The 54,426-nt window shown below is 64.6% G+C and carries 60 protein-coding genes and 1 tRNA gene (2 of these 61 cut by a window edge); 34 read left to right on the top strand and 27 right to left on the bottom strand.

Translation table 11 applies throughout. The annotated features are described in order from the left end of the window. From rapZ to G3574_RS24965, 3 genes are all read left to right on the top strand, one after another. A protein-coding gene (gene rapZ, locus G3574_RS24975) for an RNase adapter RapZ (protein ID WP_163968274.1) crosses the window boundary here: on the top strand, positions 1-541 show its 3' portion. The gene continues 323 nt to the left of window position 1, outside the view; the window shows 541 of its 864 coding nt (coding positions 324-864); its start codon lies beyond the left edge, outside the window; it ends in the stop codon at positions 539-541. 8 nt (positions 542-549) lie between these two features. Next, the gene (locus G3574_RS24970) at positions 550-1,179 is read left to right on the top strand and encodes an LON peptidase substrate-binding domain-containing protein (protein ID WP_163968273.1); all 630 of its coding nucleotides are present in this window, start codon (positions 550-552) and stop codon (positions 1,177-1,179) included. A 170-nt stretch (positions 1,180-1,349) separates the two neighbouring features. After that, a complete protein-coding gene (locus G3574_RS24965) occupies positions 1,350-2,471 on the top strand; it encodes a GGDEF domain-containing protein (RefSeq protein WP_163968272.1) in 1,122 nt (373 codons plus the stop codon). 44 nt (positions 2,472-2,515) lie between these two features. Here the strand turns inward: G3574_RS24965 and mutY are convergent, their stop codons facing one another. Genes mutY through mutM form a run of 3 tightly spaced genes read right to left on the bottom strand, consistent with a single transcriptional unit; the run spans position 2,516 to position 6,518 of the window. Then, complete coding sequence (gene mutY / locus G3574_RS24960; protein WP_163968271.1) at positions 2,516-3,661, bottom strand: A/G-specific adenine glycosylase; 1,146 nt, start codon at positions 3,659-3,661, stop codon at positions 2,516-2,518. A gap of 50 nt (positions 3,662-3,711) precedes the next feature. Further along, positions 3,712-5,649: a dynamin family protein gene (locus G3574_RS24955; RefSeq protein WP_328804852.1), complete on the bottom strand. Its 1,938-nt coding sequence runs from the start codon at positions 5,647-5,649 to the stop codon at positions 3,712-3,714. Between the two features lie 47 nt (positions 5,650-5,696). Further along, positions 5,697-6,518, bottom strand: coding sequence for a bifunctional DNA-formamidopyrimidine glycosylase/DNA-(apurinic or apyrimidinic site) lyase (gene mutM / locus G3574_RS24950; protein ID WP_163968270.1), 822 nt, complete (start codon positions 6,516-6,518; stop codon positions 5,697-5,699). Positions 6,519-6,685: 167 nt separating this feature from the next. On the opposite strand from mutM, the gene G3574_RS24945 reads away from it, so the two are divergent. The 11 genes from G3574_RS24945 to G3574_RS24895 all read left to right on the top strand — a co-directional run bounded on the left by G3574_RS24945 (position 6,686) and on the right by G3574_RS24895 (position 17,110). Continuing rightward, positions 6,686-8,542, top strand: coding sequence for a tetratricopeptide repeat protein (locus G3574_RS24945; protein ID WP_163968269.1), 1,857 nt, complete (start codon positions 6,686-6,688; stop codon positions 8,540-8,542). Continuing rightward, positions 8,539-9,168, top strand: a complete 630-nt coding sequence (gene lolB, locus G3574_RS24940) for a lipoprotein insertase outer membrane protein LolB (protein ID WP_163968268.1) — start codon at positions 8,539-8,541, stop codon at positions 9,166-9,168. The genes G3574_RS24945 and lolB overlap by 4 nt, the downstream gene beginning before the upstream one ends. Beyond that, the gene (gene ispE, locus G3574_RS24935; RefSeq protein ID WP_163968267.1) at positions 9,153-10,019 is read left to right on the top strand and encodes a 4-(cytidine 5'-diphospho)-2-C-methyl-D-erythritol kinase; all 867 of its coding nucleotides are present in this window, start codon (positions 9,153-9,155) and stop codon (positions 10,017-10,019) included. The genes lolB and ispE overlap by 16 nt, the downstream gene beginning before the upstream one ends. 52 nt (positions 10,020-10,071) lie before the next feature. After that, positions 10,072-10,148, top strand: a tRNA-Gln gene (locus G3574_RS24930). 110 nt (positions 10,149-10,258) lie between these two features. After that, positions 10,259-11,209 carry a ribose-phosphate pyrophosphokinase gene (locus tag G3574_RS24925; protein ID WP_163968266.1) on the top strand — a complete coding sequence of 317 codons (951 nt, stop codon included), beginning with the start codon at positions 10,259-10,261 and terminating at the stop codon, positions 11,207-11,209. Positions 11,210-11,316: 107 nt separating this feature from the next. Further along, positions 11,317-11,925, top strand: coding sequence for a 50S ribosomal protein L25/general stress protein Ctc (locus G3574_RS24920; protein ID WP_163968265.1), 609 nt, complete (start codon positions 11,317-11,319; stop codon positions 11,923-11,925). Between the two features lie 195 nt (positions 11,926-12,120). Next, positions 12,121-12,696 carry an aminoacyl-tRNA hydrolase gene (pth, locus tag G3574_RS24915; RefSeq protein ID WP_163968264.1) on the top strand — a complete coding sequence of 192 codons (576 nt, stop codon included), beginning with the start codon at positions 12,121-12,123 and terminating at the stop codon, positions 12,694-12,696. A 5-nt stretch (positions 12,697-12,701) separates the two neighbouring features. Further along, positions 12,702-13,796, top strand: a complete 1,095-nt coding sequence (locus G3574_RS24910; RefSeq protein WP_163968263.1) for a patatin-like phospholipase family protein — start codon at positions 12,702-12,704, stop codon at positions 13,794-13,796. A 167-nt stretch (positions 13,797-13,963) separates the two neighbouring features. Beyond that, the gene (gene ychF / locus G3574_RS24905) at positions 13,964-15,055 is read left to right on the top strand and encodes a redox-regulated ATPase YchF (RefSeq protein WP_163968262.1); all 1,092 of its coding nucleotides are present in this window, start codon (positions 13,964-13,966) and stop codon (positions 15,053-15,055) included. A 9-nt stretch (positions 15,056-15,064) separates the two neighbouring features. Then, positions 15,065-15,916 carry an MOSC domain-containing protein gene (locus tag G3574_RS24900; RefSeq protein WP_163968261.1) on the top strand — a complete coding sequence of 284 codons (852 nt, stop codon included), beginning with the start codon at positions 15,065-15,067 and terminating at the stop codon, positions 15,914-15,916. 102 nt (positions 15,917-16,018) lie between these two features. Then, positions 16,019-17,110 carry a GGDEF domain-containing protein gene (locus tag G3574_RS24895; RefSeq protein ID WP_163968260.1) on the top strand — a complete coding sequence of 364 codons (1,092 nt, stop codon included), beginning with the start codon at positions 16,019-16,021 and terminating at the stop codon, positions 17,108-17,110. Positions 17,111-17,119: 9 nt separating this feature from the next. Here G3574_RS24895 and G3574_RS24890 read toward each other — a convergent pair whose 3' ends face one another. The 5 genes from G3574_RS24890 to G3574_RS24870 all read right to left on the bottom strand — a co-directional run bounded on the left by G3574_RS24890 (position 17,120) and on the right by G3574_RS24870 (position 21,393). After that, a complete protein-coding gene (locus tag G3574_RS24890) occupies positions 17,120-17,386 on the bottom strand; it encodes a YfhL family 4Fe-4S dicluster ferredoxin (protein ID WP_163968259.1) in 267 nt (88 codons plus the stop codon). A 37-nt stretch (positions 17,387-17,423) separates the two neighbouring features. Next, on the bottom strand, positions 17,424-17,909 hold the full coding sequence (gene coaD, locus G3574_RS24885; protein WP_163968258.1) for a pantetheine-phosphate adenylyltransferase: 486 nt from the start codon (positions 17,907-17,909) through the stop codon (positions 17,424-17,426). Positions 17,910-17,985: 76 nt separating this feature from the next. After that, positions 17,986-18,681 (bottom strand): 16S rRNA (guanine(966)-N(2))-methyltransferase RsmD, encoded by a 696-nt coding sequence (gene rsmD / locus G3574_RS24880; protein ID WP_163968257.1) that lies wholly within the window; start codon positions 18,679-18,681, stop codon positions 17,986-17,988. Then, on the bottom strand, positions 18,678-20,003 hold the full coding sequence (locus tag G3574_RS24875) for a M16 family metallopeptidase (protein ID WP_328804851.1): 1,326 nt from the start codon (positions 20,001-20,003) through the stop codon (positions 18,678-18,680). The genes rsmD and G3574_RS24875 overlap by 4 nt, the downstream gene beginning before the upstream one ends. A gap of 25 nt (positions 20,004-20,028) precedes the next feature. After that, positions 20,029-21,393, bottom strand: coding sequence for a M16 family metallopeptidase (locus G3574_RS24870; protein ID WP_163968256.1), 1,365 nt, complete (start codon positions 21,391-21,393; stop codon positions 20,029-20,031). A 389-nt stretch (positions 21,394-21,782) separates the two neighbouring features. Between G3574_RS24870 and ftsY the strand changes: the two genes are divergently transcribed. From ftsY to rpoH, 4 genes are all read left to right on the top strand, one after another. After that, on the top strand, positions 21,783-23,048 hold the full coding sequence (ftsY, locus tag G3574_RS24865; protein WP_407941704.1) for a signal recognition particle-docking protein FtsY: 1,266 nt from the start codon (positions 21,783-21,785) through the stop codon (positions 23,046-23,048). Then, complete coding sequence (locus tag G3574_RS24860) at positions 23,045-23,728, top strand: cell division ATP-binding protein FtsE (protein ID WP_163968255.1); 684 nt, start codon at positions 23,045-23,047, stop codon at positions 23,726-23,728. The genes ftsY and G3574_RS24860 overlap by 4 nt, the downstream gene beginning before the upstream one ends. Beyond that, a complete protein-coding gene (gene ftsX, locus G3574_RS24855; RefSeq protein WP_163968254.1) occupies positions 23,725-24,651 on the top strand; it encodes a permease-like cell division protein FtsX in 927 nt (308 codons plus the stop codon). The genes G3574_RS24860 and ftsX overlap by 4 nt, the downstream gene beginning before the upstream one ends. A gap of 231 nt (positions 24,652-24,882) precedes the next feature. Further along, entirely contained in the window at positions 24,883-25,779 is an 897-nt protein-coding gene (gene rpoH, locus G3574_RS24850) for an RNA polymerase sigma factor RpoH (RefSeq protein WP_163968253.1), read from the top strand. Positions 25,780-25,873: 94 nt separating this feature from the next. Here rpoH and G3574_RS24845 read toward each other — a convergent pair whose 3' ends face one another. Genes G3574_RS24845 through G3574_RS24825 form a run of 5 tightly spaced genes read right to left on the bottom strand, consistent with a single transcriptional unit; the run spans position 25,874 to position 29,814 of the window. Next, the gene (locus G3574_RS24845) at positions 25,874-26,494 is read right to left on the bottom strand and encodes an SCO family protein (RefSeq protein WP_163968252.1); all 621 of its coding nucleotides are present in this window, start codon (positions 26,492-26,494) and stop codon (positions 25,874-25,876) included. Continuing rightward, positions 26,491-27,378: a heme o synthase gene (cyoE, locus tag G3574_RS24840; protein WP_163968251.1), complete on the bottom strand. Its 888-nt coding sequence runs from the start codon at positions 27,376-27,378 to the stop codon at positions 26,491-26,493. Before cyoE ends, G3574_RS24845 begins: the two co-directional genes overlap by 4 nt. Before the next feature lie 7 nt (positions 27,379-27,385). Further along, positions 27,386-28,510 (bottom strand): COX15/CtaA family protein, encoded by a 1,125-nt coding sequence (locus G3574_RS24835; RefSeq protein WP_163968250.1) that lies wholly within the window; start codon positions 28,508-28,510, stop codon positions 27,386-27,388. 10 nt (positions 28,511-28,520) lie between these two features. Next, on the bottom strand, positions 28,521-29,114 hold the full coding sequence (locus G3574_RS24830) for an SCO family protein (RefSeq protein WP_163968249.1): 594 nt from the start codon (positions 29,112-29,114) through the stop codon (positions 28,521-28,523). Then, on the bottom strand, positions 29,095-29,814 hold the full coding sequence (locus tag G3574_RS24825; RefSeq protein WP_163968248.1) for an SURF1 family protein: 720 nt from the start codon (positions 29,812-29,814) through the stop codon (positions 29,095-29,097). The genes G3574_RS24830 and G3574_RS24825 overlap by 20 nt, the downstream gene beginning before the upstream one ends. Positions 29,815-29,873: 59 nt before the next feature. Between G3574_RS24825 and G3574_RS24820 the strand changes: the two genes are divergently transcribed. Continuing rightward, positions 29,874-30,074, top strand: a complete 201-nt coding sequence (locus G3574_RS24820; RefSeq protein WP_163968247.1) for a twin transmembrane helix small protein — start codon at positions 29,874-29,876, stop codon at positions 30,072-30,074. A gap of 118 nt (positions 30,075-30,192) precedes the next feature. Here the strand turns inward: G3574_RS24820 and G3574_RS24815 are convergent, their stop codons facing one another. The 7 genes from G3574_RS24815 to G3574_RS24790 are packed head-to-tail and all read right to left on the bottom strand — an operon-like array spanning position 30,193 to position 35,274. Then, on the bottom strand, positions 30,193-31,050 hold the full coding sequence (locus G3574_RS24815) for a cytochrome c oxidase subunit 3 (protein ID WP_163968246.1): 858 nt from the start codon (positions 31,048-31,050) through the stop codon (positions 30,193-30,195). A 29-nt stretch (positions 31,051-31,079) separates the two neighbouring features. Next, on the bottom strand, positions 31,080-31,295 hold the full coding sequence (locus G3574_RS24810; RefSeq protein WP_163968245.1) for a DUF2970 domain-containing protein: 216 nt from the start codon (positions 31,293-31,295) through the stop codon (positions 31,080-31,082). A 3-nt stretch (positions 31,296-31,298) separates the two neighbouring features. Next, a complete protein-coding gene (locus tag G3574_RS24805) occupies positions 31,299-31,865 on the bottom strand; it encodes a cytochrome c oxidase assembly protein (protein ID WP_235953613.1) in 567 nt (188 codons plus the stop codon). Between the two features lies 1 nt (position 31,866). Then, positions 31,867-31,974 carry a cytochrome oxidase small assembly protein gene (locus tag G3574_RS28560; protein ID WP_235953612.1) on the bottom strand — a complete coding sequence of 36 codons (108 nt, stop codon included), beginning with the start codon at positions 31,972-31,974 and terminating at the stop codon, positions 31,867-31,869. A gap of 53 nt (positions 31,975-32,027) precedes the next feature. Continuing rightward, positions 32,028-33,623 (bottom strand): cytochrome c oxidase subunit I, encoded by a 1,596-nt coding sequence (gene ctaD / locus G3574_RS24800; protein ID WP_163968244.1) that lies wholly within the window; start codon positions 33,621-33,623, stop codon positions 32,028-32,030. 19 nt (positions 33,624-33,642) lie between these two features. Further along, entirely contained in the window at positions 33,643-34,815 is a 1,173-nt protein-coding gene (coxB, locus tag G3574_RS24795; RefSeq protein WP_163968243.1) for a cytochrome c oxidase subunit II, read from the bottom strand. Between the two features lie 15 nt (positions 34,816-34,830). Next, positions 34,831-35,274, bottom strand: a complete 444-nt coding sequence (locus tag G3574_RS24790; protein WP_235953611.1) for a DUF2244 domain-containing protein — start codon at positions 35,272-35,274, stop codon at positions 34,831-34,833. Between G3574_RS24790 and G3574_RS28555 the strand changes: the two genes are divergently transcribed. Next, the gene (locus G3574_RS28555) at positions 35,210-35,356 is read left to right on the top strand and encodes a hypothetical protein (protein ID WP_235953623.1); all 147 of its coding nucleotides are present in this window, start codon (positions 35,210-35,212) and stop codon (positions 35,354-35,356) included. The genes G3574_RS24790 and G3574_RS28555 overlap by 65 nt on opposite strands. A gap of 174 nt (positions 35,357-35,530) precedes the next feature. On the opposite strand, the gene G3574_RS24785 is transcribed toward G3574_RS28555, so the two are convergent. Continuing rightward, complete coding sequence (locus G3574_RS24785) at positions 35,531-36,475, bottom strand: methyltransferase domain-containing protein (protein WP_163968241.1); 945 nt, start codon at positions 36,473-36,475, stop codon at positions 35,531-35,533. A gap of 74 nt (positions 36,476-36,549) precedes the next feature. On the opposite strand from G3574_RS24785, the gene G3574_RS24780 reads away from it, so the two are divergent. The 3 genes from G3574_RS24780 to G3574_RS24770 all read left to right on the top strand — a co-directional run bounded on the left by G3574_RS24780 (position 36,550) and on the right by G3574_RS24770 (position 38,391). After that, a complete protein-coding gene (locus G3574_RS24780) occupies positions 36,550-37,305 on the top strand; it encodes a ComF family protein (RefSeq protein WP_163968240.1) in 756 nt (251 codons plus the stop codon). 66 nt (positions 37,306-37,371) lie between these two features. After that, positions 37,372-37,842 (top strand): tRNA (uridine(34)/cytosine(34)/5-carboxymethylaminomethyluridine(34)-2'-O)-methyltransferase TrmL, encoded by a 471-nt coding sequence (gene trmL / locus G3574_RS24775; RefSeq protein WP_163968239.1) that lies wholly within the window; start codon positions 37,372-37,374, stop codon positions 37,840-37,842. 27 nt (positions 37,843-37,869) lie between these two features. Further along, positions 37,870-38,391, top strand: a complete 522-nt coding sequence (locus G3574_RS24770) for a copper chaperone PCu(A)C (protein WP_205609911.1) — start codon at positions 37,870-37,872, stop codon at positions 38,389-38,391. Between the two features lie 39 nt (positions 38,392-38,430). Here the strand turns inward: G3574_RS24770 and rfaE2 are convergent, their stop codons facing one another. The 3 genes from rfaE2 to G3574_RS24755 all read right to left on the bottom strand — a co-directional run bounded on the left by rfaE2 (position 38,431) and on the right by G3574_RS24755 (position 40,935). After that, entirely contained in the window at positions 38,431-38,907 is a 477-nt protein-coding gene (gene rfaE2 / locus G3574_RS24765) for a D-glycero-beta-D-manno-heptose 1-phosphate adenylyltransferase (protein WP_163968237.1), read from the bottom strand. 55 nt (positions 38,908-38,962) lie between these two features. After that, positions 38,963-39,829: a ferritin family protein gene (locus G3574_RS24760; RefSeq protein ID WP_163968236.1), complete on the bottom strand. Its 867-nt coding sequence runs from the start codon at positions 39,827-39,829 to the stop codon at positions 38,963-38,965. 161 nt (positions 39,830-39,990) lie between these two features. Then, positions 39,991-40,935, bottom strand: a complete 945-nt coding sequence (locus G3574_RS24755) for a MerR family transcriptional regulator (RefSeq protein WP_163968235.1) — start codon at positions 40,933-40,935, stop codon at positions 39,991-39,993. 318 nt (positions 40,936-41,253) lie between these two features. Between G3574_RS24755 and G3574_RS24750 the strand changes: the two genes are divergently transcribed. From G3574_RS24750 to G3574_RS24735, 4 genes are all read left to right on the top strand, one after another. After that, positions 41,254-42,576 carry an NAD(P)/FAD-dependent oxidoreductase gene (locus G3574_RS24750; RefSeq protein WP_163968234.1) on the top strand — a complete coding sequence of 441 codons (1,323 nt, stop codon included), beginning with the start codon at positions 41,254-41,256 and terminating at the stop codon, positions 42,574-42,576. Between the two features lie 6 nt (positions 42,577-42,582). Beyond that, entirely contained in the window at positions 42,583-43,392 is an 810-nt protein-coding gene (locus G3574_RS24745) for a DUF1365 domain-containing protein (RefSeq protein WP_163968233.1), read from the top strand. Continuing rightward, a complete protein-coding gene (locus G3574_RS24740; protein ID WP_163968232.1) occupies positions 43,389-44,642 on the top strand; it encodes an SAM-dependent methyltransferase in 1,254 nt (417 codons plus the stop codon). Before G3574_RS24745 ends, G3574_RS24740 begins: the two co-directional genes overlap by 4 nt. A gap of 102 nt (positions 44,643-44,744) precedes the next feature. Continuing rightward, complete coding sequence (locus G3574_RS24735; RefSeq protein WP_328804849.1) at positions 44,745-46,028, top strand: MFS transporter; 1,284 nt, start codon at positions 44,745-44,747, stop codon at positions 46,026-46,028. 8 nt (positions 46,029-46,036) lie between these two features. On the opposite strand, the gene G3574_RS28170 is transcribed toward G3574_RS24735, so the two are convergent. Continuing rightward, entirely contained in the window at positions 46,037-46,996 is a 960-nt protein-coding gene (locus G3574_RS28170; RefSeq protein ID WP_205609910.1) for a PhaM family polyhydroxyalkanoate granule multifunctional regulatory protein, read from the bottom strand. A gap of 270 nt (positions 46,997-47,266) precedes the next feature. Here G3574_RS28170 and G3574_RS24725 point away from each other — a divergent pair, with 270 nt between their 5' ends. From G3574_RS24725 to G3574_RS24700, 6 genes are all read left to right on the top strand, one after another. After that, positions 47,267-48,403 carry a DUF3108 domain-containing protein gene (locus G3574_RS24725; RefSeq protein ID WP_163968231.1) on the top strand — a complete coding sequence of 379 codons (1,137 nt, stop codon included), beginning with the start codon at positions 47,267-47,269 and terminating at the stop codon, positions 48,401-48,403. Positions 48,404-48,418: 15 nt separating this feature from the next. Beyond that, positions 48,419-49,201: a DUF3108 domain-containing protein gene (locus G3574_RS24720; protein ID WP_163968230.1), complete on the top strand. Its 783-nt coding sequence runs from the start codon at positions 48,419-48,421 to the stop codon at positions 49,199-49,201. Between the two features lie 168 nt (positions 49,202-49,369). Next, positions 49,370-50,095: a 7-cyano-7-deazaguanine synthase QueC gene (gene queC / locus G3574_RS24715; protein WP_163968229.1), complete on the top strand. Its 726-nt coding sequence runs from the start codon at positions 49,370-49,372 to the stop codon at positions 50,093-50,095. Between the two features lie 37 nt (positions 50,096-50,132). Continuing rightward, a complete protein-coding gene (locus G3574_RS24710) occupies positions 50,133-50,579 on the top strand; it encodes a Crp/Fnr family transcriptional regulator (RefSeq protein WP_163968228.1) in 447 nt (148 codons plus the stop codon). 81 nt (positions 50,580-50,660) lie between these two features. Further along, a complete protein-coding gene (locus G3574_RS24705) occupies positions 50,661-51,404 on the top strand; it encodes a metallophosphoesterase family protein (RefSeq protein WP_163968227.1) in 744 nt (247 codons plus the stop codon). Between the two features lie 14 nt (positions 51,405-51,418). Then, a complete protein-coding gene (locus G3574_RS24700) occupies positions 51,419-52,849 on the top strand; it encodes a bifunctional serine/threonine-protein kinase/universal stress protein (protein WP_163968226.1) in 1,431 nt (476 codons plus the stop codon). Between the two features lie 12 nt (positions 52,850-52,861). On the opposite strand, the gene G3574_RS24695 is transcribed toward G3574_RS24700, so the two are convergent. After that, on the bottom strand, positions 52,862-53,674 hold the full coding sequence (locus G3574_RS24695; RefSeq protein WP_163968225.1) for a DUF72 domain-containing protein: 813 nt from the start codon (positions 53,672-53,674) through the stop codon (positions 52,862-52,864). 272 nt (positions 53,675-53,946) lie between these two features. Between G3574_RS24695 and G3574_RS24690 the strand changes: the two genes are divergently transcribed. Then, positions 53,947-54,276 (top strand): hypothetical protein, encoded by a 330-nt coding sequence (locus tag G3574_RS24690; RefSeq protein ID WP_163968224.1) that lies wholly within the window; start codon positions 53,947-53,949, stop codon positions 54,274-54,276. A 12-nt stretch (positions 54,277-54,288) separates the two neighbouring features. Here the strand turns inward: G3574_RS24690 and G3574_RS24685 are convergent, their stop codons facing one another. Continuing rightward, positions 54,289-54,426, bottom strand: partial view of a GGDEF domain-containing protein gene (locus G3574_RS24685; protein ID WP_163968223.1) — the 3' portion only. It continues 957 nt past the right edge of the window; 138 of the gene's 1,095 nt are visible here — the last part of the coding sequence; the start codon falls outside the window, past its right edge; it ends in the stop codon at positions 54,289-54,291.

Below are 54,426 nucleotides of genomic sequence, written 5' to 3'. Positions count from 1 at the left end.
CCGCACCCGGCCCGACCAGCCCGACGAGGAACTCCCTACCCTGACCGAATGCATCCTGCGCGAGCGCGAAATGCTTGCGCCGATCGAGGAGCTTGCGCATGCGATCGACACCTCCGGCCTGTCGGCGAACAAGCTGCGCGCCTGGATCAAGGACCTGGTGCAGTCGGAGCGCACGCCCCTGACGCTGCTGTTCGAATCCTTCGCCTTCAAGTACGGCGTGCCGCTCGATGCCGACCTGGTGTTCGACGTGCGCGTCCTGCCCAACCCTTACTATGACCTCAGCCTGCGCCCGTTCAACGGCCGTGACGAGCCGGTCATCAATTTCCTGAGCGCCCAGGCGCAGGTCGCCGAACTGCTGGCCGACATCCGCAATTTCGTCGAGAAGTGGTTGCCGGCATTCAAGAACGACAACCGCAGCTACCTCACCATCGCCGTCGGATGCACCGGCGGCCAGCACCGTTCGGTGTACATGGTCGAGCAGTTGTCGAAACATTTCCGCACCAGCGAACGCGTGCTCCTGCGGCACCGCGAGCTTGACTAGAACCCGCCATGCCGCCCACCGACGCCTGGATTCCCCTCTTCCCGCTCAAGACCGTGCTGTTCCCGGCCGGCGTCCTGCCGCTCAAGGTCTTCGAGACCCGCTACATCGACATGGTCCGCGAATGCATGAAGACCGACGCGCCCTTTGGCGTGGTCCTGATCAAGTCGGGGCAAGAGGTCGGCACGCCGGCGGTACCGGAAGATGCGGGATGCCTGGCGCGCATCATCGACGTCGACATGCCCAGCCTCGGCGTGATGATGCTGCGGACCGAGGGCGGCGAGCGCTTCCGGATCGAGGAAACCCGCGTCCTCGCCGACAACCGGCTCGAAGCGCGCATCCGCACGATTCCTGCCGACCAGGACGGTCCCGTTGGCGAGCTTCACCTCGAATGCGCGAAAACGCTCAAGCTTGTCATCGAGGATGTCGAGGCCAAGGGCCGGGCCGAAGAGGGCGACGGCTTCATCAGCCCGTTCTCCCGGCCCTTCCGCTTGGACAGCGCAAGCTGGGTGGCCAATCGCTGGTGCGAGATCCTGCCCATTCCCTTGAAGGCCAAGCAGAAGCTGCTCGAACTGGAAGACGCGGAAGCTCGTCTTTCCGTGGTGCATCAGTTCCTGAAACAGCACCGGATCATCGAATAAGCATGGCTGTACGTTCGTCAATGTTCGAGTCAGACCCGCTTTCACCGCTTTAATCTCATCAACATTTGTCAGCGCGCAAGATGTCTGCGAGGCAGCTATAGGATAAATAGTGGTCCCCGGCTTGCCGGGATTTCCATCCATCCTCGGCCTTGATTGAAGCAGACCATCGTATGTTGCTGGACAATGCACGCGAGCCCTTGCGGTCGACTTCACGGCCGGAGGCACTGAACCGGCGCCGGCACGCCAAGCTGTCGCGCGCGCCCCAGATCGCGCCGGTCAGCGTGGTGCTGTCGTTGTATTCGCTCAGCCTGTTCATCTTCCACCAGCTCGGCTACCTCGCCACGACGACCCTGGCCGCCGCCTGCGGCACCGCCATCTTCCTAGTCGCCGGCTTCTATGCCGCCTTCCGGCTGACCCTGCACACCCGTTTCACCGATCCAACCATGACCTCGCCGCAGATCATCGCGGTCGTACTGCTCATGCTCGTGGTCGCCTACCTGGAGCGCGCTACCCAGCCGGCCCTGGTTCCATTCATCCTCATCGCCTTTTCCTTCGGCATGTTCCGCCAGTCGACGCGGATGCTGATCCTGCATGCGGCCGGCTGCCTGCTGTGCTACCTCGGCATCATCCTCGTGCGCGGGCAGAAGGAACAATACGGCGCGGCCTTCGAAGCCGACCTGCTGCAGTGGTTCGTGCTCAGCCTCAGCCTGCCAGGCATGATTCTCCTTGGAAAGCAGGTGCAGAACCTGCGCCAGCTCCTCAGCGCCACCCGCTACCAGCTCGAGCACTACGAAGAAAAATCCGTGCGCGACGACCTGACCGGCCTCTACAACCGGCGCCACATCAAGTCCGAGCTCGAGCAGGCGCGGTTGCAGGCGAATGCCGAGAACGTGCCCTTCTGCCTGTGCGTGATCGACATCGACCGCTTCAAGGAAATCAACGACAACAACGGCCACCTGGCGGGCGACACCATCCTCAAGGAATTCTCGAAGGTGGCAAGCAACAGCATCCGCGACAGCGACATGCTTGGCCGGTATGGCGGCGACGAATTCCTGCTGCTGCTCAAGAACACCGACCTCAAGGGCGCGGTGATGCATGCGGAGCGTCTGCGCGTCTATGCGCACTTCCTCGATTTCCAGAAGGTGCTCACCCAGAAGCACATATCCCTGTCCATCGGCGTGGCCCAATACCGCCCCGGCGAAAAGATCGAAGACTTGATGTCCCGCGCCGATTCCGCGCTCTACCAGGCGAAGCAGCTGGGAAGGAACCGCGTGGAGTGGCTGGAAAGCTGACCCCGCCTACCCCGCTAGCGGCGGATTGCGGACTGGCTGCGGCATCACAGGCCGGATAGCAGGTCCGGCGCGCCGAACAAGGCCAGCAACAGCTTCTTTACCGGCGCCGGCAAGGCCGCATTGGCGAGCGACGTCACCGGATGCCAGGCCGCGCCCGGTGGCAAGGCTGCATCGGTGCTCGGCCGCGACACATCCACCCGTACCGGCATCACGTGCAGCTTGAAATGCGTGAACACATGGGTAAAGGCGGGCAGCGCCTGCACCCGGGAGACGCGGCCGTATGCCGTTGCGGCCTCCGCCGCCAGCGCCTCGAATTCCGCCCGCGATTCCACCTGGTGCAGCGACGGCATTTCCGGCAGCGACAGCAGGCCGCCCCAGATGCCGCTGTCCGGCCGCTGCTCCAGCAGGATGTCGCCGCCGGAAACGATGACCAGCATGGATGCATGCTTCTCCGGCACGGCCTTCTTCGGCTTGCGGTGCGGAAGCTCGCGGGTCCGTCCGGTCGCGAGGGCGACGCAGCGCGCGGCCAGCGGACACGCGCTGCAGAGCGGATTGCCGCGCACGCACACCGTGGCGCCGAGATCCATCAAGCCCTGGGTATAGGCTTGCATGCCGGATTGCGGCAGCAAGGCTTCGGCCCGCTTCCACAGCATGTCCTCGACCGGCTTCGTGCCCGGATCGCCCTCGACGCCGAACACGCGGCAGAATACCCGCTTCACGTTGCCATCCAGGATGGCCGCCCGGGTACCGTTCGCGAACGCCGTGATCGCCGCCGCGGTCGACCTGCCGATGCCGGGAAGGTCGGCGAGCAATGCCGGTTCGGCGGGAAAGACGCCGCCGTATTCCTGGACCACCCGCTGCGCGCAGCGATGCAGGTTGCGCGCCCGGCTGTAATAGCCCAGGCCGCTCCAGTAGGCCATGACCTCGTCCTGGGATGCCTGCGCGAGCGCGCGCACGTCGGGGAAGCGTTCGAGGAAGCGCTCGTAGTACGGAATCACGGCCGCGACCTGGGTTTGCTGCAACATGATTTCCGACAGCCAGATGCGGTAGGCGTCATCCGTGTTCTGCCATGGCAGCGCATGCCGGCCATGGCGCTTCTGCCAATGGATGACGTCCTCGGAAAATGTGGGATCGCGGAAATCCGCTTCCGCGCCAGCGGAAACGGCCGGCTTGCCGGCAACACGCTTCATGAACCTGGCTTCAATTCAAGATGACGCCAGGCCCATTGCAAGGCCTGCCGTCATGCAGCCGCCTTCAGGACGGCGAGTTCGGAACTGATGGCGCCGGAAAGCTCCGCCTGGAGCCGGGCCAGCGCCGCCTTCTGCTGCTCGATCTCCGCCTGCATCTCTTCGAGCAGTGCAAGCTTGTCATCCAGTTCATCGGTGGCGCTGTGGATGCGTTCGATCGACTGGCGGCGCTTCTTCAGCTGCGAGCGATGCTCCCAGATCTGCGCTTCCAGCGGCGCCATCACTACCTTCAGCCAGGCTTCCACGTCACGATTGGCCTGCAGGAAGCTTTGCTTGACGCGCGATGCGATGGAATCGAAGAACTTGCTCATCAAGACCACCTGCGGCGTGGTCAGGATAGCCGCGGTGCCGAACTGCTTGTGGTAGACCGCTTCGATGAGATCGATTTCCTTCAGATACTTGTCGAGCGAGAACGGCATGGGCGTCGACAGCGCGAGTCCGTGCTCCGTCGAGAATTTCCGGTACATCACGCCCATCATGGACGTGATTTCCTCGGTCTTCTGGCTGGATTCGTTGAGATTGCCGCGCACATGGTCGAAGAAGTTCTTGACCGCCGCGCGCAGGCCGCTGGAAAACTTGCTGCTCTCCATCGCGTCACGAGTCTTGCGGATTTCTTCCTTCAGGATACCCATGCCGAGGCTGGTGAAGACTTCCGTGGACAGCCGCGTGAAGACGGCGCGCGTGCCCTGCAGCTTGACCAGGCTTTCATCGAAATCCCTCTTCTCGATGTCCACCCGCTTCATCATGTGCTCGATGATGTTCTTGTTCTTGCCGCGCAGGCTGCGCAGCTCGAGCAGCTGCTCGACCACGTTGCGTCCGCGCGCGGCCAGCAGGGCCTGCTTGCCGGTGATGAGTTCGTCGATGTCGGAAGCGATCTGGTCTCGGATGATGTCCTGCTTGCTTGGAATCAGTTCGTCGGACAGGGCGCTTTCGAGACTCGGCAGCCGGCTCTTGGCCAGCAGCGCCGGATCGTGGTTGACCTTCGCCACCAGGCCCTTCTGGGCCGACACCGGAAACACCTGCGACGCGTCGAGATTGAGGATCTGCGCCACGCTCGCGGCCTGCGCCGCGATCTGCTGCTCCACCTCGTCCGGCGTACGCAGCTCGTCCCACATGCTGTCGATCTTGTTCATCACCACCATGCGTCCGCTGCCGGTGCCGATGTGGTTGCGCCATACCTCGATGTCGCTCTTGGTCACGCCGGTGTCGGCGGCAAGGATGAACAGCACGGCATTCGCGTTCGGGATCAGGTTGAGCGTCAATTCCGGCTCGGTGCCGATGGCGTTGAGGCCCGGCGTGTCGATGATGACCAGGCCCTGCTTGAGCAGGGGATGCGGGAAATTGACGATGGCGTGGCGCCATTGCGAGATCTCGACCAGGCCGTCAGCATCCACCGACTGGGCGACGTCCGGATCCTCGTCGTCGTACAGGCCGTAGCTGCGCGCCTCGTCCACCGGCACGCGCTTGGTCAGGCTGACCTGCTTGAAGGCTTCCAGCATGCCCTCGGGCGAGGAAATGTCCAGCGGCAGCACGGTCCAGATGTGGCTGTGCTCCTTTAGATCGGTGGTGGATTGCGCCTGCGCGCGGGTTTCGATAGGCAGCAGGCGGATCGATGGCGGAAAGGTTTCGTCGTAGAGCAGTTCGGTCGGGCACATCGTTGTGCGTCCGGCGGACGACGGCAGGATGCGCTGGCCGTAGTCGGCGAAAAAGATGGCGTTGATCAGCTCGGACTTGCCTCGCGAAAATTCCGCCACGAAGGCGATGGACAGCTTGTCGTCGGCCAGCCTGGCCTGCAGGCGGGCGAAACGCTGGTCGGTCGCCGCGTCGGTCAGATCGGACGCCACGACCCAGGCGCGGTACCGTTCGAGGGCAGCCGCCACGCCATTGCGCCAGTTGCTGTACTGCTCGAACTGTTGAACCAGATTGCTCACGATTTCCCCGTTTCCTCGGTGCACTATCCCGAATCTAGCACCGGCGGTCACTTTTGACAATTTACGCAGTAAAAAGTGGAGCGCTGGCCTTGCACGATCTGCCGCACCGGGGAGGCGCAGATGCGGCAGGGTTCGCCCGTCCGGTCGTAGACGAAGTAGGTTTGCTGGAAGTAACCCGACTGTCCATCCACCCCCATGAAATCCCGCAGCGTGCTGCCGCCTTTCTCGATGGCGGCTTGCAGCGTCTCGCGTATCGCCGCCGCGAGGCGTTCGTAGCGCGCGAGGCTGATCCGGTTGGCGGGGGTCTTTGGATTGATGCCCGCCTTGAACAGGCTCTCGGAAGCGTAGATGTTTCCGACGCCTACCACGATGTCTCCCATGAGCAACACCTGCTTGATGGCGGCGCTGCGCTTGCGCGTCATGCGATACAGGAGCGCGCCGCTGAATCCGTCCTCGAGCGGCTCGACGCCGAGGCCGCGCAGCAGCATGTGTTCCTCGACCTGGCCGTCTTCGCCGGCATGCCACAGGACGGCGCCGAAGCGGCGCGGATCGGTCATGCGCAGCACCTGGCCGCCCAGCTGCATGTCGAAATGATCATGCTTTTGCGGCGGCGTCGCAGCCGGCAGGATGCGCAGGTGGCCCGACATGCCGAGGTGGATGATCAGCGTGCCATGGTCGAAGCGCACCAGCAGGTATTTCCCGCGGCGGTGCGTGGCACGGATGGTGCGGCCGGCGAGCAGTTCATGCAGCCGGTCCGGGAAGGGCCAGCGCAGGCCGCTGTGCCGCAATGCAATATTTGTCACCACCTGGCCTTCGAGATGGGGCGCGACACCGCGCCGGGTGACTTCGACTTCTGGCAATTCTGGCATGGCAACGATGGGTTTTTGCTTGAAAACAAGACAATCGGGATGCAGCGGCGTAGCCTGAGGTTACCTGCGCGCATACCGCCGCGGTTGGGCGTAGAATGGAAAATCGCTGATTTGCTGCTTATCTGATGCTGATTACATCGCTCGTCTCCCGGGCCTTAGGATATCCCTTGAAGAACGCTCTTCTTATTGTAACCTTGCCGATCGTCTTGTCGGCATGCGCGAACTGGCCGGCGCAGTCCGCCCTGCCGGCCATGAACGGCAGCGCGGTCGCCGATGCCGGCGACGCGGCCGGGACCCCTGCCAAGCCCGCTTCCCGTCCTGCCGCCAAGCCGGCATCGGCAAGAGCCTCGGGCACCTCCTCCTCGGGAACTGCGGGATCCACCGCCGACGCCAAGGCGGAAGATGCCCTGCCCGCGGTCGACATGACCGAAGACCTGATGTACAAGCTGCTGGCCTCCGAATTCGCCTACCAGCGCGGCGACTGGCAGACAGCCTACGTCACCCTGATCACGCTTTCCCAGCAGACGCGCGATCCGCGCCTGGCCCGCCGCGCCGCGGAAATCGCCCTCGCGGCCAAGCAGCCCGAGGAATCGCTCCGCGCCGTGCGCCTGTGGCGCAACCTCGCGCCTCACTCCGACGAAGCAACCCAGTATCTCCTGAGCTTCCTGGTGATCGGCGACAACGTTGCCGAGGCAAAACCCATCCTCGAGCAGCGCCTGCAGGAAGCCCGTCCGCAGACCCGCGCCCTGCTCGCCTTCCAGGTGCAGCGCCTGCTGGCGCGCGCCAAGGACAAGGTCGCCGCCTTCAAGTTGCTGGAAGACGTGCTTGCGCCGTATTCCGACCTGGCCGAGAGCCACCTTGCCCTGGCGCAGGCCGCCCTTGGCAAGGGCGACCCGGAACGCGCCCGCGCCGAAGTGCGGGAAGCGTTGCGCATCAAGCCCGACTCCGAGATCGCCGCGCTCACCATGGCGCAGGTGGCGACCGACAAGCGCGATGCCGACCGTTTCCTCACCGACTTCCTCTCGCGGCATCCGAAGGCGCGCGACGTGCGCATGGCCCACGCGCGCATGCTGGTCGAGCAGAAGGAATTCACCAAGGCGCGCAACGAATTCGCCAACCTCCTCAAGGACCAGCCCGACGACCTCACGGTGCTTTACGCGCTCGGCGTGCTGAGCGCCCAGATCAACGACGTGCCGGCCGCGGAAAAATACCTCACCACCTACCTCAAGACCCTGCAGGCCAATCCCGACGAGGAACGCGATCCGTCCCAGGCCCTGCTGCTGCTGGCCCAGCTCGCCGAAGAGCGCAAGGACACCGAGGCGGTGCTCAAGTGGCTTGCCCAGATCGAGCCCGGCGAAGCCTACATCGGCGCGCAGGTCAAGCGGGCCCAGGTCATCGCCAAGCGCGGCGACCTCGCCGGCGCCCGCAAGCTGCTGCAAGAGGTGCAGGTGAGCGGCGAACGCGAGGAAACCCAGATCATCCTTGCCGACGCCCAGCTCCTGCGCGACAACGGCAAGCTGCAGGAAGCCATGGCCGTGCTCAAGGAAGCGGTCCGCCTGCATCCCAAGAACACCGACCTCCTCTACGACTACGCGATGGTCGCGGAAAAGGCCAACCAGCTCGACATCATGGAAGCGTCGCTGCGCAAGGTGATGGAACTCGCGCCGGACAACCAGCATGCCTACAATGCCCTGGGCTATTCGCTGGCCGAGCGCAACATCCGCCTCGACGAAGCCAGGACCCTGATCGAGAAAGCCCTCTCCCTGGCCCCGGACGATCCCTACATCCTCGACAGCATGGGATGGGTCCATTTCCGCATGGGCAAGCTCAAGGAAGCCGAATCCGTCCTGCGCCAGGCCTATGACCTGCGGCCCGATCCGGAAATCGCCGTTCACCTCGGCGAAGTACTCTGGAGCAAGGGACAGAAGGCGGATGCCCAGAAGCTCTGGCGCGACGCGCAATCGAAGGATCCGCAAAACGATACGCTGAAGAGCACGCTGGCGCGCCTCAACGTCAGCCTATGACCCGTCAAGCAATCCGCCGCGCCGCCTGCGCGGCGCTGTGCGTGATGCTGTCCGCCTGCGCCGCGCTGTCCCCCGTTCCGTCCGGCGCGCCATCCTCGACGGCCGCGCAAGCCGGGCGCCCCTACCGCGAAGCCATCGACATCGGCGGGCGCCTTTCGCTGCGCTACCAGGGCAACAGCAAGGAAGAAGCCCTGCATGGCAGCTTTGCCTGGTCGCAGTCGGGCGGCACCACCACCGTCACCCTGCTCTCGCCGCTCGGACAAACGCTCGCCGTCATCACCGCCGGCCCTTCCGGTGCCACGCTTGCGCAAAGCGGCCAGCCATTGCGCAGCGCCGCCGACGTCGACACCCTGACCGCCGAAACGCTGGGCTGGCCGCTGCCGGTCGCCGGCCTGCGCGACTGGCTGCAAGGCTTCGCCGCCGCGCGCGACGGCACGAATGTCATCGCCACGCCCGCCGCCCAGGACATCGTGACCCGGGACGGATGGGAGCTGCGCTATCCCGCCTGGTCCGACGCAGAGGGCGGCGAGCCGCCGCATCCGCGCCGCATCGACCTCGCGCGACGCACCGCGCAGGCGGGCGACGTCTCCATCCGCATCGTGATCGACACATGGCAACCTCGCTGAACGACTGTCCCGCCCCCGCCAAGCTGAACCTCTTCCTGCACGTGACCGGCCGCCGCGAGGATGGCTACCACCTGCTGCAAACCGTGTTCCAGCTGCTGGACGCGGGCGATTCCCTGGATTTCACGGTGCGCGAGGACGGCGTGGTTGCCAGGCGCAACGACATCCCCGGCGTGCCCCAGGACAGCGACCTCGTGGTGCGCGCCGCCCGGCTGCTGCAGGCGCATCGCGGCACGGCGCTCGGTGCGGACATCACGGTCCGCAAGCGCCTGCCCATGGGCGGCGGCCTGGGCGGCGGATCGTCCGACGCCGCGACCACCCTGATCGTCCTGAACCATCTCTGGAACACCGGATTGTCGCGCGCCGAACTGATGGCGCTCGGCCTGCGGCTGGGGGCGGACGTCCCCTTCTTCATCTTCGGCGAAAACGCCTTCGCCGAAGGCGTGGGCGAGGCCCTTGCGCCCATCCGCACGCCGGCCTGCTGGTATGTCGTCATCGAACCCGGCGTGGCGGCGCCGACCGCCGCAATTTTTTCCGCTCCGGATTTGACAAGGGATACGAAAGCCGTCAGAATAACGGACTTTCCTGAGGCACCCAATGCCTTTGGAAAGAACGACCTCCAGGTCGTGGCATGCAGGTTGTTTCCGCCCATTGCCGACGCCATTGAATGGCTGAGTCAATACGGCGATGCAAGAATGACCGGATCAGGCGCATGCGTGTTTTGTGCTTTCGAACACGAACATGATGCCGACGAGGTTCTTGCAGCAATGCGTCGCTCGAGACAGGCGCATTGGAAAGCCTGGAAAGCCAAGGCGATAGAGCGGCATCCGCTCTCGCACTTGCTGGAGTCGTAACCGGAATTCGTTCGATGTCGCAGCTTCCGTGACATCAGACAACAGGTTGCGTAGGGGAATCGCCAAGTTGGTTAAGGCACCGGATTTTGATTCCGGCATTCCAAGGTTCGAATCCTTGTTCCCCTGCCATTAAAACAGAAGAAGCACTGACAAGCCGCCAACGCAAGACGAAGAGTCATGTTTTGGCGGCTTTTCAAATTCTTCACTCCATTTTCTACTCTGCTCGATCTAGGTGTCCCATGGCGCTTGAAAACCTGATGGTCTTTACCGGCAACGCAAACCCGGAGCTGGCCGCTGGAGTCGTCAAGCAGCTCGGCATTCCCCTCGGCAAGGCCGTCGTCTCCAAGTTCTCCGACGGCGAAGTCATGGTTGAAATCAATGAAAACGTGCGCGGCAAGGATGTCTTCGTCCTGCAATCGACCTGCGCGCCGACCAACGACAACCTGATGGAAATCATGCTCATGGTCGATGCCCTCAAGCGCGCATCGGCCGGACGCATCACCGCCGCCATCCCCTATTTCGGCTATGCCCGCCAGGACCGCCGCCCGCGTTCCGCCCGCGTCGCAATCTCGGCGAAGGTCGTCGCCAACATGCTGCAGCAGGCCGGCGTCGAACGCGTCCTGATCATGGACCTGCACGCCGACCAGATCCAGGGCTTCTTCGACATTCCCGTGGACAACATTTATGCCTCGCCCATCCTGCTGAGCGACCTCGTCGAAAAGCGCTATGACGACCTGCTCGTGGTGTCGCCTGACGTCGGCGGCGTGGTGCGTGCCCGTGCGCTGGCAAAGCGTCTGAACTGCGACCTGGCGATCATCGACAAGCGCCGTCCCAAGGCCAACGTGTCCGAGGTGATGCACATCATCGGCGACGTGGAAGGCCGCAATTGCGTGATCATGGACGACATGGTCGATACCGCCGGCACGCTGACCAAGGCGGCCGAGGTGCTGAAGGAGCGCGGCGCGAAGAAGGTCGTCGCCTACTGTACGCACCCGGTGTTGTCGGGCCCGGCCATCGAGCGCATCGCCACGTCGCCGCTGGACGAACTGGTCGTCACCGACACCATCCCGCTGAGCACCGCGGCGCGCGCCTGCCCCAAGATCCGCCAGCTGACTTCCGCGGGACTGCTGGCCGAAACCTTCAAGCGCATCACCAAGGGCGATTCGGTCAGCTCGCTGTTTGCCGACTGAAGCATTCAAGCATTCGAATTCATTCACCCTCGCCCAGGCGAGGGTTTTCCATGTCCCCTGGTCGCGGGGGGCTTCACCAGGCCTAGTGCCATTTTTGGAGCAATACCATGAAAGTAGTTGCATTCCCACGCAATGAGCAGGGGTCCGGAGCGAGCCGCCGCCTGCGCAATGCAGGCCAAACCCCCGGCATCATCTACGGCGGCAGCACCGCGCCGGTCGCCATCGCTCTCGATCACAACGCGCTGTACCACGCGCTGAAGAAGGAAGCCTTCCACTCCTCCATCCTCGACATGGATGTCGAAGGCAAGGTGGAAAAGGTCCTGCTGCGCGACTTCCAGCTGCACGCGTTCAAGCAGCTCGTGATGCACGTCGATTTCCAGCGCGTCGATGCCAACCAGAAGATCCACGTCAAGGTGCCCCTGCACTTCGTGAACGCTGACGTATCCCCGGCCGTCAAGCTCGGCGGCGCGATCATCAGCCACGTGATGACCGAACTGGACATCAGCTGCCTGCCCGGCCAGCTGCCGGAATTCGTTGAAGTCGACCTGTCCAAGGTCGAGGCCGGCGCATCCGTCCACCTGTCCGACATCACCCTGCCCGCAGGCGTGACCGCCGTTCAGCACGGCCAGGAAGAAAATCCGACGATCGCCATCGCGACCGTTCCGGCCGGCCAGGTTTCCGCAGACGAAGCCGCTGCCGACGAAGAGAAGAAGTAATACGCCAGAAGCACTCGCGCTTCGGTCCGCAAAACCCGCCATCCGGCGGGTTTTTTTTTCCGGCGATGGAATGGCACAAGGCGCGACCGGAAAACAGGTCTTCGCCGCATTGGCAAGTCGTCCATGGACGGCCCCGGCCAACTTCCGGGATAATCCAGACTTTCCTGTATCCATGCCGCAACGCGCATCGCATTCATGTCCATCCGCCTGATCGTCGGGCTCGGCAACCCCGGCCCCGAATATGAACAGACCCGGCACAACGCCGGGTTCTGGCTCGTCGACAACCTCGCCGCAAGCCCGCTTGCGCGCGAAAGCCGGTTCAATGCGCTGGCGGCGAAGACGCGCATCGCCGGCCAGGAAGTCTGGCTGCTGGAACCGCAAACCTTCATGAACCGCTCCGGCCAGTCGGTCGGCGCGCTCGCCCGCTTCTACAAGATCGCGCCCGACGAAGTCCTCGTCGCGCATGACGAACTCGACCTGCCGCCGGGCGCCGCCCGCCTGAAGAAGGGCGGGTCCTCCGGCGGCCACAATGGCCTCAAGGACATTACCGCTGCGCTCGGCACGCAGGATTACTGGCGCCTGCGCATCGGCATCGGCCATCCGCGCACCCTCAACCTGCAGCAGCCGGTCGTCGATTTCGTGCTGCATCGTCCGCGCAAGGAAGAGCAGTCGCTGATCAATGACGCGCTCGACAAAAGCCTGGCGGTCATTCCAATGCTGTGCGAGGGCAAGTTCGAAGCGGCGATGATGCAGCTGCATAGCGCGAAGTGAGCGCAATGAAATCCATCACCATCCGCGCCGGACGCAAGGCGCTCGAGCATCTGCGCCAGCATGGCCTGCGCGCGCAGGACATCGCCGTGATCCCCGCCGCGGCCGGCGGGCCGAAGGGCCTGATCTTCCAGCATCTCGACCAGTGGGCGTTCGGCCAGTGGCTGCCGTCCGCACCGCGGGAACGGGTGCTCATCGGCGCCTCGGTCGGCGCCTGGCGCATGGCCGCGGCATGCCACGCCGATCCGGTCTCGGCATTCGCCCGCCTCTCCGAACTCTACTGCGCCCAGAGCTATCCACCGCGGCCCTCGCCGGACTATGTCACCAAGACCTGTGTCGATTTCCTGCAAGGCATGATGGGCGGTCATGAAGGAGAAATCGTCAGCCATCCCCATCACCGCCTGCATATCCTCGCAGCGCGCGGCATGGCGCTGCTGAGGAATCCGACGCGCAACATCACCGCCACCGCCGGCTTCGGCCTGGCCGTGGCCAGCAACCTGGTGGCGAGAAGGCAGCTCGCCAGCCACCTAGGCCGCGTGGTCATCGGCGATGCGCGCGAACCGGCGTTCTGGCTGAAGGCGAAGTTCGATGCCTTCGACACGCAGTTCGCGCCGCTCACCGACGCCAACCTGTTCCCCGCGCTGATGGCTTCAGGCACCCTGCCATTCATCATGGAGCCGGTCAGGAACATCCCCGGCGCGCCGGCCGGAACCTACTGGGATGGCGGCCTCATCGACTACCACCTGGCCCTGCCCTATTCCCGGGTCGCCGGGAATCCGCAAGGCGGGCTGGTGTTCTATCCGCATTTCAACACGCACATCGTGCCCGGCTGGTTCGACAAGACCCTGCCGTGGCGCCGCGCGCGGTCCGGCCGCTACCGCGAGTGGATGGAGAACGTCGTGCTGGTAGCGCCTTCGCGCGCCTTCCTCCAGACCCTCACCCGCGGCAAGCTGCCCGACCGTAACGACTTCTACTACTACGGACAGAACGACGCGCTGCGCATGCTGAACTGGAAGCTGGCGATCACCGAAGGCGAACGCATGCGCGACGACCTCGCCGCCTTCGTGGAACGGCCCGACATGTCGATCGTGAAACCGCTCTGACGGGTTGCCGGCCTTCATGGCGGCCGTCTCAAGTACAATATCGGTCTTTTGGCGAGCCGCCGCGGAGTCATGCATGCCCTGTCATGCCATGCTTCCCGGCCTTGCCCTACGTCTTCCGGCCGGCGCGGAACCTTCCCCCGTGAACCGGCCCACCTGGAAAGAATTCTATGAGTCTCAAATGCGGCATCGTCGGCCTGCCTAACGTCGGCAAATCCACACTGTTCAACGCGCTGACCAAGGCGGGCATCGCAGCGGAAAACTACCCTTTCTGCACCATCGAGCCGAACGTCGGCGTGGTGGAAGTTCCCGACCCGCGCCTGGGCATGCTGTCCGACATCGTGAAGCCGGAGCGCATCGTGCCGGCGGTGGTGGAATTCGTCGACATCGCCGGCCTGGTGGCGGGCGCCTCCAAGGGAGAAGGACTCGGCAACCAGTTCCTGGCCCACATCCGCGAGACCGACGCCATCGTCAACGTCGTGCGCTGCTTCGAAGACGCCAACGTCATCCACGTGGCCGGCAAGGTCGATCCGCTGGCCGACATCGAGGTCATCCAGACCGAACTGGCCCTGGCCGACATGGCCACCGTGGAAAAGGTCGCGCAGCGCGAAGGCAAGAAAGCCAAGGCCGGCGACAAGGAAGCCATCAAGCTCGTCAACCTGCTCGAACGCATCCTGCCCCAGCTCAACGACGCCAAGCCGGTGCGCGCCATGGGCCTCGACGCCGAGGAAATGGCCCTGATCAAGCCGCTGTGCCTGATCACCGCCAAGCCCGCGATGTACGTCGGCAACGTGGCCGAGGACGGCTTCGAGAACAACCCGCTGCTCGACAAGCTGTCCGACTACGCCAAGTCGCAGAACGCGCCGCTGGTCGCCATCTGCGCCGCGATCGAGGCCGACATCGCCGACATGGACGATGCCGACAAGACCGCTTTCCTGGCCGACATGGGCATGGAAGAGCCGGGCTTGAACCGCCTCATCCGCGCCGGCTTCAAGCTGCTTGGCCTGCAGACCTACTTCACCGCCGGCGTCAAGGAAGTGCGCGCCTGGACCGTCCCCGTCGGCGCCACCGCGCCCCAGGCCGCCGGCGTCATCCACACCGACTTCGAGCGCGGCTTCATCCGTGCCCAGACCATCGCCTTCGACGACTACATCGCCTGCAAGGGCGAACAGGGCGCCAAGGAAGCGGGCAAGATGCGCGCCGAAGGCAAGGAGTACGTCGTCAAGGATGGCGACGTGCTGAACTTCCTGTTCAACGTCTAAGCAACCCCCATGGCCGTCATCACCGAACTCAACCTGTACCCCATCAAGTCCTGCGCCGGCATCTCGCTGCGCGAGGCCGTCATCACGCCCGCCGGGCTCATGAGCCAGCAGATCTATGACCGCGAATGGATGGTGGTGGATGCGGATGGCGAGTTCATGACGCAGCGCGAGCATCCGCGGATGGCGCTGATCACGCCGCGCCTCAAGCTGGAGACGCTGGAGTTGCGGGCGCCTGGCATGCTGCGGCTTGAAATTCCGCTGGACCTGCCGCATCCCGACGACGCCCGGGTGGTGCGGGTGAAGGTCTGGAACGACACCGTCGATGCCTACGACTGCGACGAGGTGACGGCGACCTGGTTCAGCAATTTCCTCGGCGTGCCCTGCCGCCTGGTGCGCTTCCATGCCGAAGCCAAACGCATCGCCAATACCCGGTGGACCGGCGGCGTGGAAGCACCGACCTTCTTCTCGGACGGCTACCCGGTGCTCGTCATTTCCCAGGCGTCGCTCGACGACCTGAACGGCAAGCTGGCGGCGCAGGGACGGAACGCGCTGCCCATGAACCGTTTCCGTCCCAACCTGGTCATCGCCGGCGTCGAGGCCTTCGAAGAGGACTATGCCAGCGCCCTCACCGCGGGCGAGGCCGAGCTGAAGCCGGTCAAGCCCTGCCCGCGCTGCCCCATGCCCTCGGTCGACCAGGCCACCGGAGCGTTCGGCCCCGACCCGATGGACATCCTGCAAACCTATCGCGCCAACCCCAAGGTCGATGGCGGCATTACCTTCGGCATGAATGCCATCCTGGCCAAGGGCGAAGGGGAAGTCTTGCGGGTTGGTCAAGACATGGAAGTCACACTGGCCTTTTAATTTCCTTCCGGAACTTGACGCTTCGACGAAGCCACGGTAGCGTGGCCATCACCCCCTCGGGTTTCCTTCCATTTTTCCGTTCAAGGTACGGGAGTCGTTTGCATGCCGCAGGACCTGGCCAGTGAAAATCACCGCCTCCGACAGGAGCTGGCCCAGCTTCTGAAACTGGCCCAGGAAAACCAGCAGATTCTCAAGCGCTACCAGGCCTACGACCTGCAGTTCATCGGCGCCGCCGGCTTCCAGGACCTCATCGACATCATGTTCACGCGCTTCGCCAAGGATGCGGACTTGGACGTCGTGACCTTGTCCCTGCTCGACCCGGACTACGACGTGCGCCGCATCCTCGCGGAGCTGAACATCCGCTTCGGCGACCTTCCCAACCTGATCTTCCTGAACGAAGAGACCGAGCTCGGCGAACTGGCCGACCGGCTGTACGCGCCGGTGCTCGGCCCCTATGCGGAACCCATGCACGGCACGCTCTTTCCGGAACCAATGGCGGCGCCGGCATCGGTAGCCGCGATCCCGCTGATCCGCCGGCACCGGCTGATCGGCTGCCTGGCCCTCGGCAGCCGGAACCGGGCGCGATTCGATCCCGCCATGGGCACGGAATTCCTGGAGCACATGGGCTCCATCGTGGCGATCAGCCTCGAGAACGTCATCAACACCGAAAAGCTCAAGCACATCGGCCTCACCGATCCGCTCACCGGCATCAACAACCGGCGCTACGTGGAGCGCCGGCTGCTCGAGGAGATCGGGCGCGCGCGGCGGCATGGGCATGCCCTGTCCTGCCTGTACATCGACATCGATCATTTCAAGCGGATCAACGACCGCATCGGGCACCAGGCGGGAGACGAGGTGCTGCGCGGCGTGGCGGGACGGATCAAGGCGGAGCTGCGGCTGTCGGATGCGCTGGGCCGCTTCGGCGGCGAGGAATTCGTCGTGGTCCTGATCGACGCCGGCATGGACGATGCCGCCGTCGTCGCGGAACGCATCCGCCAGAGCATCGCCGAAACCCCGCTGACGCTGACCAGCGGCGCAGCGCTCGACGTAACGGTATCCATCGGCCTCGCGGCGCTGGACCTGGCCGGCAAGGAGGGAGTGGATACGGCGGCGCGCCGCTTCCTCGCGCGCGCCGACGAGGCGCTTTACCAGGCCAAGCAGGGCGGACGCAACCGCGTGGTCAGGAGCGCCTGAGGCTGGCCCCTACTTCGATTCGCCGGCCTTCTCTTCCTGCAGGCGTTCATACTTCGCCTGCAGTTCTTCCTTCGATTCACGCCAGGCCGGATTGAAGGGAATGCAGCTCACCGGGCACACCTGCTGGCATTGCGGCTCATGGAAATGGCCGACGCACTCGGTGCACTTGTTGGGGTCGATCTCGTAGATTTCCGGCCCCATGGAGATTGCATCGTTCGGGCACTCGGGCTCGCACACATCGCAATTAATGCAATCGTCTGTAATCATCAACGCCATCGTTACCTCTGCCTGCCGGCTATTCCTTCCTTCTGCGTTACTTGACGTCGCCGATCTTGTTTTTCAACCACTTCTCGACGGAAGGGAACACGAACTTCGAGACGTCGCCGCCGAGGGTCGCGATCTCGCGCACGATGGTGCCGGAGATGAACTGGTACTGGTCCGAGGGCGTGAGGAAGAGGGTCTCCACGTCGGGCAGGAGATAGCGGTTCATGCCGGCCATCTGGAACTCGTATTCGAAGTCGGAAACGGCGCGGAGTCCGCGCACGATCACGCGCGCATCGTTGGCCCGCACGAAGTCCTTGAGCAGGCCGGAAAAGCTTTCGACCTGGACGTTAGGATAGTGACCCAGCACTTCATTGGCGATCGACAGGCGTTCCTCGAGCGTGAAGAAGGGACGCTTGGCCTTGCTGTCGGCCACGCCCACCACCAGCTTGTCGAACAGGCCGGATGCGCGCCGCACGAGGTCCTCGTGGCCGCGCGTGAGCGGATCGAACGTTCCGGGATAGACTGCTGTAACCATTGCAACTCCTGACCAGGTTGGGCGACATCATGGAGCGGGTTGCCGCCATGTGCACCAGGATTGATTCCACACCGAATTATGCCTGATTTTGGGGAGTTTCCTTGCACCGCAGCAAGTGGAAACAAGACATGCCCGCCTTGTCGGCGCGTACCGCCTCCCAGCCCGCCATCCATTCCGGCGCCTCTCCGGCACCTTCATCGAGCGGCCTCTCGGCTTCAGCATATACCAAGCCGCCCTTTGTCAATAGCTGCCGGCACAACGGTAGTGTTTTTACCATCCAGTCATGATGGAAGGGCGGGTCGAGGAAGATGAGGTCGAAGCGCTCGCCTGCCGCCGCGAGCTGGCTGGCGACGGCCAGCGCGTCGCCGCGCCGCACCTTGACCTGCTCCGCCCCCAGCTTGAGGCGGGTGGCCTCGAGCTGCCGGGTCGCGCCGGCATGGGACTCGACCAGCGTCACGCCGGCCGCGCCGCGGCTCGCCGCCTCGAAACCGAGCGCGCCGGTGCCGGCGAACAGGTCGAGGCAGGTGATGGCCGGCCAGTCATTGCCGAGCAGGTGGTTGAGCCAGTTGAACACCGTCTCCCTCACCCGGTCCGGCGTCGGACGTAAGCCTTCCGCATCGAGCACCGCCAGCGGCGTGCGCTTCCATTGCCCGCCGATGATGCGCACCTGGTGGGGCGCGTGCTGTGCGTCCGCCTTCCCGGCGGGCCTGCCCTTCGCCTTGGCGATTCCCTTCTCCGGGTGCGCGGCCTTGCGCGTGCGGGCGAGGCTCATTTCGTGTTACCGACGATGACGGTCGACAACTTGTCCATCGCGACCTTGCGGCCGAAGGCGCGGCGGATGTCCTCGATGGTCACCTTCTCGACGCGCGCGGTCCAGGTATCGAGATAATCGAGCGGCAGGTTGTAGAAACCGATCGCGGCGATGTTGTCGAGGATCTTCTTGTTGTCGTCGATGCGCAGGGCGAAGCCGCCGACGAGGTTGTCCTTGGCGGCCTTCAGCTCTTGCCGCGTGGGCCCGTCGCGCAGGAAGGTCGCGATCGTTTCGCGCATCACCTTGAGCGCCTGGGCGGTCTGTTCGCGCTCGGTCTCGAAGCCGGCCTCGAACGGCCCCTGCTGCGCCAGCGGCACGAAGTAGCTGTAGGCGCCGTAGGATAGTCCGCGCTTTTCGCGCACCTCGGTCATCAGGCGCGACACGAATCCGCCGCCGCCGAGCGCATAGTTGCCGACGAGCAGCGGAAAGTAATCCGGCTCGCCGCGCACGATCGCCGGCATGCCCAGCATGACGTGCGTCTGCGATGCGGGATGCGCGATGCGCTCTTCGCGTCCCGGGCCGATGCTCACCTCGGGAAGGGCCGGGAGCGGCTGGCCCTGGGGCAGGCGCGCCGTCAGCTGGCGGGCGATGGCATCCGCGTCGCCGCGGGTCAGGTCGCCGATCATGGAAATGACCGCCCGGTTCGCGACGTAGTGCCGCTGGTGGAAGGCCGCCAGGTCGTCGCGGGTGATTGCTTCGACCGTCGCCACGGTCTCCTGCTGCCCGTAGGGATGCGCCCCGTAGAGCGTGCGCCAGAACGCCTTGCCGGCGATGGCATCCGGCTTGGTTTCATCCTCGCGGATGCCGGCCAGCGTGCGCGCCTTGTCCCGCTCGAAGAAGTCTTGCGGAAAGCTGGGCTGGGCAAGCAGGCGGGCGATGATCGCCACCGACTTGTCGCGTTCGGCCGCGCTCGACAGCGTCCGCAGCCCCACGCCGCCATAGTCCTGCGTCACGTCGCCGCCGCGCTGGGCGGCGGTATCGGCGAGCGTGTTGGAAATCTCGGCCTCGGTCATCGCCGGCTCGCTGAAAGGCGATGTGGACGCGTGCAGTCCGCGCGCGAGCATGGCGTTGGTCAGCGCGGCGGTGCCGGCCTTGCCCTGGGGATCGCGGCGGGAACCGGCGTCGAAATCGACCCGCAGGTCGACGATGGGAATGGCGTGGTTCTCGACGAACAGCACCTTCGCGCCGTTGTCCAGGGTCCAGGATTGGATCTTGAGTGTGGCCCGGGCGGGGGCCAGCGCCACCAGCGACAGGCCGAAGGCGATCAGCAAGCGTTTCATCATGATGGAATCGTCAGGAAATGGATTGTCAATGACGCAGGCCCGCGGGCGGGCCGGCCGGCTTTTCCGTCAGCGGCAAGGGCACCAGCGTGGCCACGGTCAGACTGTCGTCGCCGAAGTACTTCTGCGCCACGGCCTTCACCTGCTCCGCCGTGACGGCCTTGAGCTTCTCGAGGATGCGGTCGATGTCCCGGTGCGACAGCCCGCTCATCTCCATGATCCCGATCTCCATGGCTTGGCCGAAGGCGGAGTCGCGCTTGTAGATCTGCGCCGCGATCAGCTGCGCCTTGACGCGCTTGAGCTCCTCTTCCGACACGCCTTCGGTGGCGACGCGGCGAACCTCTTCCCGCAGGCGCTTCTCGAGTTCCTCCGCGCTCACGCCCTTTGCGGGCGTGCCGTCCAGGATGAACAGCGACGGACCGCGCGACACGTTCACGAAGCTCGCGCCGGCCGAGTTGGCGACCTTGTCGGTGCGCACCAGGTGCGCATTGAGACGGGCATTGTCGTAGCCGTCGAGCACGCCGGCGAGCACGTCCAGCGCATGCGATTCGTCGTCCTTCTCGACGTTGCGCAGGGTGGGCGCCTGGAAGGCGAGCGCGACGTAGGGATTCTCTGCCGGCGCCTTCACGGTGATCCGCCGCAAGCCGTGCTGCGCCGGCTCTTCCTGCGGACGGGTCGCCTGCAATGCCTTGCGCGGCAGCTTGCCGAAGTACTTGTCGGCGAGCTGGAACACCTTCTTCGGGTCGACGTCGCCGGCGACAATCATGGTGGCGTTGTTCGGCGCGTACCAGCGCTGGTACCAGGACTTCACGTCGTTCACCGTCATGCTCTTCAGGTCGCTCATCCAGCCGATGACCGGATGATGGTAGGGATTGGCCTTGAATGCCGCAGCGTTCAGCTCCTCGTACAGCAGGGGAATCGGCTGGTCATCGGTGCGCCAGCGGCGCTCCTCCATCACCACCTTGATCTCGCGGGAAAACTCGTCCTTGTCGAACACGAGGTTCGCCATGCGGTCGGCTTCCAACGCCATCACCTGTTCGAGGCGCGACTTCTCGATCTGCTGGAAGTAGGCGGTGTAATCCTTGTTGGTGAAGGCGTTTTCCCGTCCGCCCATGGCGGCAACGCGCTTGCTGAACTCGCCGGACTTCATGGTCTTGGTGGCCTTGAACATCATGTGCTCGAGGGCGTGCGCCACCCCGGTGGTGCCGTTCACTTCGTCCATCGAACCTGTCTTGTACCAGATCATGTGCGCGACGGTCGGCGCGCGATGGTCTTCGGTGACGATGATCTTCATGCCGTTCTTCAACGTGGTTTCCTGGGCCTGGACGGCATGGGCAGCCAGCGGCAGGCAGAAAAGCCATGCCGCCAGCAATCCGGCGATTCGGAATTGCATGGTCTGTGCTCTGATAAAATAGGAATGATTTGCCCGGCGGGCGCTTCGATACGTCGATACGCCAGTGTTGCCTCGCTGCCGCCACGCGCGCCGGGGGCGAAATTCAAGATCCCGATTGTAGCGTCTTTCGACGGGTGGGCTTTGCGCACGCCCCGTCCTTCCATTTCGTTCCGATGTTTAGTTTCTTCAAGAAAAAACCGAAAGATACGCCCGCGCCGGCACCCGCTCCGGAAACCGACGCATCCCAAGCGCCCGCATCGGCCGGCGCCGATCCGGCGGCCATCCCGGCGCCGGCCTCCCCGCCGCCGCCTGCTGCTTTTCCCACGCCCGCCCCCTCGGCGGCACCGACACCTGTCTCCACACCGGCTCCCACGCCCGTCGCCGCATCGATTGCCACGCCGGCTCCCACCACCGCGCCCGCCCCGGCGCCGTGGTGGAAGTTTGGCGCCAAGTCCGCGCAGACGCCCGCGCCGACCCCGGCGCCGACCGAACCGCCCGCCACCATCCCGCCGGCTCCCGCACCGCTGCCGACCCAGGCGCCCGTCGCGCTGCAGCCGACGGCTGCACCGACGCTGCCGCCAACGCCGGCCCCTACGCCTGTGCCGACCGCAGCGCCGACGGTGGCTCCGACACCGGCCCCAACGCCAGCCCCCTCGCCCGTCCCCGCGCCTGCGGTCCTCCAGCCCCTGGAACAAGAGGAAGACGAGGACGAGCCGGCCGGGGAAATCGTGCCGGCAGCGCCGCCCGCCCCGGAAGAGAAGCGTTCCTGGCTGCAGAAGCTGAAGGCCGGGCTGTCCAAGACTTCCACCAATCTCACCACGCTGTTCGTCGGCGCCAAGATCGACGACGACCTGTATGAAGAGCTGGAGACCGCCCTGCTGGTGTCCGATGCCGGCGTGGAAGCGACGCAATGGCTGCTCGACGCCTTGAAGAAGAAGGTCAAGGCGGAGAAGCTCACCGAGGCGGCGCAGGTCAAGACAGCGCTGCGCGCGCTGCTCATCGAGATGCTCGCGCCGCTGCAGAAGCCCATGGTCCTGGGCCGCCACCAGCCGACGGTCATGATGATCGCCGGCGTCAACGGCGCCGGCAAGACGACCACCATCGGCAAGCTGGCCAAGCACCTGCAGATGCACGAGCAATCGGTGCTGCTGGCGGCGGGGGACACCTTCCGCGCGGCCGCGCGCGAGCAGCTTGCGATCTGGGGCGAACGCAACAACGTGACCGTGATCTCCCAGGAGTCGGGCGACCCGGCCGCGGTCGCTTTCGACGCGGTGCAGTCCGCCCGGGCGCGCGGCATCAACGTGGTCATGGTGGACACCGCGGGCCGCCTTCCCACCCAGCTGCACCTGATGGAGGAGCTGAAGAAGATCAGGCGCGTCATCAGCAAGGGCATGTCCTCCGCGCCGCACGAAGTGCTGCTGGTCATCGACGGCAACACCGGCCAGAATGCGCTGGCGCAGGTCAAGGCTTTCGACGATGCCTTGCAGCTGACCGGACTGGTCGTGACCAAGCTCGACGGCACGGCCAAGGGCGGCGTGCTGGCGGCGATCGCCAAGACGCGGCCGGTGCCGGTGTATTTCATCGGCGTGGGCGAGAAGATCGAAGACCTGCAGCCGTTCAATGCAGAAGAATTCGTTGACGCCCTGCTCTCATGATCGAATTCGCGGGGGTTTGCAAGCAATACAGCCGCCATGCCGCGGCGCTGTCGGATATTTCCCTGAGCATCGCCAAGGGGGAGCTGGCATTCCTTTCCGGCCCCTCGGGCGCCGGGAAGTCGACCCTGTTGAAGATGATCGCGGCCATCGAGCGGCCGAGCAGCGGCGCGATCCGGGTCAACGGCCAGGACATCAGCCGGCTGAACCGGCCGGGCATTCCCTATCTTCGCCGCAATCTTGGGCTGGTGCTGCAGGACGTTTCGCTCTTGACCGACCGCGACGTGCTGGCGAACGTGATGCTGCCATTGCTGGTCACCGGCACCCCGTCCGCGGAAGCCCGGGCCCGGGCCGAGGCCGCGCTCGACAAGGTGGGCCTGCACGGCAAGGCCGGGGAAGAACCGCTCGCCTTGTCCGGCGGGGAGCAGCAGCGGGTGGCCATTGCGCGCGCCATCGTCAATCGTCCGCAGATCATCCTGGCGGACGAACCGACCGCGAATCTCGACCGGACAAGCGCGGCGCGGGTGATGGACGCGCTGCTTGCGTTTCACCAGGCCGGCGTGACCTGCCTGATCGCCACGCATGACGAGGACATCCTGCGCGGCGCCGGCCGGGTGATCCGCCTTGAACAGGGCCGCCTGGTTTCCGGCGCGCAAGCGATGCCGCGGGCGGGGTCGGCATGAGGACCTGGCTGCAGCAGCATGGACGCGCGCTGGGCGACGCCTTGCGTCATCTCGGGCGCGCGCCCGGCGGGTTTTTCTTGAACGTGCTGGTGGTGGCGATCGCGCTGGCCCTGCCCTTCGGCGGTCTGACCATCCTCGAAAACGTGCGTCCGATCTCCGAGCAGCTGGCGGTGGAACCGGAAATCAGCATCTTCCTCACCGCCGATACGCCGCGCGACCGCGCCCAGGCCCTGGCGGGCCAGATCCGCCGACTGGTGCAGGAACAGCGAACGACCGGTAAGCTCGAATTCATCCCGCGCGAAAAGGCGCTGAGCTTGCTGAAGGACAAGACCGGCATGTCGGACGCCATCACCGCGCTCGGCGAAAATCCCTTGCCGGATGCCTACGTCCTCAGGCTCGCCGGCTTCAAGGATGCGGGCGACGCCGGCCGCGTCGATCAGCTTGCAGTGCAACTCAAGGCGCTGCCGGGAGTCGAATACGTTCAGGTCGATTCGGCCTGGGTCAAGCGGCTGGCGGCACTGATGGATCTGCTGCGGCTGGCCCTGCTCTTCCTCGCGGCGACGCTGAGCGTGGTAGTGATCGCGGTGGTCTTCAACACCATCCGCCTGCAGGTGCTGACCCAGCGCGAGGAAATCGTGGTGTGCCGGCTGTTCGGCGCGACGGATGCCTACATTTGCCGCCCCTTCTTCTACTCCGGCGCCCTGCTGGGCATCGCGGCCGGCGCGGCTGCCCTGCTGTTCGTCTGGGCCGCGCTGCGGCCGATGAATGGTGCGATCGCCGAATTCGCCCGGCTTTACGCCTCGGAATTCCGTCTGGTGCCGTTGGACTGGCAGCTGATTGCCTTCCTGCTGGCGCTCAGCGGCGTCCTTGGCTTGCTGGGGGCCTGGCTGTGCGTCAGGCAGCATTTGTCGCGGCTGTCTTGAAAAGCCGGAAACCGGACAAATATTGCGATGGCGCACATAGTGCGGGATGGCGCTGCCTTAGAGTAATCAGGCATTGAAGGTAACAAATACTTGTATCGCGTCGATAGTATTTTTCCTATCCTGCTGGTTAATATGATCGATTAGCACTCGTCGCATGAGAGTGCTAATATTAGGGTCAATCATTGGCGCGAGGTTTCCCCCGTGCCAAATTCCGGGATACAAGGAGAACGAATGACTACATCTGCACAGTCTGCATTGGTTCCTGTTGGTAACAAGGCCCTCTCGTTTGGTTTTTCCGGCAGCCTGGGCAATCTGGAAGCCTACATCTCGGCGGTCAATCGCATCCCCATGCTGACCCAAGAGGAAGAGTCTAGGCTGGCGCGGGATTTCCGCCAAAAGAATGACCTGGGTTCGGCCCAGAAACTGGTGCTGTCACATCTTCGCCTCGTGGTGTCGATCGCGCGCGGCTACCTCGGCTACGGCTTGCCGCATGCCGACCTGATCCAGGAAGGCAACATCGGCCTCATGAAGGCGGTGAAGCGTTTCGATCCCGAGCAGAACGTCCGGCTCGTGTCGTACGCCATGCACTGGATCAAGGCCGAGATCCACGAATACATCCTGAAGAACTGGCGCCTGGTGAAGGTTGCAACCACCAAAGCGCAGCGCAAGCTGTTCTTCAACCTGCGCAGCCACAAGGAAAGCCTCGATGCGATGACGCCGGCGCAAGTCGACGACCTGGCAAAGACGCTGAACGTGAAGCGCGAGGACGTGATTGAAATGGAAACCCGCATGTCGGGCCACGACATCGCGCTGGATGCGCCGAGCGACGACGAAGACGACAAGTTCGCGCCCATCGCCTATCTGTCGTCGGAGGCCAGCGAACCCAGCCATACGCTGGAGGCGCGCCAGTATGACCGGCTGCAGTCGGAAGGGCTGGAAGCGGCGCTGGAGAAGCTCGATCCCCGCTCCCGCCGCATCGTTGAGGCCCGCTGGCTGGCGAACGACGATGGTTCGGGCGCGACGCTGCATGAACTGGCCGACGAATTCGGCGTGTCGGCGGAGCGCATCCGCCAGATCGAAAGCGCGGCGCTGAAGAAAATGAAGGGGACGCTGGCCGCCTACGCTTGAGGCGCGTGGCCAGGGTTGCAATCGCAAGAAAAAAAAGGCACTCCGCGGAGTGCCTTTTTTATTGTCCCGTGGCCCCTCGTTCGAGGGTAGCGCTTCAGGAGAGCAACAGCTTCAGGTCGTGGACGATGGGCTCCGGTCCCTGGCCGTGGCGGATGAACAGGCGGATGCGTCCCTGCGGATCGAACACGTAGCTGCCCGCGGTGTGATCCATGGTGTAGCTGCCCGGCTGCTTGCCCGGCACCTTCTGGTAGAACACCTTGAATTCCTTCGCCATCTTTTCCGTCTGTTCCTTGTCGCCCCGCAGGCCGATGAATCGCTGGTCGAAGGAGGGAACGTACTTCGCCAGGAGTTCGGGCGTGTCGCGATCGGAATCGACGGTGACGAACAGGACCTGCACCTTGTCCGCGAGCGGGCCGAGCTGCTGCATCACATTCGCCATTTCCGCCATGGTGGTCGGGCAGACATCGGGGCACTGGGTATAGCCGAAGAAGATGACCACCGCCTTGCCCTTGAAATCGGCGAGGGTGCGCATCTTGCCGTTGAAGTCCGGCATGGCGAAATCCTTGCCGTAATCCAGGCCGGTCACGTCGGTATTGCGGAACGCAGACTGGGTGGGCGAGAGCAGCATCTGTCCGCCTTCCTCTTTCTTGCCGCAGCCGGCGACCAGTGCCGCGGCCGCAACGATGAGCAGGCAGGTGCGTAGAAAAGCGTTCATCCGATCCTGACGTAGTGATCGATCAGCAGTGCCGCGAACAGCAGGGAAAGATAGATGATCGAATAGGCGAAGGTCTTGCGCGCGAGCAGGTCGGAATAGTGTTTCCAGATGCGCCAGGCGTAGCCAAGAAATATCGCGCCGAGCACGGCGGCGCTGGCCAGGTAGATCAGGCCGCTCATCTTGACAGCGAAGGGAAGCATCGTGGTCGCCACGAGCGCGATGGTGTAAAGCCAGATGTGGAATTGCGTGAATTTCAGGCCATGGGTCACAGGCAGCATGGGCAGGCCCGATTTGGCGTAGTCGTCGCGGCGGTACAGGGCCAGCGCCCAGAAATGCGGCGGCGTCCAGATAAAGATGATGAGGACCAGGATCCATGCCTGCATCGGCACGTCGTTTGCGACCGCGGCCCAGCCGAGCGCCGGGGGCATCGCGCCGGAAAGCCCGCCGATCACGATGTTTTGCGGCGTGGCGGGCTTGAGGATCATGGTGTAGATCACGGCATACCCGACGAAGGTGGCGAAGGTGAGCCACATCGTGAGCGGGTTGACGAAGTTGAAGAGTATCCACATGCCCGCGCCGCCGATCACGCCGGAAAACACCAGCGTCTGCGCGACGGTGATCTCGCCGCGCGCCATCGGCCGGCGCGCGGTGCGCGCCATGCGGGAGTCGATCTCGCGCTCGACAAGGCAATTGACCGCGAAGGCGGCGCCGGCAAGCAGCCAGATGCCGACCGTGGCAGCGACCAGGACGCGCCAGTCGGGCAGGTCCGGCGTGGCGAGGAACATGCCGATGACGGCGCAGAACACGGCAAGCTGCGTGACGCGCGGCTTGGTGAGCGCCCAGTACTGGGCGAAACGGTTGGGATGAGCAGTCAGGGTAGTCACTGGGATCTCAAGCGGCCGGTTGCCCGACCCGATGCGTTGCTGACGCGGTTTGCGATGCGGCCTGCGCCGGAATGCCAGCCTTGAAGTTTAACATGACGAGCAGCAGCAGAAGCAGCGCCGCGCCGCCGTTGTGCATGACGGCCAGCGCCAGCGGCCATTCGAGGAACACCGTGGAAATTCCGGTGAGTAATTGCAAGGCAAGCGCGGCAAGCAGCCACCTGCCCGTCCGTTGCAAGCCGGGAACGCGCAGCGCCTTGTGCGCCGTCCAGCCGACTGCCAGCAGCACGACGCCGGCGAAGCAGCGATGCGTCCAGTGGATGGCGGTCAGCGCCGGGAAAGGCAGGTATTCGCCACCGGCCGTCTTGCCGAGCTGGCGCCAGAGGCTGAAGCCGTTGGCGAAATCCATGTCCGGCATGGCGCTGCCATGGCAAAGCGGAAAGTCCATGCAAGCCAGCGCCGCATAGTTGGTGCTTACCCAGCCGCCAAGGGCAAGCTGCGTCGCCAGCACCGCCAGGCAGATCGCCGCGGGAAGGCGCAGCGACGTCGCCGCGGCCGAGACGGGGGGATGGATGCTTTGCCTTGCCGCTTGCCAGGTCAGCAGGCCGAGCAGTCCCATGCCCAGCAGGAGGTGGATGGTCACGATCACCGGCTGCAGCTTCAGGGTGACGGTCCACGCGCCGAAGGCGCCCTGGAGGCAGACGAAGGCGAGCAGCAAGGCGGGCAGGCGCGGCGAGAACCGCTGGTCCTGGCGTCGCGACTTGAGCCAGCCGCGCACCGCGATGATGATCATTGAAATAATCAGCACGCCGACGGCCATGGCGAAATAACGGTGGACCATTTCGATCCAGGCCTTGGCCACGGACACCGGGCCGCCGGGCATGGCGGCCTGCGCCGCGCTGATGTGCTCGTGCGCCTGCAGCGGATTGGCATGCCCGTAGCAGCCGGGCCAGTCGGGGCAGCCGAGGCCGGAGTCGGTCAGGCGCGTGAAGGCGCCGAACATGATGAGGTCGAAGGTCAGGAATACCGTCACCCAGGCGAGCTTGCGGTACTTGTCGGGATCCTTCGACCCCCACACCACGGACAGCGGCAGCAAGGCGACGATCAATCCGGTGAGGGCCAGCTGGGTCAGCATCGCGTCCTCCTCATCCTATGCGCGAAGCCTTGAGCAGCTTGGCCAGGTCGCGCTTGATCTTGTTCGGGTCGGCATCCTTCGGGAAGCGCATCATCAGGTTGCCGAGCGGGTCGATCAGGTACCAGTGGTCGGCGGGAATGGTGCCGTTGTCGGCGGGAAGCCAGGCGTTCACCGCGGACGGATCGGCGCGCAGCATGTGCGTGCCGTCGTACTCGCGCATCAGCGTGGTGTCGAGCGGCGACTTGTCGGTCACCAGCCACACGCGCTCGAGGCGGTCCATGTCCTTGCCTTGCGCGAGCCGGAGCTGGCGCATGTCGTGCAGGATCTTGCGGCAAGGCTCGCCGCATTCCGCGTCATGCGGAAACAGCATGATCCACTTGCCCTTGTAGGTGTCGAGCGGTTCCGGCTTGCCATCCAGACTGGCCGAGCCAAGGCTGGACGGAATCGGGTAGCCGCGCGGATCGATCAGGGTGCCGTAGTTGGTCCGGCTCTGCGGCTTGACGACGAAGTAGGTGAAATAGGAGGCGATCAGCGGCGAGGCGCAGATGGCGAATACGACAAGCAGCTTCCACTTGCCGAAGGTCTTACGCTGAACTTCTTCCACGACGGAATCCTGTTACCAAATAAAAAACGAAAGCGGTTGCGGCGAGCGCATACCACTGGAAGGCATAGCCGCGGTGCTTGTCGACGCCGAGTGAGGGCCGAGGCCAGTCGCGGACCAGCCCATCGGGCGCGTCGCTGGTCTGTTCGAGCACGACGGGCAGCACGTTGAGCTTGCTTGCCTGGGCAAACCCTTGCGGGTCGAGATTCTGCACGATGCCGCCGGGCTTGGGAAGCTCGGGCTTGCCCAGTTCCATGACATGGCCGGCGCTGCGCCTGATCAGGCCTTGCAGGCTGATGTCGCCGGGCGGCAGCGGAATCGCGGGCAGGCGGGTTCGCTCCATCGGGTCGCGGCGCACCCAGCCGCGCGCCACCAGCAAGATGCGGTCCGACCCCGCGATTTGAAAGGGGGTCAGCACGTAAAATCCGGCCATGCCCTCGTGCGGGCGGTTGTCGAGATAGACCGTCCAATCGGGCAGGAAGCGGCCGCGCACCGTCGCGCGGCGGTATTCGCCCGACTCCGCATCCGGGGTGGCGTTGTTGAGATCCACGGCGGGCGCGGCGGTTCGTTCCTGGAGGCGCCTTTCGATGGCTTCCTTTTCATGGGCGCGCCGGGTCTGCCATTGCCCCAGGGACACGCCGAGGGCGACCGCGAGGATGGCTGCGACGAAGGGCAGCGGACGAAAGCGAAACGTGAAAGCCATTACAATGTCACCATTCCTGTTGCAGGCTGGCCTGCATTCCTGCCTTGCGGTTCATCACCATGAAAATCCTCGTCGCCATTGCCTTTGTCCTGATTCTCGCCAGCCTCGGCTCGGCGCTGCTCTTCCTCATGAAGGACAAGGGCAAGAGCAACCGCACGGTGACCGCGCTTGCATTCCGCGTCGGGTTTTCGATTGCCCTCTTCCTTTTCATCCTGTTCGCTAACCACATGGGCTGGATCCAGCCGACGGGCATCCGCTAGGCGACCCGATCCATCGCGCGGGTGGCGATCCGGTTCAGCGCCCCGCCCGCCAGTCCGCATGGTTCATCAGTAAAAAAGCCGCACCGAGGTGCGGCTTTTTGCATGGCAATGCCGGCGGTCAGAGCCAGTACACCACGACGTAGAGGCCAAGCCAGACCACGTCGACGAAGTGCCAGTACCAAGCCGCGCCTTCGAAGCCGAAATGGTGGTCGGGCGTGAAGTGACCGCGCATGACGCGCACCAGAACCACGGCCAGCATGATGGCGCCCAGCGTCACGTGGAAGCCGTGGAATCCGGTCAGCATGAAGAAGGTCGAACCGTAGATGCCAGACGTGAGCTTGAGGTTCAGCTCATGGTAGGCGTGGGCGTATTCGTAGGCCTGGAAGCCCATGAAGACGGCGCCAAGCAGGATGGTCGCGGCCAGCCAGAAGGCGGTCTTGCCACGGTGTCCGGCGCGCAGGGCATGGTGGGCGATGGTCAGGGTCACGCCAGAGGTCAGCAGCAGCGCGGTGTTGATCGTGGGGATGGGGAACGGTCCCATCTTGGCGAAGTTCTCGATCGTGCCGCCGGGCGTGTTGCCCCACTGCGGCGCGAAGTCGGGCCACAGGATCTTGTGGTCGATGTCGCCGAGCCAGGGCATGGTGATCGTGCGCGCATAGAAGAGCGCGCCGAAGAAGCCGGCGAAGAACATGACTTCGGAGAAGATGAACCAGCTCATGCTCCAGCGATAGGAAGTGTCGATGCGGTTGTTGTAAAGACCGCCTTCCGATTCCTTGATGGCGTCGCCGAACCAGAAATACAGCACCACCAGTGTCGCGAGAATGCCCAGGATGTTCGCCACCGGACCCCAGCTCACGCCGTTAACCCAGGCGGATGCACCCGCCATGGTCAGCAGCAGCGAGGAGCCCGCCAGCACTGGCCACCTGGACGGGCCAGGCACGAAGTAGTAGGGTGCGCCCCCTTTGCTAGAACTCATCTCCATCTCCCAAATACACAAAAATTGAATTACTTTCCAACGACACTCTTCACGATGAGCAAGAGTACCGCGATAAATATTGCCGCCCCGATCAACCCCGCGATGATCACATGCACCGGGTTGAGCTGCTGCGCATCCTTTTCATAGTCGCTCTTCTTGCGTACGCCGAAGAACGACCACAACACCGCCTTGACGGTGGCGCCGAAACTTGCCTTGCGCCGGCTGGCTTCTTTCAGTTCATCCACGCTTCAACTCGCCTTTCCGCCCGATCCGTTGATCTCGAAGAAGGTGTACGACAGCGTGATCGTCTTCACATCCTTGGGCAGCGCGGGGTCGATGTAGAACACGACCTGCATCTGCTTGGCCTCGTTCGGGCCCAGCGTCTGCTGCTTGAAGCAAAAACATTCCAGCTTCTTGAAGTGGGCCGCCGCCTGCTGGGGCGCATAGCTCGGAATGGCTTGCGCGTCGATGCTGCGGGACTGCGTGTTCACCACTTCGTACACCACCTCCGCCATCTGTCCGGGGTGCACTTCCATGCTGCCCTTGGTCGGGCGGAAGCGCCAGGGTCCCTGGGCGTTGGCGTCGAATTCGACCGTGATGGTCCGGGAAGTATCGACCTGCGTATTGCCAGTCTCCTTCACCGTCTCATCTTTCTGCGTCAGCACATTGATTCCCGTGATCTCGCAGATTTTCTTGTACATCGGCACCAGCGCGTAGCCGAAGCCGAACATCAGCACCGCAACGACAACCAGCTTGCCAAGCACTTGCTTGTTCAGGTGGCGTGTTTCGCTGCCCTTGTCCATGGCGTCACTCATGTCAGCTCAAGAAAGCGCGCTTGATGAAGATGCCAATGAAGAACATCAGGGCGACGGACAGCAGAATGAGCGCTGTCCGCAAATTGTTAGGCTTCTTGGGTTCTGACATACGGAGTCGGGTTGGGCGGGATTTGCACCCGCCCGTCCTTTGCCTTTGCTGGATTACTTGACGACCGGCGGTACTTCGAAGGTGTGGAAGGGAGCCGGGCTCGGCACCGTCCACTCCAGGCCTTCAGCGCCTTCCCACGGCTTGTCCGCTGCCTTCTGGCCGCCGCGGATGGAGGGGAGGACGACGAAGAACAGGAAGTACACCTGCATCAGGCCGAAGCCGAACGCGCCGATGGAAGCGACCATGTTGAAGTCGGTGAACTGCGCCGGGTAGTCGGCATAGCGGCGGGGCATGCCTGCCAGACCCAGGAAGTGCATCGGGAAGAAGGTCACGTTGAAGGTGACGAGCGAACCCCAGAAGTGGAACTTGCCGCGGCCTTCGTTGTACATGAAGCCGGTCCACTTCGGACCCCAGTAGTAGAAGCCGGCGAACAGGGCGAACAGCGAGCCGGCGACAAGCACGTAGTGGAAGTGCGCCACGACGTAGTAGGTATCCTGCATCTGGATGTCGATCGGCGTGACAGCGAGGATCAGGCCGGTGAAGCCGCCGATGGTGAACACGAAGATGAAGCCGACGGCGAACAGCATCGGGGTTTCGAAGGTCATCGAGCCCTTCCACATGGTGGCGATCCAGTTGAACACCTTCACGCCCGTCGGCACCGCGATCAGCATGGTGGCGTACATGAAGAACAGCTGGCTGGTGACCGGCATGCCCGTGGTGAACATGTGGTGCGCCCAGACGATGAACGACAGGATGGCGATCGACGCGGTTGCGTACACCATGGAAGCGTAGCCGAACAGCGGCTTGCGGGCGAAGGCCGGGATGATCTGCGAGACGATGCCGAAGGCCGGCAGAATCATGATGTAGACCTCGGGGTGGCCGAAGAACCAGAAGATGTGCTGGTACATCACCGGGTCACCGCCGCCTGCGGCGTTGAAGAAGGAGGTACCGAAATGGCGGTCGGTCAGCGTCATGGTGATCGCGCCTGCGAGCACCGGCATCACGGCGATCAGCAGGTAGGCGGTGATCAGCCAGGTCCAGCAGAACATCGGCATCTTCATCAGCGTCATGCCGGGGGCGCGCATGTTGAGGATGGTGGTGATGATGTTGATGGAACCCATGATCGACGACGCGCCCATGATGTGCATCGCGAAGATGCCCATGTCCATGCCGATGCCCATTTGCGTGGAGAGCGGTGCGTACAGCGTCCAGCCGGCAGCGGTGGCGCCGCCAGGAACGAAGAACGAACCCACCAGCAGGATGGCGGCGGGAGGCAGCAGCCAGAACGAGAAGTTGTTCATCCGGGCGAATGCCATGTCGGATGCGCCGATCTGCAGGGGGATCATCCAGTTGGCGAAGCCCACGAAGGCCGGCATGATGGCGCCGAACACCATGATGAGGCCGTGCATGGTGGTGAGCTGGTTGAAGACTTCAGGCTGCACCAGTTGCAGGCCGGGCTGGAACAGCTCGGCGCGGATCAGCAGGGCCAGCACGCCGCCGGACAGCAGCATGATGAAGGAAAACCAAAGGTACAGCGTACCGATGTCTTTGTGGTTGGTGGCAAACAACCAGCGCTGCCAGCCATGCGGATGGTCGTGCGCGTGGTCGTGAGAGTGATCGTGTGCGTGATCAACGACGGTGGTGCTCATCTCATTCTCCTAGATTCGATTACTTGCGCGCAGCCAGCACTTCAGCCGGTTGGACAATGTTTTCCTGAGCCTTGTTGGACCAGTTATTGCGAGTGTAGGTGATAACAGCTGCAATATCGGTATCGGACAGCGTGTTTTTCCAGGACGGCATGGCGTTCTTGCCGTTCAGCAGGATATTGATCTGGCCGGCCTTGGGGCCATTGACGACGGCGGAACCATCGAGTGCCGGGAAGGCCCCGGGAACACCCTTGCCGGTGGCCTGGTGGCAGGCCACGCAGTTGGCCGCATAGATCTTTTCTCCGCGCTGCTTGAGCTCGTCGACGGTCCAGGTCTTGTTCGGGTCATCGGCCTTGGCGGCCATTTCCTTCTTCTTGCCGTCGACCCACTTCTTGTAGTCTTCGTCGCTGACGACATTGACGACGATGGGCATGAAGGCGTGTTCCTTGCCGCAGAGTTCGACGCACTGGCCGCGGTAGGTGCCGATCTTTTCCGCGCGGAACCAGGTGTCGCGCACGAAGCCGGGGATCGCGTCCTGCTTGACGCCGAAGGCGGGAATCGTCCAGCCGTGGATGACGTCGTTGGCGGTGGTGACGATGCGGACTTTCTTGTTGACGGGAACGACGACCGGGTTGTCCACCTCGATCAGGTAGTTGTCGTTGCGGTTGCCGACCGGCGCGATGCCGGGGGCGCCGACCTGTTCGCGCGGCGTGGCCAGCGCGGACAGGAAGGAAATGCCTTCGCCGTCACCCTTCAGGTAGTCATAGCCCCATTTCCACTGCATGCCGGTGGCCTTGATGGTGATGTCGGCGTTGGAGGTGTCCTTCATGGCAACGACCGTCTTGGTGGCGGGCAGGGCCATGCCGATGACGATCAGGAAGGGCACGATGGTCCAGGCGATTTCGACCGCGGTGCTTTCATGGAAGGTGGCCGGCTTGTGGCCGGCGGACTTGCGGTGCTTGATGATGGAATAGAACATCACGCCGAAGACTGCGACGAAGATCACCAGGCAGATGATCAGCATCAGGTTGTGCAAGGAATTGATTTCCTCCGCGATCCGCGTGACCGGCGGCTGGAAGGTCATCTGGCGCACGGCGGGACCGCCCTGACTGTCGACCACGGCCCATGACGGCATGCCGGCCGCCAGGAGCGACGCAGCGAGCATCAGGGATTGAAGGCGCTTCGCAAGTTTCATATTTTCCTCAAATGCCTAAGATTGGAATTCTGTTTTGTTTCTGAGCGACGCCAGGGCGATTCTCAATTCTTTCGCGAACTCGCGTCGTTTCCATTCCGTCAGGAACCGGCCGAGTTCGATCCGTGTTCCGTTTTCCTCCAGGGCGACCAGTCCGTTGCGTTTCGAAGGCGGCTCGACGCGCGTGCTGCGCGGATCCAGCCTGAATTGCCTGACCTGGTCGACCTGGACCAATTCCACAAAAAGGCAGTCATCGCTCAGGCGGACGGTTTCGCGGTCGGTGACGTGGCGCGCGAAGATGATGAACGACGCGCCGACCGCCGCGAGCTCAATGACCGTGAATCCGATGACATACCAGATGCCATGCAGCAGGAAATAAATCGCCACCAGGAATGACATGCAACTGAGCGCGGAGAACGCCACGGCCAGTTGGCGCGGCGTTATCGAGCAGTTGCGTCGCATGACCCAATCTCGCACATCCATGATTTACCTCAAGGAAATGGAAACTGCGGTGCCGTTTCTGCGCAAAACCACGGAAGTATAAGACTGAACAGGCATTGTTATCAAGCACAACTCCCCTTGAACAGGGGGGTAATCGTCTCTCAATTCACGCGAAATTTCCGTTTCGCCACAAGCTGCAATCAGCGTCCTTTCGCCCTTCGTTTGCATATCTGCATCGTGTTTCCGTGCCGGAAGGCCTGTTATTCCAAGGCGGCGCTCATTTTCGTTTCAGGTCGAGGCGGATGATGCTTTCGCCGGAAGCCGTCGTGCGCGGAACCGGCCGGAAGGCGTGACCGTACACGATCTCGAAAGTGAGAGGAATTTTGCCGTCCGCGTTGCGTTGTTGCTCCAATGCATCAATGACCACTTGCCAGGCCCGTCGGCCGAGTAATCCCTTGCGGCGAGTGCGAAGCGGATTGCCGCCGAACGCGCGCACGTCGTCGAGCAGGCGGCGCGCGGAGTCATAGGTGACCGTGATCTTTTCCATGTCCATGACCGGGGTGGCGAATCCGGCGTTGACCAGCATGTCGCCAAAGTCATGCATGTCCACGAAGGGCAGGACATGGGGCGCGGAGTCGATGCGGGAAAATGCGGCAGCCACTTCCTTGAAGGTATCCGGACCAAAGCAGGAAAACATCAGCAGTCCGTCGACACGCAGCACGCGGCGCCATTCGGCGAAGACGAGATCCGGTTGAGGATGCCAGTGAAGAGCCAGGTTGGACCAGATCAGGTCGATGGAGTTCGGCGCCAGCGGCAGGCTCTCGAAGCCGCCGCTGACCAGCGCGGCGCCGCTGCCGGCGCGTGCGCGTGCGCGCCGCGAGGGAAGCAGCCTCGCGAGCACGCGGTTCATGGAATGCGCCGCGGCAGCCTGCTGGTCGCGCGCCTGCGCGAGCAGGGCATCGGCGGCATCGAGGCCGACCAGTTCGCTCTCAGGATACACCGCATGCAGCTGCGCGAGGTCGGCGCCGTCGCCGCAGCCGGCGTCGAGCACCCGGCCGGGCGCAATCTTGACCAGCGCCAGGCGTTCATGCATGCGCAGCGCGATCTCGCGCCGCAGGAATGCGGACTCCTTGATGCGCGCCGTCCTAGTGAACAGGCGGCGAACCTCGAGGGGGTCGATGGGAGCGCTGGCGCTTCCGGAGGGCGTATCAGGAGCTTGCACGGGATAAACGGCGGGAGAGGATGCGATAATCCACCAGTTTACACGCTTGAACCCGATCGGACACAGACCCGCCCATGCTCAACCGCTTGCGCGAGCCGCTGCTGCGCGGCTTGCATGCCCTGCCCTTGCTACTGCCTTCATCCTGCGCCCTGTGCGGCCGGGCCGGCCGCATGGCGCTCTGCGCCGCCTGCAGCCGGCATCATCTGGCGAACGCCGTTCCGCGCTGCGCATGCTGTGCGCTTCCCTTGTCCGCGCCCTCCTCTGAGTCCGCCTCCGGCCCGGAGCGCTGCGGCGCCTGTCTCGCCAAACCGCCATCCTTCGACGCCACGATCGCCGCCTGCGACTACCTGCCGCCGCTCGACCAGCTCGTGCTCGGACTGAAGTTCGGACACCGCCTTGCGCTGGCGCCGATGATGGCGGCCTCGCTCCGCGACGCGGCGCTTCGCTCCAGCCGCTTGCCGATGCCCGACATGCTGGCCGCCGTGCCGCTGGGCGGGAAGCGGCTTGCCGAACGCGGTTTCAACCAGGCCGTCGAGATCGCCCGGCCGCTGGCGCGCCATCTTGGCGTACCATGCCTGCCGAGGCTGCTCCAGCGGTCGCGCGACACGCAGGCGCAGTCGCTGCTGCCCCATGACGAGCGGCGGCGGAACGTGCGCGATGCCTTCACCCTCTCGACCGGCGCGGCCGACATGATCGCCGGCGCCCACGTCGGCATCGTGGATGACGTCATGACGACCGGAGACACGCTCGACGAGGTGGCGGCGATGCTCAAGCGCTTCGGCGCAAGTCGCGTGACCAATTATGTGTTCGCGCGGACCCTGCCCGGCTGAAGCCGGCCGGCAAGCCGCCGCAAGCGCATACGCCTTTTCCAAATATTCTGTCCAAGGAGCCGCCACGTGTTTCATGTCGTTCTGGTGCAACCGGAAATCCCGCCCAACACCGGCAACATCATCCGCCTGTGCGCCAATACGGGGGCGCAACTGCATCTGATCGAGCCGCTCGGCTTTCCGCTCGACGACGCGAAGATGCGGCGCGCCGGACTCGATTACCATGACTACGCCACGATGAATGTCCATCCCGGCTGGGAAGCCTATCTCCAAGCCGAGTCGCCGGACCCGGCGCGCATGTTCGCGCTAACCACGCATGGGTCGGCGCCGTTTGCCTCGGTGGAATTCCGGCCCGGCGACGTGTTCGTCTTCGGCTCGGAAACGCGCGGCCTGGCGCCCGAGCTGCGGGAATCGTTCCCCGCGCCGCAGCGCATCCGGCTGCCGATGCGTCCAGGCAACCGCAGCCTCAACCTCTCCAACAGCGTCGCCGTGGTGGTGTACGAGGCCTGGCGCCAGCACGGCTACGCCGGCGGCAGCTGAACCGATTGATCAATGAAGGAAGAAAAGATGAAACTGCATGCTCTCTTGTTCGTTTCCCTGCTGGGAGCCGTGGGCGCGGCCAACGCCCAGGCGGGCCGGGCCGGACCGATCTCCCTCGACCAGGCGCGCGCGCGTCCCTCGGTGGCCGGGCAGCCTTCGGGCGCGGCCTATCTCCGGATCGAAAACAAGGGAAGCGCGCCGGACCGGCTTGTTTCCGCGGCGTCGCCGGTTGCCGGCAGCGTGGAGATCCATACCATGGCGATGGAAGGAAACGTTATGAAGATGCGGGAAGCGGACGGCATCGCGCTGCCGCCGAAGTCCACGGTCAGCATGCAGCCCGGCATGGGCTACCACATCATGCTGATGGGCTTGCGCCAGCCCTTGAAGGCGGGCGACAAGTTTCCCATGACGCTCACGTTCGAAAAGGCCGGCAAGGCGGAACTCATGGTCGAGGTGACCCCGAATGCGTCGGCGCCCGCCGCACAGCATGGTCAAAGCGGGCATGACGGACACGACATGAATCACATGCACGGCGGCCACGGCCAGTAAGCCGGGCCGGCACCGGCGCCTCTAGCGGCAGATGGCGCGCTAGCTGGCGCGCACCTTGTCCAGGAGGCGGGTGGTCGAGCGGTCATGCTCGAAGTCGATCGCCACGGCGCGGCCGCCATAGGCGGCGACCGCCTTGCCTTCGGGAATGGCCGTCATGTCATAGTCGCCGCCCTTGACGTAGATGTCCGGACGGGCTTCCTGCACGACTTCCAGCGCCGTGTCCTCGCCGAACGCCACCACCAGGCTCACCGATTCGAGCGCGGCAAGAATGGCCATCCGGTCTTCGCAGGCATTGATCGGGCGGTCGTCGCCCTTTCCCAGGCGCTTGACCGAGGCATCGGTATTGACGGCCACGACCAGCGAAGCGCCGAGCGCGCGCGCCTGGGCGAGGTAGGTGACATGGCCGCGATGCAGGATGTCGAACACGCCGTTGGTCAGAACCACCGGCTTGGGCAGGGCGGCGACGCTCGACCGGAGCGCGTCGCGGGAGCAGATCTTCTTCTCGAATGGAGCCATGGCAAAAAAAAGCCGCAGGGTTTTCCCGCGGCTGTCAGGTTCGGAATTGCGTTGATCAGGAAGCTGCCTTGAGCTGGCCGCCGAGTTGCGGTCCGAGGCGCGCCGTGACTTCCTTGCGATAGCGGTTCAGGTCCTGCACAGATTCGAAGGTGCGCTCGAACAGCAGCGAAAGGTTGTGCAGGATGCGATCGACCACCTTTTTCTCCCATTCGCCGTCGAACTTGATCTGGCCGTCGAGCCAGCGCTCCAGCCAGTTGGGATCCGGCAGGCGGCTTTGCACCGTGTCGTTCGGAAACAGGGCCTGGTTGACGTGCAGGTTCGTGGGGTGGAGCGGCTTTTCGGTGCGTCGGGCGGAAGCCATGAGCACGCCGATCTTGGCGAACGCGGCGCGCGCGTTGTCGCCCACTTCGTTGAGCGCCTTCTTCATGTAGCGCAGGTAGGCGCCGCCATGGCGGGCTTCATCCTGGCTGATGATCTTGTAGATCTGCTTGATCACCGGTTCGGTATGCCAGTCGGCCGCGCAGCGGTACCAGTGGTTGAGGCGGATTTCGCCGCAGAAATGCAGCATCAGGGTTTCCAGCGGCGGGGCCGGGTCGAACTCGAAGCGCACCTTGTGCAGTTCGTCCTCGGTGGGCACGAGGTCGGGACGGAAGCGGCGCAGGTATTCCATCAATACCAGCGAATGTTTCTGCTCTTCAAAGAACCAGACCGACATGAAGGCCGAAAAATCGCTGTCGCCGCGGTTGTCGCGCAGGAACATCTCGGTGGCGGGCAAGGCGGACCATTCGGTGATCGCATTCATGCGGATGGTCTGGGCCTGTTCTTCGGAAAGCTTGGACGCGTCGAATGCATCCCAGGGGATGTCCGTTTCCATGTTCCAGCGGACTTGCTCGAGCGACTTGAATAATTCTGGGTACAGCATCTCACACCTTCTTATTTGGTTAACCCCTTGATTTTACCAAGAAAAGTAAGCCAGACGTCGTACATCAGACATTCGGGGCCGAAGGAAATTCACCGGCCCCTGCCGTGACGGATCCAAACTGGTTGGACAAAACGCGGAAAATCAGGCTTCCAAGGCCGCCATCATGCGCTCGCCGGGACGGCCCGGCGTAACTTCCAGTCAATAATCGCATCCCGGATATTTCCCAGCCCCAATACCTTGACGTCGCGCGGCGGACGGCGCCGCAGCACCGCGGCCTCGCCGCCGACCCAGATCTCGCGGTGGGCCGGCAGTTTCTCGCGCAGGTCGCGCAAGCTCTCCAGCACGCTGTTCGGATTGAGCGCGGCGGAGAACGACAGCGCCACCACGTCGATGTCCTGCGCTTCGGCGGCCCGCACGATTTCGAGGATGGGCGTCTGCACGCCGAGCGAAATGCAGCGCGCGCCTTCCAGGGCGAAGATCGCTTCGGCCATCAGCAGGCCGAGGCCGTGCTGCTCGTTGGGAAAGGTGGTCAGCAGCAGGCGCGGCCGCACCGCCGGGTCGAACTGATGCTGGGGCAAGGCGGCGATCGCATTGCGCATCACGATCTGCACGGACTCGGTGTACAGGTGCTCCTCGAAGACGGCGAACGAACCGTTCGCCCAGCGCAGGCCCACCATCGAATTCAGCGGCGCGATCACATCGACCACGAAGCGGTACATGCCGATGCGCAGCAGTTCCTGGGAAAGCTGCCGGCGCAGTTCCTCGAAGCGGCATTCCTTGCACAGCGAGATGAACTGCAGCAGATCCGCCCTTTCCCCTTCCGCGGGCGCCGCCTCGCGGTCAGGCCCGGCCCTGCGCGTTCCGCCGGCGGCGAGGGCCGCCAATTCTTCCTCGCTGCAGGCCATCACCCGGCCCGGGCGATGCCCCTGGTCCAGCAGTCGCTTGATCACGCGCAGCCGCTCCACCTGGGACAGCGGGTAGACGCGTTCGCCGAGGGCATCGCGCATCGGCTTCGGGAAGCCGTAGCGCCGCTCCCAGACACGCAGGGTGTCCTTGGACAAACCGGTGTCGCGTTCGACCGCGCCAATGCTCAAAGTAGTTTCCATAACAGTTCGTCCGTAAAACGTGTCCGGCAAAAATTTTTATTTACCCCCGGATTGTAAGACTGGTTTTTGTCCAAGACAATCCTTGACAGCACTCAATTACGTTTCCATAATTCAACGACCGTATTTTGTCTTGGACAACATGTGGTCAATTTCGTGCGCGCCGCCAAGCTTTCCCGGATGAATCCAGTGTGGCGGCCCACGCGTACAACAAAGACCGGCCGCGGGATGACGCACTGATCGTGCCTTGCGACCGGCAGGTTCAATAACGAGGCCAATGACGCCGGCGCTCCCGTCCGCCGGGCGTCCAAGGGGAAAACGATGAAGATTGCGGTTATCGGCTCTGGGATTTCAGGACTGTCCTGCGCCTATCAATTGTCGCTGGCCGGCCACGAAGTCAGCCTCTTCGAAGCCAACAACTACTTCGGCGGACACACCCATACCGTGGATGTATCGATGGGCGGCGTCACGCATGGCGTCGACACCGGTTTCCTGGTATTCAACCACCGCACCTACCCCAACCTCGTTCGCCTCCTCGACCTCCTCGGCGTCGATACCACCGCCACCGACATGTCGTTTTCGGTAAAGATGCCCTTGTCGGCATCGCGCATCCTGGAGTGGGCCGGGACCAGCCTGGCAACCGTGTTCGCGCAGCGCGCCAACCTCGTCCGGCCGGCATTTCTCGGCATGCTGCGGGACATCCTTCGTTTCCACCGGCACACCGGCGAGCTGATGCGCACCGGCCGGCTGGAATCGCAGGCCGGTGCGCTCGGCGACTTCCTGCGGGCGCATCGCTACGGCGATGCCTTCCGCGACTGGTACCTGCTGCCCATGGCGGGATGCATCTGGTCTTGCCCGACGCAGACCATGCTGTCGTTCCCGCTGGCCTCCTTCGTGCGTTTCTGCCACAACCACGGCCTGCTGCAGGTCAACGACCGCCCCCAGTGGTACACCGTGACCGGCGGCGCGCGACGTTACGTGGAGAAGCTCCTGCCCTTCATCGCGCACAAATACCTGCGCACGCCGGTCGTCTCGATTCGCCGCGATCCGGGCGAGGAAGGCCGCGGCGAATCGGTCTGGGTCGACACCCTGCAGGGGCGCCAGCGCTTCGACCAGGTGGTGCTCGCCACGCACAGCGACCAGTCGCTCAGGCTGCTGCGCGATGCCGACCGCGCGGAATGCGACATCCTCGGCGCGGTCAGATACCAGCCGAACCGCGCGGTGCTGCATGCCGACGCAAGCTGCCTGCCGCGCGACAAGCAAATCTGGTCGGCCTGGAACTACGAAGGCGCGCGCAGCAACGACGACATGCATGGCAGCGCGTCGCGGGTGTGCGTGCACTACCTCATCAACAAGCTGCAGCCGCTGCCCTTCCGGGAGCCGGTCATCGTGTCGCTGAACCCGGTGTCCGAACCCGATCCGGCCAAGACCTTCGCTTCCTTCGACTATGCGCACCCGGTATTCGATGCGGCCGCGGTGGCGGCCCAGGCGCGGCTGGGCGAGGTGCAAGGCCGGCGCAATACCTGGTTCGCGGGCGCGTGGACCGGCTACGGCTTCCACGAGGACGGCCTGCGCTCGGGCATGGCGGTCGCCAGCGCCATCATGAAGATGCCGCAGGAGACGGGCGCCCGGCTGCCCGCCTGAGCCGCCATGGAACGCGCGCAACTATGCTTCGGCCGGGTCCATCACCTGCGCCTCCGCCCCGCCCGCCATGGCTTCGGCTACGGCGTGTATTTCCTGCGGCTTCCGCTGCGCGCCATGTCCAGGCAGCCGGCATCGGGCCGCTACTTCTCATGGAACCGCTTCAACCTGCTGAGCTTCCATGAAGCCGACCACGGCGACGGCCGGCAGCCGCTGGTGCCATGGATCGATGGCTTGCTGCGCGACGCGGGCATCGGTGATGCCGAGGGCGAGATCTGGCTGCAAACCTTCCCGCGGGTGCTGGGCTACGTCTTTAACCCGGTCTCCTTCTGGTTCTGCCACCGCGCCGACGGCGCCCTGCGCGCTATCCTGTGCGAGGTCAACAACACCTTCGGCGAGCGCCACTGCTACCTGCTGGAAAACGGCGGCGAGCTGGCCTGGGGCGAACGGCTCGAGGCAGCCAAGACATTCCACGTGTCGCCCTTCTGCCAGGTACAAGGTCATTACCGCTTCCGCTTCGCGCGGACGGTCAGGCTGATGGACAGCACGCCGTGGTCGCTGGTGGAACAGGTCACGGCGCAGATCGATTACCACGACGCCAAGGAAGCGGCGGCGGCCGACGTTCCGCTCATGCATACCAGCCTGGCCGGCACCGCCTACCCCCTGAACGACGCGCTGGCGCTCAAGGCTTTCTTCTCTTACCCGCTGATGAGCTTCGGCGTGGTCTTCCGCATTCACTGGCAGGCGCTGCGCCTCTGGCTCAAGCGCGTGCCGTTCTTCAGCAAACCCCATCCTCCCGCAAGCGAGCTGACCCGATGAATACCGACTTCACCAATTCTTCGCCGCTGGACCTGCCCGGCATGGCGGCATCCGCGAACCCGGCGACCAAGGCCGCCACGCGTACCCCCTACGCCTGGACGGCGGCGGCTTCGGCGCTGCGCCAGCTGCAGGGCGGGTCACTGCGCGTGCAGCTGCCGGACGGATCCTGCGCGATGCTCGGCACCGGACCGCAGCGCGCCACGCTGGCGATCCGCGACTGGCGCATGCTCGGCGCCACGCTGCGCGCCGGCGACATCGGATTCGCGGAAAGCTTTATCGCCGGCCATTGGGACAGCGACAACCTGCCGGGCCTGCTCGAGCTCCTGACACGCAACCGCGCGGCGCTGGAGAAGCTGATCTATGGAAGCTGGTGGGGCGGGCTGGCGTACCGCTTGCGGCACCTCCTGAACCGCAACAGCAAGGCAGGCAGCCGCAAGAACATCCATGCGCACTACGACATCGGCAATGCCTTCTACCGGCTCTGGCTGGATGCCGGCATGACGTATTCGAGCGCCCTCTATGCAGTGGGCGGAGAGACGCTGGAACAGGCGCAGTCCGCGAAGTACCGCCGCGTCCTGGACCAGCTTCGCCTGCGGCCGCAGGACCATGTGCTTGAAATCGGCTGCGGCTGGGGTGGCTTCGCGGAAGCCGCGGCGCGCGAGACCCATGCCCGGGTCACCGGCCTGACCTTGTCCACCGAGCAGCTTGCCTACGCGCGTTCGCGGATGGAGCGCGAGGGCATGGCCCACCAGGTGGGGTTGATGCTGCAGGATTACCGCGACGTCGATGGCCGCTTCGACGCGATCGCGTCGATCGAGATGTTCGAGGCGGTCGGCGAGGAATACTGGAACGATTACTTTGCCTGCATCGCGCGCTGCCTCAAGGCCGGCGGCCGCGCATGCATCCAGAGCATCGTCATCGACGACGCCTTGTTCGAACGCTATCGCCGCGGCAGCGACTTCATCCAGCAATACATCTTCCCGGGCGGCATGCTGCCGTCGCCGTCGGCATTCAAGGCGCATGCCGGGCGGCATGGCCTTGCCCTGGTGGATTCCTTCGCCTTCGGCCAGGATTACGCGACGACGCTGGCGCACTGGCGCGCCGCCTTCAACGCGCAGCGCAAGGCGGTCAACGCGCTGGGCCTGGACCAGCGCTTCTGCCGCACCTGGGATTTCTACCTGGCGTATTGCGAAGCGGGTTTCCGCGCCGGCAGCATCGACGTGATGCATTTCACGCTCGAAAAAGCCTGATGAAAAACTGACAAAAGCCCGACAGTCCATCGTTGCCGGCGGTGCCCCGCTTCGCGCGGTTCGCTGCTATCCTTGTCGATTGCCCATCCGACGACAGCGACCGTGAACCGACGACTCGACCTCAGCGTGCCCGCGAACGAACGATTCTTCCTGCTTTCGCTGGCGGGCATCCAGTTCACCCACATACTGGACTTCATGATCATGATGCCGCTCGGACCGCAGCTGATCCGGGCGATGCAGATCGACACCCACCAGTTCGGCCTGCTGCTGTCCTCCTACACCTTCACCGCGGCAGCGTCCGGCCTGCTGGCGGCAACCTACGTCGACCGTTTCGACCGCCGCAAGCTGATGCTCACGCTGTATGGCCTGTTCATGGCCGCGACGCTCTGCTGCGGCCTGGCGCAAGGCTATGCCACCCTGCTTGCGGCGCGCGCGATGGCGGGCGCCTTCGGCGGCGTGCTCGGCGCGCTGGTGCAGACCATGGTGGCCGACGTGATTCCCTTCGAGCGCCGCGGCCAGGCAATGGGAACCGTGATGGCCGCGTTTTCGCTGTCCACGGTGGCCGGCGTGCCGGCCGGCCTGTTCCTCGCCAACCATACCGGCAGCCTGGGCTGGCGCGCGCCGTTCTTCTTCATCGTGCTGCTGAGCGCGGGATTCTTCGCCATCGGCTACCGCCTGCTTCCCAGCCTGACCTCCCACCTCGAGCGGCGCGCGGGTGGCGGCGTGCTGCGGCAGATCATCGCGGTGGCGCGCGAGCCTGACCATCTCATCGCCTATGCCTTCGTCGCCCTGCTGATGCTTGGCGGCTTCACCGTGATTCCCTTCGTGGCGCTCTACTACACCACCAACGTCGGCATGTCCGAACAATTCATCACGGTGATCTACCTGTGCGGCGGCGCGGCGACCTTCTTCACGTCGCGCCTGATCGGCCGCCTGGCGGACCGCCATGGCAAGCTGCCCGTGTTCCGCATGGTGGCGCTGGCCTCGCTGCTGCCGCTGCTGGTCACGACGCACCTGGTGCCGATTCCCTGGTGGCTGGTGCTGATCAACTCCACGATGTTCTTCGTCCTGGTGCCGGGGCGCATGATCCCGGGCATGGCGATGGTCACGGCCGCGGCACAGCCGCACGTGCGCGGCACCTTCATGAGCCTGACGTCGTCGGTGCAGATGATGTCGTCGGGCCTCGCTTCGCTGTTGGCCGGCATGATCATTTCACGCGCGCCGTCCGGACAGATCCTGCATTACGACCTGGTCGGCTACCTTGCCGCAGCGAGCGCCCTCGGCGCCGTCTGGCTTGCCTCGCGCCTGCGCGGCGCTCGACTCGGCAACGATCTCCACAAGGGCGCCGCCGCCGGCGCGAAACCCGCCGCGCCGCAAGCCGACTGACGCGGCCCTTACTTGGTCGTCTTGCGCCGCGTGGTCGCGCCGCCGCCCGCCTTGCTTCCCGACCCGGCGCTCTTGGCGCCGGCGGATTTCGACGAGGTCTTCGATGCAGTCTTCGATGCGGCGGCCTTGCCGGCGGGCTTGCCGTCTGACTTGCCCGCCGTCTTGCCTCCCGCCTTGTCCTTTCCCGCTTCCGCCGGCATGGCGGAGGTGACCGCCTGCTTGAATTGATCCTGCAGCATGTTCCACCAGGCCGCGGCATTCACCAGCGGCGCGGTCAGGCTGGCGGCATCCTGGCGGTCTTCGCTGGTCGGTTGCGCCTTGCCGGCAGACCGGGAGGCAGACTTGGCGGCAGGACTGGAAGCGTCCGCGGAGGCGTGTCCGGCATCGGCCGCTTCATCCTCGTCCTCATCGTCCATGTCGTCCGCATCGGGTGCGCCATGTGCGGCATGCGCCCCATTGCTCGCCGCGCCGAGGCCGTTGCCATTTCCGTTTGCGGTGGCGTTGCCGCTATTTCCGGTATTGCCTCCAGTGCCGGCGGGGCGGGCCGCCTGGTGTCCATTGGCGCCATTTGCGCCGGCCGCCCTCGCCATGCCTGCCATGGCATCCTTGCCGCCCTTCATGGTGGCCGTGAACGATTCACCCATGGTCTTGAGGGTGGTGATGGTCGCTGCCTGCACTTCCAGCGCCTGTATGGTGGCGCGCAGCATGTTCTGGTTGAGGGCGAGCCAGGACTCGACGGCCTTCAGGTCGGATATCTTCTTGTTGATTTCTTCCACCGACAGGGTTGGCATCACCATGCCAGGAATGTTCATGCCGCTGGCGCCGAGGCCGGGAATGCCCATGCCGCCGCTCATGCCGGGAATATTCATGCCGGGAATGCCCATCCCGCCCCACAGGTTCTTGACGAACTCGAGCGTATCCGTCATTGCGCCCATGCCAGGAAGGCTGGGAATGTTGGGCTTGATCATGGTAGACCTCCAATGCGTTGGAATGAGTGGAAGAGCGGAAACGGGGATGCCCTCTTCGGCTGAGTGAACAAAATGATAAAGGTTCCTCGCGGGATTGTGTGGGAATCCGGACGCCGGCCCGCCGCCGGTGCAAGCCGGCACATTCTGTAACAAAGAAGCCGGCGCGCCCTGCCCGGCCCTGTCCCCGCCGGCCGTGCCGCCTGCGTTCTCCCGTCCTGAACCCCCCGCTGATACGGAACGCCGTTCCCCAGCATTGATACACTAGCTCCCATGCCGCCATTCCGCCAGCCCGAATTCGATGATCCGCCACGAGGGCGCAGGTTGCGCGCGCTCGTCGTGACCGCGGCGATCGCCTTGCTGCATGCGGTGGCCTTCTCCTGGCTGAACCTGGGTCCAGCGGAGCCGGCGCGGCCGCCGGCGGAAGCGCCGCTGGTGATGATCGATATCCCGCGGCCCGCCGAGCCGCCGCCCGCTCCCGCCGCGCCTCCGACGAAGCCCCGGCCGGCCAGGCGGCACCCCGCGCCGGCGAAATCCGAACCGCCTTCGCCTCCACCTCCACCCGCGCCGGCCCTGGCCGAGGCAGATGCCCCGGCGCTTCCGCCGGCGGTGGAATCCACTCCTGTACAGCCGACGGACGACGCCCTGCCAGCCGCGCCAGCCGCCATGACCAGCCTGCCAGCGGCGGAAGACGCGGCGAAACCGCCCGTAGCGGAAGTCCGGCCGTCCCTGCGCTTCGCTCCTCCGCCTCCCGCGGAATTGCAATACGACGTAACGGCATCCCGCGACAACCAGAACTGGCACGGGAAGGGAGAATTCCGCTGGGAAAACCGGGATGGCAGCTATGCCATCCACGGCGAGGCGAGCGTGACGCTGTTCTTCAAGATCAACGTCCTGCAGGTCAGCAGCGAGGGGCTGATCGGCGAAAATGGCCTGGAACCGGTGCGCTACAGCGAGAAGCCGTTCCGGCGTTCCATGATGAATACCCACTTCCAGCGGGCCGTCGGCAGGATCAGCTTTTCCGCCTCGGAATCCACCGCGCCCTGGGAAAGCGGGGAACAAGACCGCATCAGCACGATCTGGCAACTTGCGAGCATCGGGCGCGCCGACCCGGCGCAGTTCGTTGTGGGCGAAGACCTCGCCTGGCGGGTGGCCGGCACGCGGGATTCCGACCTCTGGACCATCAAGGTCATCGGCCAGGAAGACATCGACACCGACGAGGGAAAGCGCCACACCTGGCATGTCTCGCGCGCGCCGCGCCCGGGTTCCTACGACCAGGCCCTCGACATCTGGCTCGCGCCGGGACAGGACTGGCAGCCGGTGAAGATCCGATATACCTATGCCAACGGCGACTGGCTGCAACTGTCGCTGACGCGACTGACGCCGCTTGCGCCTTCCGGCAATTCCTGAAACAGGACATCGACAATGCATTCATTTCCCATCACTTCCTTCCGCTTTCCGGCAGCGCTGCGCTCCTGCCTTGCCATGGCGGCGCTCGTTGCGGCGGCAGGCGCGGCGGCGCAGGACCCCGCAGCCATCCCCAGGTACAAGGTCAACATCGCGCCGTCCGCCGACCTCAGCTACGCCATCCGCGCGCGGCAAAGCGGCATTTCGCTCGAAGGCAGCGCCGTGGCGCGCTGGAGCGCCAGCGGAAAGAAGTATTCCATTGCCAATGAAGCCCGCGCCGCGCTGTTCGGCAAGATCCTCGACTCCAGGAGCGAAGGCGACATCGACGACAACGGCCTGGCGCCGGCAAGCTTCGTGGAAAAGCGCGTCCGCCGCGACCAGACCACGACCACCTTCGACCGCCAGGCGCGCGTGATCCGCTTCAGCGCTTCCGACCAGACCTATCCCCTGCGCGGCGCTGAGCAGGATCGCAACAGCATCGTCTGGCAACTCATCGCTGCCGCGCGCGCGACGCCCGCGCGCTTCAAGCCGGGCAGCGAATGGGTGTTCTTCGTCGCCGGGCAGCGCGACGCCGATCCCTGGACCTTCAAGGTCATCGGCCAGGACAAGATCGCGACACCGCTGGGGGAGGTGAATGCCGTCCATTTCGCCAAGCTGCCGCCTCCCGATTCCAAGGAACAGCAGGTGGACCTGTGGCTCGGACCGCAGCAGGAATGGTATCCGGTACGGCTGCGCTACACCGACGCGGATGGCGACTTCATCGAACAGACGCTGGACCAGATCACGCCCAAGCCGTCCTGACCTGGCCTGATGCGCGCCGCGCCTGCAACGAGCTGCCGCAGGGTGCAACAGGTTGCGAAAGGTTGCGAAAGGTTGCGAAAGGTTGCGAAAGGGTGCGACAGGCTACAATCCCGCCAACCGACTCATTCCGCCTGCGACGCCAGGCCCAGCCCCATCCGGATTCTTGCCATGACTTCATCCAGCAGCGCTCTCGTCCTCTTCAGCGGCGGACAGGATTCCACCACCTGCCTCGCCTGGGCCCTGTCCCGTTACGAACGCGTCGAAACCCTGGGCTTCGACTATGGGCAGCGGCATGCCATCGAGCTCACCGTGCGGCCCACCCTGCTGCAAAAGCTGCGGGAATGTTCTCCTGCATGGCAGGCGCGGCTCGGCGAGGACCACATGGTCGACCTGTCGCTGCTGTCCCGGCTTTCCGACACCGCCCTCACCAGCGATGTCGAAATCGCCATGCAGGCGAACGGCCTCCCCAACACCTTCGTCCCCGGCCGCAACCTGATGTTCATGATGGTGGCCGCGACCCTCGCCTACCGGCGCGGCATGGACGTGCTCGTCGGCGGCATGTGCGAAACCGACTACTCCGGCTATCCGGATTGCCGGGATGACACCATGAAGGCGCTGCAGGTCACGCTCAACCTTGGCATGGCATCCCGCTTCAAGCTCGAGACGCCGCTGATGTGGATCGACAAGGCCCAGACCTGGGAGCTGGCGCATGCGCTCGGCGGACAGGCACTGGTCGACCTGATCCGCGAACATACGCATACCTGCTACCTGGGAGAGCGCGGCGCGCTCCATCCCTGGGGCCATGGCTGCGGCCGTTGCCCGGCGTGCGTCCTGCGCGCGCGAGGTTATGAAGAGTACGTCGCCACGCTGGACACCGCCGCCAAAACTCCATAATCTTGAACGGCAGCATCACTTACCGTCAGGAGTTGGCATGTCCGTCCAGTGCGATCCGCACATCATGCAGTTGTTGCTTCGGCTAGACCTGTTCCGCGGCATGACCGAGGCGGAACTCGGGCTCATCCTGGAGGCGTCATGCCTGGTGGAATTTGCTTCCGGCGAATACGCCATCCGCGAAGGCGAGCAGGACCACCACGTCTTCGTCCTGCTTTCGGGAAAGGCCCGCATCGTCAAGCGCGCCATCGCTATCCAGAAGGTCATCCAGGACCTCGGCCCGGGCGAATGTTTCGGCGAAATGTCGCTCATCGACTGCCGCAGCCGTTCGGCGTCGGTGAAGGCCGTCGGGGCGTGCAAGACGCTGCGCATCAGCGGCGACGCGCTCACGGCGCTGCCCGACGTCAGCGCCAAGGTCTATCGCAACATCGCCTGCAAGCTGTCGCAGCGGCTGCGGCACGCCAACGACCTGCTTACCCTGGGATAGGACCGGCTTGCCGGCGCGCCCGGCTGTAAGCAAGCGCTAAGACTGCGGGTGTAGCATGAGGCATTCATCCTGGAGCGCCGCATGCTGACCGCCATCTTCACCGACCTGCACGCCAACCGCGAAGCGGTCTCGGCCTGCCTGGCCCACGCCGAGCAGCGCGGCGCGCAGCGCCATGCCTTCCTCGGCGACCTCGTCGGCTATGGCGCCGATCCGGCGTGGGTGGTCGACACCGTGATGGCTCATGCGCGCGACGGCGCGATCGTCGTGATGGGCAACCATGATGCCGCGGTGATAGACGATCCGGGAAAGAACATGAATCCGAATGCGCGCGCCGTAGTCGAGTGGACGCGCTCCCGCCTGAACGCCGGCCAGCTTGCTTTTCTCGCCAGCCTGCCGCTCACGGTGGAATCCGGCGATTGCCTGTTCGTGCATGCCAGCGCCGCGGAACCGCGCCGCTGGGAATACATCACCGGCACGGTGGAAGCGGTGCGCAGCATGCATGCCACGCGCCAGCGCCTGACCTTCTGCGGCCACGTGCACCAGCCCGCGCTCTATAACCTGTCGTTGACCGGCAAGATCTCCTCCTTCGTGCCCGCTGGCGACAGCAGCATCCCCCTGAGCACGCAGCGCCGCTGGCTGGTCATCCCGGGCTCGGCCGGCCAGCCGCGCGACGGCAATCCCGCCGCCTGCTATGCCTTGTACGACGACGTCACCCACGACCTCACCTTCCTGCGCGTCCCGTACGACGTGGATGCCGCCGCCGGCAAGATCCTGGCGGCCGGCCTGCCGCAGCAGCTCGGGCGGCGGCTCGAAGCGGGCCTCTGAGCGGAGCGCCGACGATGCATGCCGTCCGCCTCGAACCCGGTCTCGAGATCGATGACTTCGTGCTCGAGGAAAAGCTGCACAAGGGCGGCATGGCGACGCTCTGGCGCGTGCGCCGCAAGACGGCCGGTCCGGCCACGTCCGGCGCGGCCGGCAACGCCGATGCCCTGCTGATGAAGCTGCCCATCCTCGGCGACCACAACGACCCCGCCGCCATCGTCGGCTTCGAGGTCGAGCAGATGATCATGCCGAAGCTGACGGGCATCCACGTGCCGCGCTTCATCGCGTCCGGCGATTTCACCGCCCAGCCCTACATCGTCATGGAACTGATTTCCGGTTCCTCGCTGCGGGCGCGCTTCGACGAGGCGCCGCTGCCCATGGATGAAGTCGTTGCCATCGGGACCAAGGTGGCGAACGCGCTGCACGACCTGCACCGGCAGCATGTCATCCACCTCGACATCAAGCCGAGCAACGTCATGTTCCGCAAGAGCGGCGAAGCGATCCTGGTCGACTTCGGCCTGTCGCGGCACGACATGATGCCCGACCTGCTGGCGGAAGAGTTTCGCCTGCCGCTGGGCACCGGGCCCTACATCGCGCCGGAACAGGTGCTCAACATCCGCAACGATCCGCGCAGCGACCTGTACGCGCTGGGCGTGCTGATGTACCACCTCGCCACGGGCGAGCGTCCGCTGGGAAACCCGACCAGCATCCGGGGCTTGCGGCGCCGGCTGTGGCGCGACCCGCTGCCGCCGCGCGCCATCAATCCCAAGGTTCCTCCCTGGCTGCAGGAAGTGATCCTGCACTGCCTCGAAGTGCATCCGGACGCGCGCTACAGCACGGCGGCGCAGATTGCCTTCGACCTGCAGAATCCGGAACAGATTACCCTGACCGCTCGCGCCGACAAGGCGCGCCGCGACAGCCTGGGAGTCGTGATGCGGCGCTGGTTCAAGTCGATCGGCATGGAAGCGATGCCGGAGCAATCGGCCGTGCGGCAACTCGCCAGGGCGCCGATTATCATGGTGGCGATCGACATCGAGCATGGCTCGGAAGCGCTGGCCGACACGCTGCGGCGCACCACCCTGCGCATCCTGCAGACCGAGCCCGATGCCCGCCTGGCCTGCGTCACCGTGCAAAAGACCAACCGCATCGGCATGGATGAAGTCGTCGACCGGCATGGACAGAACATTCACGTGAAGCATCTCGCCGGGCTGAAGCACTGGGCGCGTCCCCTCGGGCTCGATCCGGCCAAGCTGACCTTCCACGTGCTAGAAGCGCCGGATCCGGCGGCCGCCATCATCGACTACGCGGCGGTGAATGCCGTCGACCACATCGTGATCGGCTCGCGCGGCAGTTCGGCGCTGCGGCGCTACCTGGGCAGCGTATCGTCGCAAGTCGTGGCGCTCGCGGATTGCACGGTCACGGTGGTCAAGAGCGCCGGCAGCGCCTGAGCACGCAACGCCTCAGAACAGGCTCGGCGTGACGCCGCGCGCCGCGCGGACCGGCTGTGGGGCGGCCGGGATGGCGCCCGGCTGGAGCACCAGATCGGGCAGGCGCGAAAGCAACGACAAGGCATTTGGCACCGCGGCGCCGTCGGCGGTATTGTCGAACACGCACCAGACCTGGCGTCCCTCGCCGGCATGCCGCTCGATGTCGGCGGCGACGCGCTCGAGATCCGCATCGCCGTAAGCCGAGTAATACATGCGCGGAGAACCGTGCAGGCGGATGTAGACGGTGTTCCCGAATCGCGCATCGTCCGGCAAGGGCCTGACCTGCGGATCGGCAAGCACCGGCGTGACATCGTGCGCGCGCATCAGCGCGGCGGCATCGGACGTGAACCAGGAAGGATGCCTTGCTTCGCAGGCGATCGCCATGCCGGCGCGCCGCCGCAGCAGCGCGAGGAAGGCGTCGGCAACGTCCGGCTCGAAGGCAAGGCTGGGCGGAAGCTGCAGCAGCAGGCAGCCAAGCTTTTCCTCGAGGTGCATGACCTCGCCGAGAAAGGCGTCCAGCCGGCCATCGGCCTGACGCAACCGCATGACATGGGTAATGTCGCGCGGAATCTTTGCCGAGAAGCGGAAGTGCGCGGGAACGCTGTCGCGCCAGCGAGCATAGGTCGCCGGGCGATGCGGCCGGTAGAACGACGAATTGATTTCCACTGCCGGAAAGACCGACGCATACCGCTCCAGCTGGCTTCCCTCGGCGGCGAAACTATCGCGCACCGCGGAGGAAATGCTCCAGCCGGCGCAGCCGAGGAACAGGACCGGTTCGTCTTGCATGTTCAGCTTCCTCCTTTCCGCATGACTGTCTCCACGAATGCGCCGCCGAGGTGGCTGCAAGCCTCTTGCAGCGCGGGATGCTTATTGCAGTGCATATTGCGCGCTTGTCCAAACGCGCATAGATTGCAGACATGCGGCTGTCATGGATGTGACAGGAAGGCCGCGCCCTCGTTCTGCGCGCGGTCCTGATGCAGGCCATGCCAGAGCGCCGATGGTTGCCGGCGTCAGGCGCCGGATGCCTCGGTAAAGAAGACCGGAAACAGGAGAACCGAATGACGGCGCAACGCGAAGACATCGAGGAGCGGCTTCGTTTCATCGACAGGACGATCGTGCATGCGGCGCGGGCCTGCCAGGCGGACGGGCGCGTTCCCAGCGACCTGAAGCATTGCGTCGATGAACTGGAGCATTACGCGAGCGAGGCGAAGCAGGCCTGGCACGCACTGGATGTGCCGCGGACGCGCCGCACCGTCGAAAACCTTGCGCGTTTGAGCGATCATGCGCAGAGCGCATTCCGCGAGGACGATGACATGGATCATGTGCTAAAGAGCGCGGTGATCCTCACGCACATCGAGGTTTCCGCGCTGCGCTACCAGTTGGCCTGATCCGTTGCGGATTCAGGCGCAGGCACGCGCGGACAGGCGCTGATCCGCCATCACCACCCTGTCGCGCCCCGTCTCCTTGGCATGATAGAGCGCGTCGTCGGCGCGCTTTGCAAGTTTCTGCACGTTGTCCATCGGCATGTAGCTGGTGAT

The organism is Noviherbaspirillum galbum (assembly GCF_010974945.1).
GTDB classification, from domain to species: domain Bacteria; phylum Pseudomonadota; class Gammaproteobacteria; order Burkholderiales; family Burkholderiaceae_D; genus Noviherbaspirillum; species Noviherbaspirillum galbum.
The sequence above is the reverse complement of the archived record's forward strand: the minus strand, read 5'-3'. Positions and strand labels throughout refer to the sequence as shown.

Excerpts from the sequence above, each read along its gene's own strand:
- queC (WP_163968229.1), top strand. The coding sequence starts at position 49,370 with ATGACTTCATCCAGCAGCGCTCTCGTCCTCTTCAGCGGCGGACAGGAT.
- G3574_RS28170 (WP_205609910.1), bottom strand. The coding sequence starts at position 46,996 with ATGATCAAGCCCAACATTCCCAGCCTTCCTGGCATGGGCGCAATGACG.
- coaD (WP_163968258.1), bottom strand. The coding sequence starts at position 17,909 with ATGGTTACAGCAGTCTATCCCGGAACGTTCGATCCGCTCACGCGCGGC.
- G3574_RS24720 (WP_163968230.1), top strand. The coding sequence starts at position 48,419 with ATGCATTCATTTCCCATCACTTCCTTCCGCTTTCCGGCAGCGCTGCGC.
- G3574_RS24690 (WP_163968224.1), top strand. The coding sequence starts at position 53,947 with ATGACGGCGCAACGCGAAGACATCGAGGAGCGGCTTCGTTTCATCGAC.
- lolB (WP_163968268.1), top strand. The coding sequence starts at position 8,539 with ATGACCCGTCAAGCAATCCGCCGCGCCGCCTGCGCGGCGCTGTGCGTG.
- G3574_RS24870 (WP_163968256.1), bottom strand. The coding sequence starts at position 21,393 with ATGCAATTCCGAATCGCCGGATTGCTGGCGGCATGGCTTTTCTGCCTG.
- G3574_RS24920 (WP_163968265.1), top strand. The coding sequence starts at position 11,317 with ATGAAAGTAGTTGCATTCCCACGCAATGAGCAGGGGTCCGGAGCGAGC.
- G3574_RS24890 (WP_163968259.1), bottom strand. The coding sequence starts at position 17,386 with ATGGCGTTGATGATTACAGACGATTGCATTAATTGCGATGTGTGCGAG.
- mutY (WP_163968271.1), bottom strand. The coding sequence starts at position 3,661 with ATGAAGCGTGTTGCCGGCAAGCCGGCCGTTTCCGCTGGCGCGGAAGCG.
- rpoH (WP_163968253.1), top strand. The coding sequence starts at position 24,883 with ATGACTACATCTGCACAGTCTGCATTGGTTCCTGTTGGTAACAAGGCC.
- G3574_RS24805 (WP_235953613.1), bottom strand. The coding sequence starts at position 31,865 with ATGAGTGACGCCATGGACAAGGGCAGCGAAACACGCCACCTGAACAAG.
- G3574_RS24900 (WP_163968261.1), top strand. The coding sequence starts at position 15,065 with ATGGCCGTCATCACCGAACTCAACCTGTACCCCATCAAGTCCTGCGCC.
- G3574_RS24925 (WP_163968266.1), top strand. The coding sequence starts at position 10,259 with ATGGCGCTTGAAAACCTGATGGTCTTTACCGGCAACGCAAACCCGGAG.
- G3574_RS24755 (WP_163968235.1), bottom strand. The coding sequence starts at position 40,935 with ATGGAAACTACTTTGAGCATTGGCGCGGTCGAACGCGACACCGGTTTG.
- G3574_RS24875 (WP_328804851.1), bottom strand. The coding sequence starts at position 20,003 with ATGATGAAACGCTTGCTGATCGCCTTCGGCCTGTCGCTGGTGGCGCTG.
- G3574_RS24835 (WP_163968250.1), bottom strand. The coding sequence starts at position 28,510 with ATGCTGACCCAGCTGGCCCTCACCGGATTGATCGTCGCCTTGCTGCCG.
- G3574_RS28555 (WP_235953623.1), top strand. The coding sequence starts at position 35,210 with ATGCAACTGAGCGCGGAGAACGCCACGGCCAGTTGGCGCGGCGTTATC.
- coxB (WP_163968243.1), bottom strand. The coding sequence starts at position 34,815 with ATGAAACTTGCGAAGCGCCTTCAATCCCTGATGCTCGCTGCGTCGCTC.
- G3574_RS28560 (WP_235953612.1), bottom strand. The coding sequence starts at position 31,974 with ATGTCAGAACCCAAGAAGCCTAACAATTTGCGGACAGCGCTCATTCTG.
- G3574_RS24780 (WP_163968240.1), top strand. The coding sequence starts at position 36,550 with ATGCTCAACCGCTTGCGCGAGCCGCTGCTGCGCGGCTTGCATGCCCTG.
- rsmD (WP_163968257.1), bottom strand. The coding sequence starts at position 18,681 with ATGAGCCTCGCCCGCACGCGCAAGGCCGCGCACCCGGAGAAGGGAATC.
- G3574_RS24740 (WP_163968232.1), top strand. The coding sequence starts at position 43,389 with ATGAATACCGACTTCACCAATTCTTCGCCGCTGGACCTGCCCGGCATG.
- G3574_RS24845 (WP_163968252.1), bottom strand. The coding sequence starts at position 26,494 with ATGAACGCTTTTCTACGCACCTGCCTGCTCATCGTTGCGGCCGCGGCA.
- G3574_RS24825 (WP_163968248.1), bottom strand. The coding sequence starts at position 29,814 with ATGGCTTTCACGTTTCGCTTTCGTCCGCTGCCCTTCGTCGCAGCCATC.
- G3574_RS24745 (WP_163968233.1), top strand. The coding sequence starts at position 42,583 with ATGGAACGCGCGCAACTATGCTTCGGCCGGGTCCATCACCTGCGCCTC.
- ychF (WP_163968262.1), top strand. The coding sequence starts at position 13,964 with ATGAGTCTCAAATGCGGCATCGTCGGCCTGCCTAACGTCGGCAAATCC.
- mutM (WP_163968270.1), bottom strand. The coding sequence starts at position 6,518 with ATGCCAGAATTGCCAGAAGTCGAAGTCACCCGGCGCGGTGTCGCGCCC.
- pth (WP_163968264.1), top strand. The coding sequence starts at position 12,121 with ATGTCCATCCGCCTGATCGTCGGGCTCGGCAACCCCGGCCCCGAATAT.
- G3574_RS24790 (WP_235953611.1), bottom strand. The coding sequence starts at position 35,274 with ATGCGACGCAACTGCTCGATAACGCCGCGCCAACTGGCCGTGGCGTTC.
- G3574_RS24860 (WP_163968255.1), top strand. The coding sequence starts at position 23,045 with ATGATCGAATTCGCGGGGGTTTGCAAGCAATACAGCCGCCATGCCGCG.
- G3574_RS24895 (WP_163968260.1), top strand. The coding sequence starts at position 16,019 with ATGCCGCAGGACCTGGCCAGTGAAAATCACCGCCTCCGACAGGAGCTG.
- G3574_RS24770 (WP_205609911.1), top strand. The coding sequence starts at position 37,870 with ATGAAACTGCATGCTCTCTTGTTCGTTTCCCTGCTGGGAGCCGTGGGC.
- G3574_RS24700 (WP_163968226.1), top strand. The coding sequence starts at position 51,419 with ATGCATGCCGTCCGCCTCGAACCCGGTCTCGAGATCGATGACTTCGTG.
- rfaE2 (WP_163968237.1), bottom strand. The coding sequence starts at position 38,907 with ATGGCTCCATTCGAGAAGAAGATCTGCTCCCGCGACGCGCTCCGGTCG.
- ctaD (WP_163968244.1), bottom strand. The coding sequence starts at position 33,623 with ATGAGCACCACCGTCGTTGATCACGCACACGATCACTCTCACGACCAC.
- G3574_RS24820 (WP_163968247.1), top strand. The coding sequence starts at position 29,874 with ATGAAAATCCTCGTCGCCATTGCCTTTGTCCTGATTCTCGCCAGCCTC.
- G3574_RS24965 (WP_163968272.1), top strand. The coding sequence starts at position 1,350 with ATGTTGCTGGACAATGCACGCGAGCCCTTGCGGTCGACTTCACGGCCG.
- ispE (WP_163968267.1), top strand. The coding sequence starts at position 9,153 with ATGGCAACCTCGCTGAACGACTGTCCCGCCCCCGCCAAGCTGAACCTC.
- ftsX (WP_163968254.1), top strand. The coding sequence starts at position 23,725 with ATGAGGACCTGGCTGCAGCAGCATGGACGCGCGCTGGGCGACGCCTTG.
- G3574_RS24725 (WP_163968231.1), top strand. The coding sequence starts at position 47,267 with ATGCCGCCATTCCGCCAGCCCGAATTCGATGATCCGCCACGAGGGCGC.
- G3574_RS24750 (WP_163968234.1), top strand. The coding sequence starts at position 41,254 with ATGAAGATTGCGGTTATCGGCTCTGGGATTTCAGGACTGTCCTGCGCC.
- G3574_RS24695 (WP_163968225.1), bottom strand. The coding sequence starts at position 53,674 with ATGCAAGACGAACCGGTCCTGTTCCTCGGCTGCGCCGGCTGGAGCATT.
- G3574_RS24970 (WP_163968273.1), top strand. The coding sequence starts at position 550 with ATGCCGCCCACCGACGCCTGGATTCCCCTCTTCCCGCTCAAGACCGTG.
- G3574_RS24710 (WP_163968228.1), top strand. The coding sequence starts at position 50,133 with ATGTCCGTCCAGTGCGATCCGCACATCATGCAGTTGTTGCTTCGGCTA.
- G3574_RS24815 (WP_163968246.1), bottom strand. The coding sequence starts at position 31,050 with ATGAGTTCTAGCAAAGGGGGCGCACCCTACTACTTCGTGCCTGGCCCG.
- G3574_RS24910 (WP_163968263.1), top strand. The coding sequence starts at position 12,702 with ATGAAATCCATCACCATCCGCGCCGGACGCAAGGCGCTCGAGCATCTG.
- G3574_RS24705 (WP_163968227.1), top strand. The coding sequence starts at position 50,661 with ATGCTGACCGCCATCTTCACCGACCTGCACGCCAACCGCGAAGCGGTC.
- G3574_RS24760 (WP_163968236.1), bottom strand. The coding sequence starts at position 39,829 with ATGCTGTACCCAGAATTATTCAAGTCGCTCGAGCAAGTCCGCTGGAAC.